This window comes from Microbispora hainanensis (assembly GCF_006874475.1).
Lineage (GTDB): Bacteria > Actinomycetota > Actinomycetes > Streptosporangiales > Streptosporangiaceae > Microbispora > Microbispora hainanensis.
The window spans coordinates 1-55,906 of sequence record NZ_VIRM01000051.1 but is presented as its reverse complement, the minus strand read 5'-3'; the positions used below and the strand labels follow the sequence as shown (position 1 = coordinate 55,906).

General features: G+C 70.5%; 56 protein-coding genes, 1 tRNA gene and 1 pseudogene (1 of these 58 cut by a window edge). 38 read left to right on the top strand and 20 right to left on the bottom strand.

Going from position 1 to position 55,906, the window contains the following annotated elements; translation table 11 throughout:
* The 4 genes from FLX08_RS31430 to FLX08_RS43300 form a co-directional block, all read right to left on the bottom strand.
* Positions 1-394: the start of an FAD-dependent monooxygenase gene (locus FLX08_RS31430; protein WP_142623892.1), read on the bottom strand. Its footprint begins 1,145 nt before the window's first position; only the first 394 of its 1,539 coding nucleotides appear in the window; its start codon is at positions 392-394; its stop codon lies beyond the left edge, outside the window.
* Between the two features lie 293 nt (positions 395-687).
* Entirely contained in the window at positions 688-1,311 is a 624-nt protein-coding gene (locus tag FLX08_RS31425; protein ID WP_142623891.1) for an acyl-CoA-like ligand-binding transcription factor, read from the bottom strand.
* 92 nt (positions 1,312-1,403) lie between these two features.
* Entirely contained in the window at positions 1,404-1,625 is a 222-nt protein-coding gene (locus FLX08_RS31420; protein WP_142623890.1) for an EF-hand domain-containing protein, read from the bottom strand.
* A gap of 77 nt (positions 1,626-1,702) precedes the next feature.
* Positions 1,703-4,057 carry a GH1 family beta-glucosidase gene (locus tag FLX08_RS43300; protein WP_142623889.1) on the bottom strand — a complete coding sequence of 785 codons (2,355 nt, stop codon included), beginning with the start codon at positions 4,055-4,057 and terminating at the stop codon, positions 1,703-1,705.
* Between the two features lie 146 nt (positions 4,058-4,203).
* On the opposite strand from FLX08_RS43300, the gene FLX08_RS31410 reads away from it, so the two are divergent.
* The 7 genes from FLX08_RS31410 to FLX08_RS31380 all read left to right on the top strand — a co-directional run bounded on the left by FLX08_RS31410 (position 4,204) and on the right by FLX08_RS31380 (position 10,915).
* Positions 4,204-6,114, top strand: coding sequence for a glycosyltransferase family 2 protein (locus tag FLX08_RS31410; protein ID WP_142623888.1), 1,911 nt, complete (start codon positions 4,204-4,206; stop codon positions 6,112-6,114).
* Between the two features lie 76 nt (positions 6,115-6,190).
* The gene (locus FLX08_RS31405) at positions 6,191-7,240 is read left to right on the top strand and encodes an energy-coupling factor ABC transporter permease (protein WP_142623887.1); all 1,050 of its coding nucleotides are present in this window, start codon (positions 6,191-6,193) and stop codon (positions 7,238-7,240) included.
* 147 nt (positions 7,241-7,387) lie between these two features.
* Positions 7,388-8,152, top strand: coding sequence for a cobalt ECF transporter T component CbiQ (cbiQ, locus tag FLX08_RS31400; protein WP_142623886.1), 765 nt, complete (start codon positions 7,388-7,390; stop codon positions 8,150-8,152).
* Positions 8,149-8,901: an energy-coupling factor ABC transporter ATP-binding protein gene (locus FLX08_RS31395; RefSeq protein ID WP_142623885.1), complete on the top strand. Its 753-nt coding sequence runs from the start codon at positions 8,149-8,151 to the stop codon at positions 8,899-8,901. Before cbiQ ends, FLX08_RS31395 begins: the two co-directional genes overlap by 4 nt.
* Positions 8,902-8,941: 40 nt before the next feature.
* Positions 8,942-9,289 (top strand): STAS domain-containing protein, encoded by a 348-nt coding sequence (locus FLX08_RS31390; protein WP_142623884.1) that lies wholly within the window; start codon positions 8,942-8,944, stop codon positions 9,287-9,289.
* 33 nt (positions 9,290-9,322) lie between these two features.
* On the top strand, positions 9,323-10,102 hold the full coding sequence (locus FLX08_RS31385) for an SDR family NAD(P)-dependent oxidoreductase (protein ID WP_142623883.1): 780 nt from the start codon (positions 9,323-9,325) through the stop codon (positions 10,100-10,102).
* A 15-nt stretch (positions 10,103-10,117) separates the two neighbouring features.
* The gene (locus FLX08_RS31380) at positions 10,118-10,915 is read left to right on the top strand and encodes a crotonase/enoyl-CoA hydratase family protein (protein ID WP_142623882.1); all 798 of its coding nucleotides are present in this window, start codon (positions 10,118-10,120) and stop codon (positions 10,913-10,915) included.
* Positions 10,916-11,163: 248 nt separating this feature from the next.
* Here the strand turns inward: FLX08_RS31380 and FLX08_RS31375 are convergent, their stop codons facing one another.
* Both FLX08_RS31375 and FLX08_RS31370 read right to left on the bottom strand, forming a co-directional pair.
* Positions 11,164-12,072, bottom strand: coding sequence for an SDR family oxidoreductase (locus tag FLX08_RS31375; protein ID WP_142623881.1), 909 nt, complete (start codon positions 12,070-12,072; stop codon positions 11,164-11,166).
* Positions 12,069-12,404, bottom strand: coding sequence for a TetR family transcriptional regulator C-terminal domain-containing protein (locus FLX08_RS31370; protein WP_142623880.1), 336 nt, complete (start codon positions 12,402-12,404; stop codon positions 12,069-12,071). Before FLX08_RS31370 ends, FLX08_RS31375 begins: the two co-directional genes overlap by 4 nt.
* A gap of 59 nt (positions 12,405-12,463) precedes the next feature.
* On the opposite strand from FLX08_RS31370, the gene FLX08_RS31365 reads away from it, so the two are divergent.
* Complete coding sequence (locus FLX08_RS31365) at positions 12,464-13,090, top strand: rhomboid family intramembrane serine protease (protein ID WP_142623879.1); 627 nt, start codon at positions 12,464-12,466, stop codon at positions 13,088-13,090.
* Between the two features lie 12 nt (positions 13,091-13,102).
* Here FLX08_RS31365 and FLX08_RS31360 read toward each other — a convergent pair whose 3' ends face one another.
* The 3 genes from FLX08_RS31360 to serC form a co-directional block, all read right to left on the bottom strand.
* A complete protein-coding gene (locus tag FLX08_RS31360; protein ID WP_142623878.1) occupies positions 13,103-13,780 on the bottom strand; it encodes a hypothetical protein in 678 nt (225 codons plus the stop codon).
* On the bottom strand, positions 13,777-14,343 hold the full coding sequence (locus tag FLX08_RS31355) for an RNA polymerase sigma factor (protein ID WP_244313036.1): 567 nt from the start codon (positions 14,341-14,343) through the stop codon (positions 13,777-13,779). Before FLX08_RS31355 ends, FLX08_RS31360 begins: the two co-directional genes overlap by 4 nt.
* Before the next feature lie 167 nt (positions 14,344-14,510).
* Entirely contained in the window at positions 14,511-15,623 is a 1,113-nt protein-coding gene (gene serC / locus FLX08_RS31350; RefSeq protein ID WP_142623877.1) for a phosphoserine transaminase, read from the bottom strand.
* A 124-nt stretch (positions 15,624-15,747) separates the two neighbouring features.
* Between serC and FLX08_RS31345 the strand changes: the two genes are divergently transcribed.
* Positions 15,748-18,438, top strand: coding sequence for an ABC transporter substrate-binding protein (locus FLX08_RS31345; protein ID WP_142623876.1), 2,691 nt, complete (start codon positions 15,748-15,750; stop codon positions 18,436-18,438).
* A gap of 148 nt (positions 18,439-18,586) precedes the next feature.
* Here the strand turns inward: FLX08_RS31345 and FLX08_RS31340 are convergent, their stop codons facing one another.
* Positions 18,587-19,693 (bottom strand): citrate synthase 2, encoded by a 1,107-nt coding sequence (locus tag FLX08_RS31340; RefSeq protein WP_142623875.1) that lies wholly within the window; start codon positions 19,691-19,693, stop codon positions 18,587-18,589.
* 170 nt (positions 19,694-19,863) lie between these two features.
* On the opposite strand from FLX08_RS31340, the gene pdxH reads away from it, so the two are divergent.
* Positions 19,864-20,508 (top strand): pyridoxamine 5'-phosphate oxidase, encoded by a 645-nt coding sequence (pdxH, locus tag FLX08_RS31335; RefSeq protein ID WP_142623874.1) that lies wholly within the window; start codon positions 19,864-19,866, stop codon positions 20,506-20,508.
* Between the two features lie 5 nt (positions 20,509-20,513).
* On the opposite strand, the gene FLX08_RS31330 is transcribed toward pdxH, so the two are convergent.
* Complete coding sequence (locus FLX08_RS31330) at positions 20,514-21,125, bottom strand: UdgX family uracil-DNA binding protein (RefSeq protein ID WP_142623873.1); 612 nt, start codon at positions 21,123-21,125, stop codon at positions 20,514-20,516.
* Positions 21,126-21,203: 78 nt separating this feature from the next.
* Between FLX08_RS31330 and FLX08_RS31325 the strand changes: the two genes are divergently transcribed.
* Entirely contained in the window at positions 21,204-21,908 is a 705-nt protein-coding gene (locus FLX08_RS31325; RefSeq protein ID WP_142623872.1) for an iron-dependent transcriptional repressor DtxR, read from the top strand.
* 120 nt (positions 21,909-22,028) lie between these two features.
* On the top strand, positions 22,029-24,257 hold the full coding sequence (locus tag FLX08_RS31320) for an ATP-binding SpoIIE family protein phosphatase (protein WP_142623871.1): 2,229 nt from the start codon (positions 22,029-22,031) through the stop codon (positions 24,255-24,257).
* A 36-nt stretch (positions 24,258-24,293) separates the two neighbouring features.
* Here the strand turns inward: FLX08_RS31320 and FLX08_RS31315 are convergent, their stop codons facing one another.
* A complete protein-coding gene (locus FLX08_RS31315) occupies positions 24,294-25,187 on the bottom strand; it encodes a hypothetical protein (protein ID WP_142623870.1) in 894 nt (297 codons plus the stop codon).
* A 137-nt stretch (positions 25,188-25,324) separates the two neighbouring features.
* On the opposite strand from FLX08_RS31315, the gene FLX08_RS31310 reads away from it, so the two are divergent.
* Both FLX08_RS31310 and FLX08_RS40920 read left to right on the top strand, forming a co-directional pair.
* Positions 25,325-26,107 (top strand): alpha/beta fold hydrolase, encoded by a 783-nt coding sequence (locus FLX08_RS31310; protein WP_142623869.1) that lies wholly within the window; start codon positions 25,325-25,327, stop codon positions 26,105-26,107.
* 83 nt (positions 26,108-26,190) lie between these two features.
* The gene (locus tag FLX08_RS40920; RefSeq protein ID WP_167530638.1) at positions 26,191-26,352 is read left to right on the top strand and encodes a hypothetical protein; all 162 of its coding nucleotides are present in this window, start codon (positions 26,191-26,193) and stop codon (positions 26,350-26,352) included.
* Positions 26,353-26,382: 30 nt separating this feature from the next.
* Here the strand turns inward: FLX08_RS40920 and FLX08_RS31305 are convergent, their stop codons facing one another.
* Entirely contained in the window at positions 26,383-27,528 is a 1,146-nt protein-coding gene (locus tag FLX08_RS31305) for an acyl-CoA dehydrogenase family protein (RefSeq protein WP_142623868.1), read from the bottom strand.
* 239 nt (positions 27,529-27,767) lie between these two features.
* Between FLX08_RS31305 and FLX08_RS31300 the strand changes: the two genes are divergently transcribed.
* Positions 27,768-29,192 carry a hypothetical protein gene (locus FLX08_RS31300; RefSeq protein ID WP_142623867.1) on the top strand — a complete coding sequence of 475 codons (1,425 nt, stop codon included), beginning with the start codon at positions 27,768-27,770 and terminating at the stop codon, positions 29,190-29,192.
* A gap of 11 nt (positions 29,193-29,203) precedes the next feature.
* Positions 29,204-30,139: a class F sortase gene (locus FLX08_RS31295; RefSeq protein ID WP_167530637.1), complete on the top strand. Its 936-nt coding sequence runs from the start codon at positions 29,204-29,206 to the stop codon at positions 30,137-30,139.
* Between the two features lie 12 nt (positions 30,140-30,151).
* Here the strand turns inward: FLX08_RS31295 and FLX08_RS31290 are convergent, their stop codons facing one another.
* Positions 30,152-30,931, bottom strand: a complete 780-nt coding sequence (locus FLX08_RS31290; protein ID WP_142623865.1) for a hypothetical protein — start codon at positions 30,929-30,931, stop codon at positions 30,152-30,154.
* 149 nt (positions 30,932-31,080) lie between these two features.
* Between FLX08_RS31290 and FLX08_RS40915 the strand changes: the two genes are divergently transcribed.
* The 7 genes from FLX08_RS40915 (at position 31,081) to FLX08_RS40910 (ending at position 38,164) form a co-directional block, all read left to right on the top strand.
* Complete coding sequence (locus FLX08_RS40915; RefSeq protein ID WP_167530636.1) at positions 31,081-32,346, top strand: hypothetical protein; 1,266 nt, start codon at positions 31,081-31,083, stop codon at positions 32,344-32,346.
* 167 nt (positions 32,347-32,513) lie between these two features.
* Positions 32,514-33,437, top strand: a complete 924-nt coding sequence (locus FLX08_RS31275; RefSeq protein WP_142623862.1) for a hypothetical protein — start codon at positions 32,514-32,516, stop codon at positions 33,435-33,437.
* A gap of 10 nt (positions 33,438-33,447) precedes the next feature.
* On the top strand, positions 33,448-34,359 hold the full coding sequence (locus FLX08_RS31270; RefSeq protein WP_142623861.1) for a class F sortase: 912 nt from the start codon (positions 33,448-33,450) through the stop codon (positions 34,357-34,359).
* An 81-nt stretch (positions 34,360-34,440) separates the two neighbouring features.
* Entirely contained in the window at positions 34,441-35,478 is a 1,038-nt protein-coding gene (locus FLX08_RS31265; protein ID WP_142623860.1) for a hypothetical protein, read from the top strand.
* 87 nt (positions 35,479-35,565) lie between these two features.
* Entirely contained in the window at positions 35,566-36,711 is a 1,146-nt protein-coding gene (locus FLX08_RS31260) for an acetyl-CoA C-acetyltransferase (protein ID WP_142623859.1), read from the top strand.
* Between the two features lie 148 nt (positions 36,712-36,859).
* Positions 36,860-37,459: a Uma2 family endonuclease gene (locus FLX08_RS31255; RefSeq protein WP_142623858.1), complete on the top strand. Its 600-nt coding sequence runs from the start codon at positions 36,860-36,862 to the stop codon at positions 37,457-37,459.
* 546 nt (positions 37,460-38,005) lie between these two features.
* Complete coding sequence (locus FLX08_RS40910) at positions 38,006-38,164, top strand: hypothetical protein (RefSeq protein ID WP_167530635.1); 159 nt, start codon at positions 38,006-38,008, stop codon at positions 38,162-38,164.
* Between the two features lie 61 nt (positions 38,165-38,225).
* Here the strand turns inward: FLX08_RS40910 and FLX08_RS31250 are convergent, their stop codons facing one another.
* The 4 genes from FLX08_RS31250 to FLX08_RS31235 all read right to left on the bottom strand — a co-directional run bounded on the left by FLX08_RS31250 (position 38,226) and on the right by FLX08_RS31235 (position 43,037).
* Complete coding sequence (locus FLX08_RS31250; protein ID WP_142623857.1) at positions 38,226-40,103, bottom strand: acyl-CoA dehydrogenase family protein; 1,878 nt, start codon at positions 40,101-40,103, stop codon at positions 38,226-38,228.
* 40 nt (positions 40,104-40,143) lie between these two features.
* Positions 40,144-41,529, bottom strand: coding sequence for a sensor histidine kinase (locus tag FLX08_RS31245; RefSeq protein WP_142623856.1), 1,386 nt, complete (start codon positions 41,527-41,529; stop codon positions 40,144-40,146).
* Complete coding sequence (locus FLX08_RS31240) at positions 41,529-42,227, bottom strand: response regulator transcription factor (protein WP_142623855.1); 699 nt, start codon at positions 42,225-42,227, stop codon at positions 41,529-41,531. Before FLX08_RS31240 ends, FLX08_RS31245 begins: the two co-directional genes overlap by 1 nt.
* 78 nt (positions 42,228-42,305) lie before the next feature.
* Complete coding sequence (locus FLX08_RS31235; RefSeq protein WP_142623854.1) at positions 42,306-43,037, bottom strand: class I SAM-dependent methyltransferase; 732 nt, start codon at positions 43,035-43,037, stop codon at positions 42,306-42,308.
* Positions 43,038-43,239: 202 nt separating this feature from the next.
* Here FLX08_RS31235 and FLX08_RS31230 point away from each other — a divergent pair, with 202 nt between their 5' ends.
* On the top strand, positions 43,240-43,791 hold the full coding sequence (locus FLX08_RS31230) for an RNA polymerase sigma factor (protein ID WP_142623853.1): 552 nt from the start codon (positions 43,240-43,242) through the stop codon (positions 43,789-43,791).
* Positions 43,775-44,524: a hypothetical protein gene (locus FLX08_RS31225; protein ID WP_142623852.1), complete on the top strand. Its 750-nt coding sequence runs from the start codon at positions 43,775-43,777 to the stop codon at positions 44,522-44,524. Before FLX08_RS31230 ends, FLX08_RS31225 begins: the two co-directional genes overlap by 17 nt.
* A gap of 57 nt (positions 44,525-44,581) precedes the next feature.
* Here the strand turns inward: FLX08_RS31225 and FLX08_RS31220 are convergent, their stop codons facing one another.
* Complete coding sequence (locus tag FLX08_RS31220) at positions 44,582-45,601, bottom strand: adenosine deaminase (protein WP_142623851.1); 1,020 nt, start codon at positions 45,599-45,601, stop codon at positions 44,582-44,584.
* 74 nt (positions 45,602-45,675) lie between these two features.
* Between FLX08_RS31220 and FLX08_RS31215 the strand changes: the two genes are divergently transcribed.
* Positions 45,676-46,176 (top strand): SigE family RNA polymerase sigma factor, encoded by a 501-nt coding sequence (locus tag FLX08_RS31215; protein ID WP_142623850.1) that lies wholly within the window; start codon positions 45,676-45,678, stop codon positions 46,174-46,176.
* A complete protein-coding gene (locus FLX08_RS31210; RefSeq protein ID WP_142623849.1) occupies positions 46,173-47,171 on the top strand; it encodes a PASTA domain-containing protein in 999 nt (332 codons plus the stop codon). Before FLX08_RS31215 ends, FLX08_RS31210 begins: the two co-directional genes overlap by 4 nt.
* A 178-nt stretch (positions 47,172-47,349) precedes the next feature.
* Here the strand turns inward: FLX08_RS31210 and FLX08_RS31205 are convergent, their stop codons facing one another.
* Positions 47,350-48,555 (bottom strand): pyridoxal phosphate-dependent aminotransferase, encoded by a 1,206-nt coding sequence (locus tag FLX08_RS31205; protein WP_142623848.1) that lies wholly within the window; start codon positions 48,553-48,555, stop codon positions 47,350-47,352.
* 235 nt (positions 48,556-48,790) lie between these two features.
* On the opposite strand from FLX08_RS31205, the gene FLX08_RS31200 reads away from it, so the two are divergent.
* From FLX08_RS31200 to FLX08_RS31150, 11 genes and pseudogenes are all read left to right on the top strand, one after another.
* A tRNA-Trp gene (locus FLX08_RS31200) sits at positions 48,791-48,863 on the top strand.
* A 75-nt stretch (positions 48,864-48,938) separates the two neighbouring features.
* Positions 48,939-49,196, top strand: coding sequence for a preprotein translocase subunit SecE (secE, locus tag FLX08_RS31195; protein WP_030510284.1), 258 nt, complete (start codon positions 48,939-48,941; stop codon positions 49,194-49,196).
* A 55-nt stretch (positions 49,197-49,251) separates the two neighbouring features.
* Entirely contained in the window at positions 49,252-50,037 is a 786-nt protein-coding gene (nusG, locus tag FLX08_RS31190; RefSeq protein ID WP_244313034.1) for a transcription termination/antitermination protein NusG, read from the top strand.
* A gap of 94 nt (positions 50,038-50,131) precedes the next feature.
* Positions 50,132-50,563: a 50S ribosomal protein L11 gene (gene rplK / locus FLX08_RS31185; protein ID WP_030510282.1), complete on the top strand. Its 432-nt coding sequence runs from the start codon at positions 50,132-50,134 to the stop codon at positions 50,561-50,563.
* A 71-nt stretch (positions 50,564-50,634) separates the two neighbouring features.
* Complete coding sequence (gene rplA, locus FLX08_RS31180) at positions 50,635-51,348, top strand: 50S ribosomal protein L1 (protein WP_142623847.1); 714 nt, start codon at positions 50,635-50,637, stop codon at positions 51,346-51,348.
* Positions 51,349-51,574: 226 nt separating this feature from the next.
* The gene (locus FLX08_RS31175; protein ID WP_142623846.1) at positions 51,575-52,432 is read left to right on the top strand and encodes an SCO4651 family lipoprotein; all 858 of its coding nucleotides are present in this window, start codon (positions 51,575-51,577) and stop codon (positions 52,430-52,432) included.
* Positions 52,433-52,655: 223 nt separating this feature from the next.
* Positions 52,656-53,180 (top strand): 50S ribosomal protein L10, encoded by a 525-nt coding sequence (gene rplJ / locus FLX08_RS31170; protein WP_030510277.1) that lies wholly within the window; start codon positions 52,656-52,658, stop codon positions 53,178-53,180.
* Positions 53,181-53,258: 78 nt separating this feature from the next.
* On the top strand, positions 53,259-53,654 hold the full coding sequence (gene rplL / locus FLX08_RS31165) for a 50S ribosomal protein L7/L12 (RefSeq protein WP_076438522.1): 396 nt from the start codon (positions 53,259-53,261) through the stop codon (positions 53,652-53,654).
* Between the two features lie 255 nt (positions 53,655-53,909).
* Complete coding sequence (locus FLX08_RS31160; RefSeq protein ID WP_142623845.1) at positions 53,910-54,398, top strand: hypothetical protein; 489 nt, start codon at positions 53,910-53,912, stop codon at positions 54,396-54,398.
* Positions 54,395-54,901, top strand: a complete 507-nt coding sequence (locus tag FLX08_RS31155; protein WP_142623844.1) for a hypothetical protein — start codon at positions 54,395-54,397, stop codon at positions 54,899-54,901. The genes FLX08_RS31160 and FLX08_RS31155 overlap by 4 nt, the downstream gene beginning before the upstream one ends.
* Positions 54,902-55,321: 420 nt before the next feature.
* A pseudogene (locus tag FLX08_RS31150) lies at positions 55,322-55,906 on the top strand (DNA-directed RNA polymerase subunit beta); the annotation flags it as partial.

The window sequence follows — 55,906 nt, the reverse complement described above, 5'->3', positions numbered from 1 at the left end:
CCTCGTCCTGGGAGAGGCCGGTCAGCTCGTGTCCCCGGCGGATCTCCACGCCGAGTTCGCGGGCGCGATCCTCAAGGATCTGCTCCAGGCGCTTCTGCGGCACCGCCAAGCCGTACATCGGATTGTCGTCGAGCCTGCCCAGGTCGAGGGGCATCGCGCCGAACACGAAGCCCGGGCTCGGCCGGGGCGGCTCGGCGCTGCCGCTCAGGCGTTCGTACAGGCCGCGCCGGTCGAGGACGCGTACGACCTGGCCGACGAGTCCGTTGGCCCGGTTCTCCTTGGTCTGTCCGTTGAGGCGTTCCAGCACGATCGGCCGCACTCCGGCCAGGCTCAGCTCGCAGGCGAGCATCAGCCCGTTCGGTCCGGCTCCGGCGATCACGACGTCGGCGGTCATGGCGGTCCTCCTTGGGGGTTGGGCGGGCATGGCGAACTCGCGGCGCGGCGGATTCGGGGCCCGGTGATTTGGGGGCCCGGTGATTTGGGGGCCCGGTGATTTCGGGGCCCGGTGATTTCGTGGCAGGGCGAACTCGCGGTGTGGCGACTTCGCGGGCATGACGGATGACGGGACGGCGCCGGGTGCGCTCGGCGTCCGCGTCAGGGCGTGAACGGTCGGGTGGCGTGCCGGCGCGGCACGTCACATCACGGTCCGGGAACGGGGGGTCCTTGTGTCAGGGCCCGGGGTTCATGTCAGGGCTCGGGCAGTCCGGCGGAGAGCCGGTCGAGCGCGTCCTCGATGAGCGGTCTGACGGGCACCGGGGGATCGGCCCGCAACCACTGGTCCATCGCCACCCTGATCGCGGCCCCGACCGCGCCCGACACCAGGCGCGGGTAGACGTCGCGGTCGACGTCGGTGCCGGTCCGTTCGGCGATGGCGGAGGCCAGCTCCTCCTCGGCGATGGCGTTGGCCTTGAGCATCTCGCCCAGCAGCGAGGGCTCGGTGATCATGAGACGGATGCCGGCCTGCCACTGCTGGTCCGGCTGTCCGTTGTCGTAGTCCTCTCCTAGGGAGAGCTGGGTGACGACGGCGTTCTTGACGGCCTCCCACAGGGGCTCCGACGCCGGGCGGCGGCGCAGCTCCTGCGCGATCAGGCGGGCGCGGTCGAGATGCCTCGCGGCGATCGCCTCGCCCTTGCTGGAGAAGTAGTTGTTGAAGGTCCGCGGGGCCACGCGCGCCTCCGCGGCGATGTCCTCGACGCGTACGTTCTCCAGCCCGCGCTCCACGGCGAGCTTGATCGCCGCCCAGCTCAGCGCGATGCGCGTCTCCTGCTTCTTGCGCTCGCGCAGCCCCGGGCGCTCGCCTTCCCTGCTCACGGAATCACCATACAACTACTTGCGTGTGACGCAAAGATGCGTGAGACGTATTTTTGCGGGAGGCGCACTTTTGTTTGCGTCCGTGTGGTGTCTCAGTCGCGTGCTCCGGTCAGGCGGATGAACTCCTCCAGGGAGAACCGGCCGTCGGCGTCCACGTCGGCGTCCCGGTCGAGCGCGCCGATCGCCTCCGGCGGCAGGCCGGGAAAGTACGACCGCAGCTCCGCCTCGGTGATGAAGCCGTCACCGTCGCCGTCGATCGCCTCGAATTCGCGCTTGAGGGTCTCGAACCGCTCGTGGCTGAGTTCGTTAGTCACCAGGACCTGCCTTCGCACCGGGGGACGACACCAGACAACCTATGCCGTACGGCGCAAAAGATCGATGGCAGGCCCGGTCATGTCGTGGCGCGGACCACCAGGCGCGTGGGGAGGACGACGGGGCTGGTGTGGCGGCCGTCGAGGCGGGACAGGAGCAGCCGCGCCAGCGCCAGGGCCTGGTCCGCGGCGGGCACCCGCACGGTGGTGAGCGCCGGAGTCGTGCAGGAGGCGGCGTGGATGTCGCCGAAGCCGACGACCGCCAGGTCTTCCGGCACCCGCAGCCCCCTCTCGCGCGCCGCCTCCATCGCGCCGATCGCCAGCTCGTCGGAGGTCGCGAACACGGCGTCCGGGGCCTGGTCGCCGGCCAGCAGTTCGCGGGCGGCGGCGGCGCCCGATTCGCGCTCCACGCCGGCGAGCGCGATCATCGGCCGCAGTCCGTCCTCGTGAAGCGTCGCCAGGTGCCCGTTGAGCCGGTCCTGTACGGCGACGAGGTCCATGGGGCCGCAGACCACGCCGATCCGGCGGCGGCCCCGGTCGATGAGGTGCCGGGTGGCCGCCCTCGCGCCGCCCGCGTTGTCCACGTCCACATGCGGCACCAGGGAGGCGATGGCGGGCTTGCCGAGCAGCACGACCGGCACCCCGGTGCGGGCGAGCCGCTCGGTGAGCGTGTCCGGGCCGTCCGGGGGGACGAGCACGACGCCGTCGACCTGCCGCGCCTCCACATGACGGACGATGCGCCGATGGCTCTCGGCCGTGTCGGCGAGCATCAGCGTGATCTGCTTGCCGGCCCCTTCGAGGACGCTGGTGACGTACTGGACGACGGCCGAGGTCAGCGCCTCGCCGCCGTGCCGGGGGACCGACAGGACGAGGGCGACCGAGTCGGTACGCCGGGTGACGAGGCTCCTGGCGGCGGCGTTGGGCACGTAGCCCAGCTCCTGCACGGCGCGCAGCACGGCGGCGCGCACGTCGGGGCTGACCCGCGCCTCCCCGTTCACCACCCGGGAGACCGTGGCCCGGGAGACGCCCGCGCGGGCGGCGACGGTTTCGAGCGTGGGCCGCTTCGGCCGCTCCGCCCCGAGCCCGTTGCGCTTGATGACGTCGCGATACCACAGGGCGCTGTCCTTGAGCAGCCGCCGCTGCGTGGTGAAGTCGACGTGGACGATGCCGAACTTGCGCCGGTAGCCGTCCGCCCATTCGACGCAGTCGAGCAGCGACCACAGCAGATAGCCGCGCACCCGGGCGCCTTCGTCGATCGAGGCCCGCAGGGCGCGCAGGTGCTCCTCGACGAAGCTGATCCGGTCGACGTCGTGGATGCCGTCGGCGGTGACGACGTCCTCGAAGTCGGCGCCGTTCTCCGTGATCATCAGCTCGGTTTCGGGATACTCCTCCGAAAGGCGCCGCAGGAGCACGGAAAGGCCGCTCGGCATGATGGGCCAGCCCATCGCGGTGACGGCCGTGGGCACGCTGCAGAACAGCACGCCCTCGCTGCCCGGGAAGGCCGGGTCGGCCGGGGCGCTGGGCTGGGCCTGCACCGCGATGGGCGCGTAGTAGTTGACGCCGAGCAGGTCGATGGGCCTGCCGATGAGGTCGAGGTCTCCGTCGTGGACGTGGCCGAGCCCGGCGGCCTTCTCGACCAGTGACAGCAGCTCGGCGGGATAGCGGCCGCGCAGCACCGGCTCAAGGAACTGGCGGTTGTGCAGGGCGTCGATCCGCGCCACCGCCTCGGCGTCCTCTTCGGGGATGCCGGTGGACATGTCCCCGAGCTGCGCGGGGGTGAGGACGGGGGAGAGGTTGAGCACGACGCCGGCCCGTGCGGCGCCCCGCGCGCGCAGCGCCTCCAAGCCCAGCCCGTGCGCGAGCAGCATGTGGTGGGCGCTGACGAAGGCGTCGCCCGCCGACCGCAGGCCCGGGGCGTGCACGCCCGAGGCGTGGCCGAGGAAGGCGGCGACCCACGGCTCGTTGAACGTGAACCAGGTGTCCACGCGGTCGCCGATCCTGTCGTACACGACCTGGGCGTAGTCGGCGAAGTGGTGGGCGGTGTCCCGCGCGGTCCATCCCCCGGCGTCCTGCAGCGCCTGCGGCAGATCCCAGTGATACAGCGTCGCGTACGGCGCGATGCCCGCCTTGAGCAGCTCGTCCACGAGCCTGTCGTAGAAGTCGAGCCCCGCGCCGTTGACGCGGCCGTGCCCATCGGGCAGCACGCGCGGCCAGCTGACCGAGAACCGGTAGGCGGCGAGGCCCAGGTCCTGCATCAGCCGCACGTCCTCCGCGTGGCGCGCGTAGTGGTCGCAGGCCGGGTCGCCGTACGCCCCGCCCGCGAAGGCGTCCCAGATGGAGGGGCCACGGCCGTCGAGGTCGGTGGCGCCCTCGATCTGGAACGCGGACGTGGACACTCCCCAGACGAAACCCTCTGGGAACAACGCGGTACGCATCTACGCGAAACCCCCGGTGACTCGGTGAGCGCTCAGTTTGCCGCGTCGCGCGCCGCACCCGCTACTCCGTCGCGGTGAACGCGATGTACGCGCCCGGCGCGGCGCAGCCGGAGGTGGGGCGGGTCGTCGGCACATAATGAAGTGCAATGGATACGGGGAGTGGCCAACGCGTCGATCGGGGGATCGACGTCAGCGTCGTCGTCCCGGCGTACAACCGCCGGGCGTCGCTCGACCGTTGCCTCACCTCGTTGCTCGTGCAGCGGGTCGCCAAGGAGATCGTCGTGGTCGACGGCGGTTCGCGGGACGGAACCCGCGCGCTGCTCGGCCTCTACGCCGCCCACCATCCGCGCGTGATCACCGTGATCCGGGACGCCCAGCCCGGCACGCCCGGCGGCGCCCGCAACCGCGGACTCGAACGAGCATCCGGCCGATACGTCTTCTTCTGCGATGCCGGGGACCACCTCGCCCCCGACGCGCTGGCCCGCCTCGTCGCCGCGGCCGACCGGAACGGCGCCGACGTCGTCGTGGGAAGAATCTCCGGCGCCCGCCCGGGGCTGCGGGAGAGCGCCGACAGGGCCTCCTTAACCGCCGTCTATGACGATCTGACCTGCTTCAAGCTCTTCCGCCGGGACTTCCTGGACCGGCACGCCATCCGGTTCGACGAGACGCAGCGGCGTGGCGAGGACATGACCTTCGCCGTCCACGCGTACTGCCACGCGCAGGTGATCTCGGTGGTCGCCGACGGGGACTGCTATCACGCGGAGGGCGGCTATTCCGCGGAGGGCTGGGGCGAGGCGTCCGCGCGGGATCCGCTCGGCTGGCTGCGCGTGGTCCGCACGCCCATCGAGGTCATGACGCGGCACGTGCCGCCCGGCGCGCTGCGCGACCGCCTGCTCCTGCGGCACCTGCGCCGCGACGTGCTCGCCCAGCTCGGGGTGCCGTTCCTGGCGGCCTGCGAGGCCGAGCGCGAGAAGATCGCCGTCGAGGTGGCCGACATCTGCGGTCAGTGGCTGACACCGGGCGTGCGCGCCGGTCTCGACGGCGTGGACGCCGCCCGCGTCGCCGCGCTCGACGACCCCGACCGGCTCGTACGGCTCGCGCTCGTGGAGGCCGCGCCGCTACGGCACCGGCTGACCGGTGTCGAGTGGCGGGGCGACCGCCTGGTGATCGAAGGGTGGGCCGTCCTCGGCGACAGGGACGGCATATCGGGCGGCATATCGGGCGGCATATCGGGCGGCCTCTCGGGCGGCCTCCCGAGCGGCACGGGGTTGACCGGTGCGGAGTTGACCGGTGCCGTGGGCCTGGTCTTGCGCGAGCGCATGTCGCGCCGGGAACGCGTGCCCGTCGTGACGCGCGGCGCGACCGGCGCCGTCGGATCCTTCACCGCGGTGCTCGACGTGGCGGCGCTGCCGCCCGGAGTGTGGGACGTCCACGTGGCCGTCGAGTGCGAGGGGGCGCGCCGGCTCGCCCGGCTCGGCTCCCGCCGCGAACCCGGCGTCGGCGTTCCGGCCGCCCACCTGGTGGGCGGGGTCGTCGCGGTGCCCTTCCTCACCCGGTCTCACGGCCATCTCGGTCTCGACCTCGGGGGCCACGTCGTGCGGGTCCCCGCCGTCGTACGGCTGACGCGGACGTGGTGGCGGGGCAGGCGGCTGCGCGTGGAGGGCAGGGCGACGGTGGGCGAGGAGGCGGCCGCCGCGGCCGTACGGCAGGTGATCTGGCGTGAACGGGCGTCGGGACGCGAACACCGTGAGCGGGCGGTGGCGGCCGGGCCGCGGGAGTTCGCGGCCGAGACCGCCGGCCTGCGGCCCGGCACCTGGGACGCCTACCTCGAACTCGGCCTCGGCGGCCCTCCGGTGCGATTCCCGGTCAAGGTCGCCGAGGCCGACGCGCTCGACCGGCCCCTGCGGTGGTGGCGCGGCGCGCTGAGAGGGGGAGTGGCGCAGTGGACCGTCCGGCCGTACGCCACGGCGGTCAACCGGCGGCTCAGCGTGTCGGTGCGGGTGGCGACCCCGCTGACCGTGGTCAGGCGGATGGCCAGGCTCCTGCGGCAGCGCTAATTGCGAATTATTTGCAACTACAACATGGTGCTCTAAAGTGGGAGGGGATTCGCCCGTTTCGAAGGGGTTATAAGCCGTGCATGTGCCCGATGGGTTCTTCGACGTCCCCGTGTCCGTCGGTGCCGGAGTCTTCGCCGCCGCCGGGGTGGCCGTGTGCCTTCGGGGCGCCAAACGGGAGCTCGACGACAGAACCGCCCCCATGGCGGGCCTGGTGGCCGCGTTCATCTTCGCGGCGCAGATGCTCAACTTCCCCGTGGCGGCCGGCACCAGCGGTCACCTGCTCGGCGGGGCCCTGGCGGCGATACTCGTCGGGCCGTATACCGCCGTGTTGTGCGTCGCGGTCGTGCTGCTCGTGCAGGGGTTCTTCTTCGCCGACGGCGGGCTGACCGCGCTGGGCGTCAACATCACGCTGATGGCGATCGTGACCTCGGTCGTCGGCTGGGCGGTCTTCCGGCTGATCACCAGGGGTGCGCCGCGCGGGCGGGCGACGCTGGTGGCCGCGTCGTTCGTGGCGGCGCTGGTCTCCGTGCCATCGGCGGCGCTCGTGTTCACGGCCCTGTTCTGGCTAGGCGGCACCGCGCCGATCGAGCTGGGCTCGGTCGCCGCCGCGATGGGCGGCGTGCACCTGCTCATCGGCCTCGGCGAGGGCTTCATCACCGCGCTCACCGTGAGCAGTGTGCTGGCCGTGCGTCCCGACCTCGTGTACGGCGCGCGTGGCATGACCAGGACGCTGACGCTGCGCACCGCCGACGGGGACGTCGAGGTCGGGCCGGCGGCTCCGGAGGCTCCCCCGGCCCGTATAGGTCTGCGCCCGGTCCTGGTGGGCGGCGCGCTCGTGGCCGTGCTGCTGGCCGGCGTCGTCTCGTTCTACGCCTCCAGCGCCCCCGACGGGCTGGAGAAGGTGGCGGCCGACAAGGGCCTGAGCGCGCAGGAGAAGCCGCACACGGCGGAGAACGGCCCGCTGGCCGGATACAGCGTCAAGGGTGTGGACGATCAGCGGCTGTCCAACGGCCTGGCCGGGGTGGCGGGCGTCGCGCTGACGGTCGCGGCCGGAGGCGGCGTGTTCTACGTCGTCCGCCGGCGCAGGCGCGGAACCGACGCGATGACGCCCGCGAGCGCCCGGTGAGCCGCGCGAGCACGACGACCCGCACGGCGGGCACGGCGAACACTGCGCCGGCGAGGCCGTGAGCGCCCTGCCCGCGTGCCGGGCGGGACGTGGTCGGCCATGACGACACGGGATGATGACACGGGATGAAGACACGGTGAGTGCGAAGTGAGCGCCGGACACCATCACCCGATCTACCGGCCCGCCGACACGCCCGTCCACCGGCTGCCGCCCCAGTGCAAGCTGGCGGCGGTCGTCGCGTTCGCGGTGTTCGTGGTCGCCACGCCGCGCGAGCGCTTCTGGGCGTTCGCCGTCGACGCGCTGCTGCTGGCCGCCGTCGCGGCCGCCGCCCGGGTGCCGGCGGGCACGATCGTGCGGCGCATGGCCATCGAGGTGCCGTTCGTGCTGTTCGCGCTGGCTATTCCGCTGATCGGCACGGGTGAGCGGGTGCAGGTGCTCGGCCTGTCGTTGAGCGCGCCCGGCCTGTGGGCGGCCTGGAACATCCTGGCCAAGGCCACCTTGGGGGTGGTCGCCTCGATCCTGCTCGCGGCCACGACCGAGCCCCGCATGATGCTGCTCGGCGCCGAGCGGCTGCGGCTGCCCCGGCTGCTCGTGCAGATCGCGACGTTCATGCTGCGCTACCTCGACGTGATCCTCGACCAGATGCGGCGCATGCGGATCGCCAGGGAGTCGCGGGGATTCGTCGCCCGCGACCTCCGGCAGGCCCCCGTGCTGGCGAAGTCGGCGGGCGCCCTGTTCATCCGCGCGTACGAGCGGGGGGAGCGGGTCCATCTCGCCATGCTGAGCCGCGGCTATATGGGCGAGATGCCGACGATTAGGGATATATCAGCAACTGGGCGAGACTGGGCGATGGCGGGCATGCTGCCTTGCCTCGCCGCGGTGACGGCCCTACTGGCGTGGAGCACGACATGACCTCCGGCAGCCCCTCCCTCACGGTGAGCAGGCTCGCGTACGCCTATCCGGACGGGACGCAGGCGTTGTACGGCGTGGACCTGACGATCGAGCGGGGAGAGCGGGTCGCCCTGCTCGGCCCGAACGGCGCGGGCAAGACCACGCTCGTCATGCACCTCAACGGCATCCTCACGGCCGGCCACGGGACGGTGGAGGTGGCCGGGCTCCCCGTACGCGCGGACACCCTGCGGGAGATCCGCCGCCGGGTCGGGCTGGTGTTCCAGGATCCGGACGACCAGCTCTTCATGCCGACGGTGCGGGAGGACGTCGCGTTCGGCCCGGCCAACCTCGGGCTGCGCGGCGCGGAGCTCGACCGCCGCGTACGCGACGCGCTGGAGCGGGTCGGCATGCTGGACGCGATCGACCGGCCGCCGCACCACCTGTCCTTCGGCCAGCGCCGGCGGGTGGCGGTGGCCACGGTGCTGGCGATGGAGCCGGAGATCCTCGTGCTCGACGAGCCGTCGTCGAACCTCGACCCGGCCTCCCGCCGGGAGCTGGCCGAGATTCTCAGAAGCCTGGACGTGACCGTGCTGATGGTCACCCACGACCTGCCGTACGCGCTGGAGCTGTGCGAGCGCTCGCTGGTCATGTCCGAGGGGGTGATCGCGGCCGACGGGCCGACGCGCGAGCTGCTCGCCGACGCGCGGTTGCTGGCCGCACACCGGCTCGAACTTCCCTATGGCTTCGCCGTCCCTGCTCAGCCGGGGTGATGGATAAGTAAAGTGGGCCGGAGCTGAGGAGGTCCCGACGATGAAGCTGCGGCTCGCCCGCCAATCGCTTTCCAACGCCGTCGTGGTGGTGGCCGTGGAGGGGGAGCTCGACTTGTTCACGGCTCCGTTCCTGCGTGACGAGATACGGGACGCCATACGCGACGACGGCCCGACGCTCGTGCTGGACCTCGCCGAGCTGTCGTTCATGGACTCGAGCGGGCTCAGCGTGCTCATCGAGGCATGGCGGCTCGCCACGAGCGAGGGCGGGGGTGTGTCCCTCGCCTCGCCGCAGCCTCCGGTGGCCCGCATCCTGCGCACGACCGGCCTGGATCGGCGGATCAAGGTCTACCCCGACGTCGATACCGCGATTTTGCAGCACCCCGAGTAGAACTTCATTCGGTTCGCGCGTTAAGGTCCGGCTATGGATCTGAACGGAGCAGCAGCAATCATCTCGGGCGGTGCCAGCGGCCTCGGCGAGGCCACGGCTCGCGAGCTGGCCAGCGTCGGCGCGACCGTGGTCGTGGCCGACCTGAACGCGGAGCGCGGCAAGGCGCTGGCCGACGAGATCGGCGGCGTGTTCGCCCACACCGACGTGGCCGACGAGGCGTCGGTGCAGGCCGCGGTGGACACCGCGGTCGCCACCGGCAAGCCGTTGCGCGCCGTGATCAGCAGCGCCGGCATCGGCTGGGCCCAGCGCACGGTCAACCGGGACGGCTCGCCGCACGACCTGGCGTCCTACCGCAAGGTGATCGACGTCAACCTGATCGGCACCTTCAACCTCATGCGCATCGGCGCGGCGGCCATGGCCAAGACCGAGCCGGTGGACGAGGACGGCGCCCGCGGCGTCGTCGTCAACACCGCGTCGGTGGCCGGCATCGAGGGTCAGACGGGTCAGGTGGCGTACTCCGCGTCCAAGGGCGGCATCATCGGCATGACCCTCCCCGCGGCCCGCGACCTCGCGGCCATCGGCGTCCGCGTGCTGACCATCGCCCCGGGCATCATCGACACCCCGATCTACGGGAAGATCGGCGACAAGAACGCCGAGGAGTTCAAGGCCAAGCTCATCGCGCCCGTGGCGTTCCCCAAGCGGCTCGGCAAGGCCTCCGAGTTCGGACACCTGGTGCGCGCGCTGATCGAGAACGACTACATGAACGGCGAGGTCATCCGCTTCGACGGCGGCATCCGCTTCCAGCCCAAGTAAGGCGAGTGAGGTCAGGTGTCCGAGGTCAACTCCGGGCCGGCCGCTGAGCCGGACGTGGTACTCGTAGAGATCGTCGACGGCGGCGTGGCCGTCGTCACCATCAACCGTCCCAAGGCCAGGAACGCCGTGAACGGCGCGGTGGCGCGCGGGATCGCCGCCGCCATGGACGAGCTGGACGACAGCCCCGACGTGTCCGTGATCGTCCTCACCGGGGCCGGCGGCACGTTCTCGGCAGGCATGGACCTGAAGGGCTTCCTCACCGGCGACATGCCGGTGGTCGAGGGCCGGGGCTTCGGCGGCATCACCGAGGCGCCGCCCAAGAAGCCCGTCCTCGCCGCCGTCGAGGGGTACGCGCTGGCGGGCGGCTTCGAGCTGGCGCTGTCGTGCGACATCATCGTGGCGTCCGAGGAGGCCAAGTTCGGCCTTCCCGAGCCCAAGCGCGGCCTGGTCGCCGGCGCGGGCGGGATCATGCGGCTGCCGCGCCGGATCCCGTACCACGCCGCCATGGAGATCGCCCTGACCGGCGACCACTATCCGGCGGCCCGGCTGTACGAGCTGGGGCTGGTCAACCTGATCACGTATCCGGGCGAGGCGCTCAACGGCGCGCTCGAACTGGCCCGCAGGATCGCCGCGAACGCGCCGCTGGCGCTCGCCGCGACCAAGCGGGTCATCGTCGAGTCGGCCGACTGGGCGCTCGACGAGATGTTCCGCAGGCAGGGCGAGATCGTGGGCCCGGTCTTCACCTCGAAGGACGCGATGGAGGGCGCGGCGGCCTTCGCCGAGAAGCGCGCCCCCGTCTGGAAGGGCGAGTGACCACACTCCCTCACAGGCCCGCAGGACCGTTCGGGGCGCTCCGTCCAGGGGCGCCCCGAGCCATGTCCGGGCCCGTCGCAGGCGCCGCCACGCGGCCTTCCCGCCCCTGCCTCCTTGTCCGCCCCCGCCCCTTTGCCCGCCCCTGCCTCCTTGCCCGCCTCTGTCTCCTTTCCTGCTCCCGCTGCCGGCTGCCGCCGCCCGCTGCCGCTGTTCGTAGGGGCCGGACGCCGGGCGAGCGCGAAGCCGGGTCAGAGCGGGTCGCCGAGCGGGCCGTGCTCTTCCTCCAGCGCGTCCGCCCAGTGGGCGGCGAAGTCCGGCTGGGTGCCGTCCACGTCGGTGAATCCATACTCCTTGTACAGCCCCCAGGTGGCCAGGGCGCGTCCGGTCTTGGCCATGACGCGGGGGTCGGCGGCGAGGGCGGCGACGGCCCGTCCCAGGTAGGCGGGGGTCTCGGAGTGGGCGAAGTGGGGATCCTGCGCGATCGCGTCCCGCCAGGTGGCCTCGGTCACGCCGAAGTGGTCGAGCATCGCCTCCGAGCGCAGGAAACCCGGCGTGATGGCGACGGCCGCCACACCGTGCGGCTTCAGCTCCGCGGCCTGAGCGACGGCGAGGCGGATCACGGTGGACTTGGCGATGTCGTAGAAGAACACGCCGCGATAGCGGGCGGTGTTGCCGTCGGTGACCTCCACCACCAGCCCGCTCCGGCGGGCCACCATCAGCGGAAGCGCGAAGCGGCTCGTGATGATGTGCGTCTCCACCGCCCGGCGCAGCACGCGCAGGCCGGTGTCGAGGTCCTGTTCCCACAGGGGATGCTCCCAGTCCGTCAGCGCGTCGCCGCCCCACACCGAGTTGACCAGGACGTCGAGCCGCCCGTCCTGTTCGGCGGCGATCCGGTCGACCAGGGCACGCACCTGCTCGGGGTCGCTGTGGTCGGTGCGCACCGCGATGCCGGTGCCACCGGTCGCGGTGACCCGCGCCGCGGTCTCCTCGATGGTCTCCGGGCGGTCGAGGTCGGAGCGGCCGGCCGTGCTGCTGCGGCCGGTGACGTAGACCGTGGCGCCCGCGGCCCCGAGCTCGACGGCGATGCCGCGTCCGCCGCCCCGCGTGCCTCCGGCGACCAGGGCGACCTTCCCGGCGAGCGGCTGTCTGTCGTTCACGACGTCTCCTTCGAACGGGCATGCGGCGAGATGAGGGCGGTGACCGCCTGCCGGAGCCGCTCCGGCAGCGTGCCCTGCCGGTCGAGGGCCCACGTCAGGCCGGTGCCGGCGATCAGCGCCTGGACGGACTCGGCCAGCGCGGCGGTGTCGGTGCCGGGCCGCAGCTCGCCCTCGGCCACCGCCTCGTCGAGCAGGGCCAGGATCGCCCCTCGCTGTGCCTCATGGATGACCAGGGCATACTCGTGCAGTTGCGGATCGGTGAGGTCCATGCACAGGAACGCCAGGTGGTTGTTGATACCGCCGCCCGGCCTCCCTCCGCAACCCGGCGGCATGATCCCGCCGGATCAGGGCAGTCCGCTCGTTTGTGAGCGGGACTGCGTACGGTGAAAGCATGAGTGATTCCGGGCCCGGGCTCCCCCGGCCGGGCCGGTCGATGCGGGAGCGGACGTCCGCGCTGCTCACCGGCGCCCTCGGCAGTGCGATCCTGATGATCGTGCTCGTCTCGGCGATGTGGGCGATCGAGATCGTCGACTACGTGGAGAACGGACGGCTCGACAGGTATGGCATCGTCGCCCACGAAACGGACGGCCTGCCCGGGATCCTGTTCGCGCCGTTCCTGCACGCCGGGTTCGGCCATCTGATGGCGAACTCGGTGCCGCTGCTGATCCTGGGGTTCGTGGCCGCCATCCGGGGGATCGGCAGGTTCCTCGCGGCCAGCCTGGTCGTCATCCTGGTCAGCGGGCTGGGCGTGTGGTTCACCAGCCCGCCGGACACCCTGACGATCGGCGCGAGCGGCCTCGTCTTCGGATATTTCGGTTATGTCGTGGCCCGGGGCCTCTTCGACCGCCGGACCCTCGACATCGTGCTCGGCGTCGTGGTCGCCGTGCTCTACTACTCGATCCTCTGGGGAGCCCTGCCCACCCAGCCGGGCGTCTCCTGGCAGGGCCACCTGTTCGGCCTCATCGGCGGCGTGCTCGCCGCCTGGCTGCTACGCCGCCGGAAGCCCGTGACGATCTGACCCGCGAACGGCTCAGGAGCCGGGAGGCGGCGTGGCGTTCCCGATCTCGAACGCGGTCGGGTCGTCGACGACCCGGCAGGGCTGCACGGGCCCTTCCGCCAGCCTGCCGGAGAACTGCCAGGCGACTCCCGGGTGGCCGGTGTCCGGCTCCACCGGATTCTCGTTGACCTCGATCATGACGATCTGGCCCGGACCGATGAACTCGGGGTGGATGGTGATGCCGTTCTCCGGCCGGATGGCCTTGCTGGAGGCGAGATTCTCCGTCGCCCTCCGGATGCGCGCCTGGACGGCCGGGTCCCTGCTCTCCAGGTCCTTCTTGGCGAAGGAGGTTCGGTCGCCCTCCACGAAGGGAGCGCGCCCGTCGGCGCACCTCTTGCCCAGCGGCAGGTAGGTGATGTCGGCGGGAACGCCCATCGTGGCCAGGTCCCGCTCGACCTGGTCCGGGTCCCGGAACTCGTTGATCTTGAGGTTGATCGAGCCGTCCGGGTTCTTCGTCAGCGCGTACGCAGGAGTGTGCCCGCCGACCACCAGCGGTACGGCGGCGGCCACCGCGGCGGCGGCGACCGCGGCGCCGGCCAGGTATCGGGGCCGGGCGATCCTGCGTACGGCCGGCACGCGCGTACGCGCCTCCCGGGCCACGATCTCCGCCTTGAGCTGCGCGAGCAGTCTGTCCTCGAAAGTGTCGTTCACTTGGCTCCTCCGATCAGTTCCATGACCCCGGGAAAGCGCTGGACCTGCCGCCGGGCGCGGTGCAGCCTGACCCGGGCGGTGCCCTGCCTGATGCCGAGCGCGGCGGCGGCCTCGGCGGGGCTGAGCCCGTCCACGGCCACGAGCTCCAGCAGCGCGCGGTCGCCGTCCGGCAGATCGGCCATCGCCTCCAGTGCCAGGCGGGCCGGCGACTCGGCGTCGACGCGTTCCTCCAGGCGGGCGATGTCGTCGGTGTTGAGCAGGCGGCGGCCGGCGATCCTGCTGGTGGCGCGTAACTCCCTCGCCGTACGGCGGCGCTGTGCCAGCACCGTGTTGCGCGCCACGCCGTAAAGCCAGGCGATCTCGCTGCCCCTGTCCGGGCGGTAGGTGTGCGCGGAATCGAGCACGGCGAGGAACACCTCTGCCGTGAGGTCGGCGACGGTGTGCGGATCGTCCACCCGCCTGGCCAGGAACCGTGTCACGGCGTCGACATGCCGCCGGTAGAAGGCCTCGAACGCGTCGGGATCACAGGCGAAGTCCGCCGGACCCGTCTGTCTACGGCGCACCGGCGCTCCCCTCGGTCGTGTGAGAAAACACATCCCTGCTTGGACGGAGCGCCGCACACCGTTACAGGACTGGAGAAACTACGGAACCGGAGAAACGAAAAAGCCGACGGTCCGGAGACCGTCGGCGAGATCGGCGGCCGCCAGGGAGGCGGCCGCCGTGGGAACGACTAGAGACGCTCGACCACGTAGTCGACGCAGGTCGTCAGCGCCTCGATGTCGGCGGGGTCGATCGCCGGGAACATCGCGATCCGCAGCTGGTTGCGGCCGAGCTTGCGGTAGGGCTCGGTGTCCACGATGCCGTTGGCCCGCAGCACCTTGGCGACCGCCGCGGCGTCCACGGCGTCGTCGAAGTCGATGGTGCCGACGACGTTGGAGCGTTGCGCCGGGTCGGCCACGAACGGCGTGGTGTACGACGTCTTCTCGGCCCAGGTGTAGAGGCGCGAGGCGGAGTCGGCCGACCGGGCGGTGGTCCAGGCGAGGCCGCCCTGGGCGTTCATCCAGTCGAGCTGCTCGGCCAGCAGGAACAGCGTGGCGACCGCCGGCGTGTTGTACGTCTGGTCCTTGACCGAGTTGTCGATCGCGGTCGGCAGGCTGAAGAACTCGGGGACGAACCGGCCGCTCTCGGCGATCTCCGTCACCCGGGCCAGCGCCTTCGGCGAGAACAGCGCGATCCACAGGCCGCCGTCGGAGGCGAAGCTCTTCTGCGGGGCGAAGTAGTAGACGTCGAACTCCTCGGCGGAGACCGGCAGGCCGCCGGCGCCGCTGGTGGCGTCGACGAGGACAAGAGACTCGTCGTTCACGACCCGCTTGATGGGCATGGCGACGCCGGTCGAGGTCTCGTTGTGGGTGAGCGCGTAGACGTCCACGCCCTCCTCGGCGACCGGCAGCGGGTGGCTGCCCGGCTCCGCCTTGATGACCGAGGGGTCGGCGAGCCAGGGAGCCTTCTTCGCGACCGTGGCGAACTTCGAGGAGAACTCCCCGAAGTGCAGGTGCTGCGACTTCTCCCGGATCAGCCCGAAGGACGCGATGTCCCAGAACGCCGTGGTGCCGCCGTTGCCCAGCACGACCTCGTACCCCTCCGGGAGGGAGAAGAGGTCGGTGAGCCCGGCGCGGACGCGGGCGACGAGGTTCTTCACCGGCTTCTGCCGATGGGAGGTGCCCATCACCTTCGCCCCGGCGTCGGCCAGAGCGGCGAGCTGCTCGGGGCGTACCTTCGAGGGCCCGCAGCCGAAGCGGCCGTCGGCGGGCTTGATGTCAGCGGGAATCACGATGTCAGCCACGGTTCAAGCCTAGTGAGACCTGCGGATGCTCTAGACCATGGTCCGGATTCTGAGACATCATGGTCGGGTTTTAAGATCACGCACCACCTGACGACCGGCACTCCGCCCCCCAGGAGACTTTCGCGTGGCCGACCCGCACGCCGTCATCGAGGCACTGGTTCGCAGGCCGTTCTTCTGGCGAGCCGACCGTCCACTGCCTCTCGTCCTCGTCGTCGGCCGCGACGGTGGTGCGTTCGACGCGGCCCGGCGGCTCGCCGAGCCCTTCGAGGACTTCCTCCCGCAGGCCACGGTGCGGGCGGGGGAGTACGACACGCTGCGTGAGCTGGTCGAGGCGCTGGCGGGCGAGCACGGCCAGCTCGGCAAGCCGGTCGGCGGCTCGTTCCTCCCCCCGCCGCGGTTCCCGCTCGTCCAGTTCGTGCTGTGGGCGCGGCGTCAGCGCGAGGAGCCGCCTCCCGGGGAGCAGGTCGACGTGCCCGCCCGGACCTGGCCGCCCGATCCCCAGTCGCGTACGGGCCAGGAGGAGTTCAAGGAGCGGCTCAAGGACTGGCGCAGGGGCAGATATGGCGGCGACCGGGGGCGCAGGACCGCGGCCGACTTCCTCGGCCGCGCGGCCACCACCTGGGTGCCGGTGGGCACGCTCGCCGCCTGGTGGCTGGGCGGCGCCTCCGACCTGGTCGGCCTGATCCCGTGGGCGCTGGGCGTGCTCGTCGCCGTCGTCGGCACATTGATCCAGGCCATGCTCTCGATCCGGGGGTCCTTCTTCAACGGCTGGTTCGGGAAGCAGCCCTACCTGGCCAGGAAGCCCTTCGAACGCCTGCCGAAGTACGCGCTGCGCGTCGCCAACGCGAGCGAGGCGGAGGTCGAGCGGCTGCTCGTCCACGCGCTGTGCCAGGACCTGCGCCAGGCCTACGGGAAGTGGCTGATCCCGTGGCCGAGCTGGGGACGCGGCCTCTACGCGATGCTCGTCCTCGACGCGCGCCGGCCCGGCGACGTCAACGAGCGGTTCCTGCGCACCCTGGAGGAGACGGTCGAGGAGACCGGCCTGCTGCCGCCGCTTCTGGCGCTGGCCGCGGTGCCCGAGTCGTTCGCGCCGGGCCGCCGCCCGGTCACCGCGGGCCGGCTGGCGGACCTGCCCGCGCTCGTCGCGGCGTGGCGGACGGCGGCCCGGCGGAGGGTGCCGCCGCTGCGGCTGATGGTCAGCGCGCCCGCGATGCCGCTGGACGACGACTATCGGCCGCATCTGCTGGCCCCCCGGATGCGGGCCCTCGGTTACTGGTGCGTGATGGCGCTGCTGCTGATCGGGCCGGTCGTGCTGCTGGGACGCATCCAGCAGGACCGGAACGCGCACTGCGGCGGCCTGTCGTGGGTCGAGCGCATCGGCACGGAGTGCGTCGGCGTCGTGAACGCCGACGGGCCCGCCCCGGAGGACATCTTCCCCTCCCAAGAGATGAAGGATCTCGTCGCCAAGATCGACGGCAACAACGCCCTGGCCAGAAAGGCCGGGACGTACGTGAGCGTGGTGCTGTTCGGCGAATACTCCGTCGCGGAGAACGAGAACGACAGCGCGTTCGTCGGGGCCCGGGCTGAGCTGGCGGCCGTCGAGGAATACCAGCGGGGCGTCTCGAGCGCGCCCCGACTCCAGGTGCTGGTGGCCAACGCCGGCACGAACTTCGCCCAAGGGCGGCGTACGGCGGAGCTGGTCAGCGAGATGGCGGCCGAGGACCCGCGCATGCTCGGGGTGATCGGCTTCCAGCGCAGCGTCAGCGGTGTCGAGGACGCCATCAGGACGCTGCACACGGCGAAGATCCCGATGCTGGTCACCACCGCGACAGCGGACCGGCTCGGGTACGTTCCCGACGGCTCCGCCGGATCCGACTACCCCTCGCCATACGTGTTCCGGCTGGGCCCGACGAACCTGCGGCAGGCGCGGCTGGCCGTCCGGTTCGCCCGCGAGCGGCTCCTCGGCGCCGTATCCGAGCCGACCGCGGTCGTCGTCAAGGACCAGACGGACAACGACAACTACACGAACAACCTCGCCGACGACTACGTGAGCGAGGCCCGGGCGGAGCGGATCAGGATCGCCGAGAGCGTCCCCTACAAGGACCGGGGGACCGGGATGGACATGGCGGTGAGCCGGGCCTGCGGCCACCGGCCCGACCTGCTCCTCTACGCGGGGCGCGCGGCCGACTTCCTCGACTTCCTGCGCTACGTCGAGGGCAAGGACTGCGGCAAGGAGCAGATCAAGGTCCTCGCGGGCGACGACGTCATCAAGGCGGTGGCCAACAGCGGCGCCGAGATCGGCAACTACCGGCGGGTCCAGGTCTACTACGCGGCGCTGGCGAGCCGCGAGCTGTGGCGTGACGGCGCCGCGGCGCCCACGGGCTTCGTCCAGAGCCTGCTGGGCGGCCGGCACGCCAACGAGTCCGACGACAACCTCATCCTCAGCTACGACGCCGTCAAGCTGTTCTACGAGCGCGTCAACGCGGCCTACCGGGGCGGGCTGCCCAGCAGGGGAGACGTGCTCTACCAGATCTCCCTCATCTCCCCGCGCGACAGGTGGAACGGTTCCAGCGGGGTGATCTCCTTCGGCGCCACCGTCCACCAGCCCGAGAACAAGGCCGTCGCGATCCTGAAGGTGACCGATTCGGGGAAGTCCGAGGTCGCGGTCCGCTGCGGGCTCCTGGCGACCACCGAGCCCCCGGACACCAGGGACATCTGCCGGAACCTCGACGCGGGGCGCGGGGTCCGGAACGCCCCGGCGGCTCCCTCAGTCTCGTCCACGCCTACAGCCGCGCCCGCGGACTCCGGCCGCTGACACGTCCGGACCGGTGAGTGAGCCGTACGCGGAAACGGCCCGCTCCCCGGAAGGAACGGGCCGCCACGTGTGCCGACGGTGCGCGGTCGGGCCCTGCGGTCTCTCGGAGCTTGTGGCACGCCGCAGGGCCGCGACCCGCGCCCGGGTCTCAGACCTTGCCGACGACCTCGGCGGCGCCGGGCACCTCGTTGATGGAGCGCTGCTTCGGGCCCACGTAGTTCGCGCTGGGGCGGACCAGCCTGCCCGTGCGCTTCTGCTCCAGGATGTGGGCGGCCCACCCGGCGGTCCGGGCGCAGGTGAACATCGAGGTGAACATGTTCGACGGCACCTCGGCGAAGTCGAGGACCACCGCGGCCCAATACTCCACGTTGGTCGCGAGGACCCGGTCGGGCTTGCGGGCGTGCAGCTCCTCGAGCGCGGCGGTCTCCAGCGCGGCCGCGACCTCGTAGCGCGGCGCGCCCAGCTCCTTGGCCGTACGCCGCAGCACGCGGGCACGGGGGTCCTCGGCCCGGTAGACCCGGTGGCCGAAGCCCATGAGCCGCTGGCCCTTGTCGAGCTCGCTCTGGACGTACTTGCGGGCGTCACCCATCTTCTCGACGCCCTCGATCATGTGCAGCACGCGCGCCGGCGCGCCGCCGTGCAGCGGGCCGGACATCGCGCCCACCGCGCCCGACAGGGCGGCCGCCACATCGGCCCCGGTGGAGGCGATGACGCGGGCGGTGAACGTGGACGCGTTCATGCCATGCTCCGCCGCCGACGTCCAGTAGGCGTCGATGGCCTTCACGTGCTTGGGATCGGGCTCACCGCGCCAGCGGACCATGAAGCGCTCGACGATGCTCTCGGCCTCGTCGACGCGCTTCTGGGGGACCATCGGCTGGCCCAGGCCACGAGCCGACTGCGCGACGAACGACAAAGCGGTGACCGAGGCGCGTGCGAGATCGTCGCGGGCCTGGTCGTCGTCGATGTCGAGCAGCGGACGGAAACCGTACGACGGCGCCAGCATGGCCAGCGCGCTCTGTACGTCTACTCGGATGTCGCCGGAATGGACGGGAAGTGGGTACGGCTCCGCCGGGGGCAGACCCGGCTGGAACGTGTTGTCGACGAGCAGGCCCCAGACGTGTCCATAGGAGACATTGCCCACGAGCTCTTCGATGTCGACGCCCCGATAACGCAGGGCGCCCCCTTCTTTGTCCGGTTCCGCGATCTCGGTCTCGAACGCCACCACGCCTTCGAGCCCGGGTTTGAAGTCGGACATTCTCGGCCGCCTCCCTCTCTTGTGAAGTCCAGAGCCTTGATGTCGAGATACCGGCGGGTCAATTTAACCCGCAGCGCCCGACTGTCGCGCCCCCGGCCCTACCCAACGGGGTTCCCCCAGGTAGGGGCCACCGAGCGAGACGTGCACCGAGCACGCGAGAATACCTTTCCGTGGACAGCGCTTCGCACCTCCCCGGGCTCCGGCACAGCTACGAAGGTGAGCCCCTGCTCGAATCCGGCATGGCGGCCGACCCGGTGACGCAGTTCGCGCTGTGGTTCGCGGACGCGGTCGCCGCGGGCCTGCCGGAACCGAACGCGATGGTCGTCGCCACCAGCTCCGCCGGTGGCCGCCCCTCCGCCCGCACCGTCCTCCTCAAGGGCTTCGACGAGCGCGGGTTCGTCTTCTTCACCAATTACGAGTCCCGCAAGGGCCGCGACCTCGGTGAGAACCCGCGGGCCTGCCTGCTGTTCCCCTGGCATCCCATCAGGCGGCAGGTCCGAGTGGAGGGCTCCGTCGTACGGCTCCCGCGCGAGGACAGCGCCGCCTACTTCCACTCTCGTCCGTACGGCTCCCGCATCGGCGCGTGGGCCTCCCGCCAGTCGGCGGTCGTGGAGTCGAGGGAGCAACTCGACGCCAGGTTCCGTGAGCTGGCCGCGCGCTGGCCGCAGGACCCGCCGCTGCCGGACTTCTGGGGCGGCTTCCGGGTGGTGCCCGCGGAGGTCGAGTTCTGGCAGGGCCAGACCGACCGCATGCACGACCGGCTCCGCTACCGGCGGACCGGCGCGACCTGGACACTGGAGCGTCTGGCTCCCTGAACCTTTCAGGGCAGCCCGGCCGCGACCGTGAGATCGGCGACGAAGCCGGCGTAGGCCGCGTCCCGGTCGGGCGCGCGCAGAATCGCCGAGGGGTGGATCGTCGCCACGTAGTAGGCCCCCTCGCGCCGGGGGACCGGCTCTCCCCGGCGCCTGGTCACGCGGAAGTCCGCACCCAGCAGGGCCCGGGCGGCGGTGGCCCCCAGCACCACGGTCACATCCGGGTCCACCAGCCGCATCTCGGCCTCCAGCCAGGGCCGGCAGGCGTTGATCTCTCCCATGGTGGGTTTCCGGTGGATTCTGCGTTTGCCGCGTGGCTCGTATTTGAAGTGCTTGACCGCGTTGGTCACGTACACCGCCTCGCGCTCGATGCCGGCCTCTTCGAGGGCCTTGTCGAGCACGCGCCCCGCGGGCCCGACGAACGGCGCGCCCTCGCGGTCCTCCTGGTCGCCGGGCTGCTCGCCGACCAGCATGAACCGCGCGTCGGGGGCGCCTTCGCCGAAGACCGTCTGCGTGGCGGCGCGGTAGAGGTCGCAGCCCTCGCAGTGCCGCGCGGCCTCCCTGAGCGCGGGCAGGCTGATCTCCGCCGGAAGGAATCGCTGGGCCCCGATGTTTCCCATCCTGGGTCGCTTCCCCAATAGGGTCGGCTGCGAACACGGGGGAGGTCGTAGCATCGATTTACAAGGACTGGAGGAGCCTTGACCGCACACGGCCTGATCGACACGACGGAGATGTATCTCCGGACGATTTTCGAGCTCGAAGAGGAGGGCATCGTCCCGCTTCGCGCCCGGATCGCCGAGCGGCTGCAGCAGAGCGGTCCGACCGTCAGCCAGACGGTCGCGCGCATGGAGCGCGACGGCCTGGTCAAGGTCGAGGGTGACAGGCACCTCAGCATGACCGCGCTGGGCCGCACGCTGGCGATCCGCGTCATGCGCAAGCACCGCCTCGCCGAGTGCCTGCTGACGCAGGTGATCGGCATGCCCTGGGAAGAGGTCCACATCGAGGCGTGCCGCTGGGAGCACGTGATGTCCGAGTCGGTGGAGACCCGGCTCGTGAACCTTCTCAAGAACCCCCGGGTGTGCCCGCACGGCAACCCGATCCCGGGTCTCGACGAGCTGGGGGTGCCCCAGTCCGCTTCGACCGGAGATGAGATGGTGTCTCCCATGGTGACCCTCGCGGGACAGGCCCCCGTGCCCGTTGTAGTGCGCCGAATCAGCGAACAAGTGCAAAGCGACCCGGCTGTGATGCTTAAACTCAAGCAAGTTGGGATACAACCGGGACGCGAGGTCACGCTCGCGGCGAGTGACAACGGTGTAACGGTGACTGGTGATGGTGAGGTGGGAACCACGACCGCGGACCTTCCGAGGGACGTCGCCTCACACGTTTTTGTCACCAGACGATGACGGAATGAGTTGTGCCTGGTTGAATCCCCTAGGGAGTCCTTTCATTTCTCGCGACCCAGCCATCGCAGGAGCGCCCGTGCCCGGCATAGCGAACCCACCTCGACAAGGGACGGTCGTGGCATGAGGCGATGGGGAGATCTGTCACAGGACGCCGACGACCACCTTTCCGCCGGTTCCGTGCTCGAGCACGCGGAGATGGCGGTGGTCGTGACCGACCGCTTCAGCAACGTCCTGTACTGGAACCCCTTCGCCGAGCAGTTGTTCGGCCGCGTGGGCGCGTCTCCCGGCAAGGAGTCGCTGCACACCCTCGGAATCTCGGAGAAGGACCATCCGCTCGCGGCCGAACTGGCCAAGCACGTGCTGCGCGGCAACGTGTGGGAGGGCACGTTCGACGTGACCCGCGGCGACGGCACGACGATCTACGTACGCGCGCAGGCCGTGCCGCTGCGCCACCCCTCCGGCTCGGTGAGCGGCATCGTGATCACCGCGCGCGAGGCGATGCGCAGCAACGAGCGTGAGAAGGACCGCTTCGGCCTGCTCGAACGGATCGGCGAGCGGCTCGCCGGCTCCCTGTATGTCGAGGAGACGCTCAACCGGGTCGCGGACATGCTCGTCCCGCAGTTCGCCGACCACTGCTTCATCGAGCTGAACGAGGGCGACCGCCTGGTGCGCAAGGTCTCCACGCACGTGAACGGCTGGACGCCGCCGCCGGACACCTGGCGGCCGGTGGGCGCGGAGATCAGATATCCCCTCGGGCACTACGCCGAGAGCGCCCTGCGCCGCCAGGAGACGATCCTCGTCGAAGACTTCTCCCAGGTCAGCCACCCCGCACCGAGCGAGGGCGCGGCCCGGCTGTGCGGCGAGATCGGGATGACCTCCGCCATCGTCGCCCCGCTGTGCGTGCGCGGCGAGACGCTCGGCCTCATGTACCTCGGCCTGTCGAACCTCACCAACCGGCGGTCGCCCCACTACGACACCTTCGACCGCGACTTCGTCGGCGCCATCGCCACCCGCGTCGCGCTCGCCGTCGACAACGCGCTGCTGTTCGAGGAGGAACGGCACACCGCCGAGTCGTTCCAGAAGCACCTGCTCCCGCGTCAGCCGCTGCCCTCGCTCGACGGCCTGGAGATCGCCGTCCGCTACTACCCGGCCGCCCCGCTCGCCTCGCACGGCCAGGGCATCCAGACCCAGGTGGGCGGCGACTGGTATGACGTGATCCCGCTGTCGGCCGGCCGCGTCGGCATCGTGATCGGCGACGTCGAGGGCAGGGGTGCCAAGGCGGCGGCGGTCATGGGCCAGCTCAGGGCCGCGTTGCGGGCCTTCGCCCAGGACGACAAACCGCCCGCCGACATCCTCGCCCGCCTCGACGAGTGGACCAGGATCGTCGCCGCGCCGGAGCACGACGACTTCGGCGCCGACATCACCAACCCGCCGATCGTCACCTGTCAATACATGGTGTACGACGCGTGGTCGAGACAGTTGTCGTTCGCCAACGCCGGGCACGCGCCGCCGCTGCTGATCGTGGACGGCGAGGTCAGAGACCTGGACATCACCGAGGTCGGCCAGCCGCTCGGCGTGCGGGCCAAGGGCATGCACGCCGACCTGGTCTACAAGGAGGAGACGCGGGTGCTGCCGCCCGGCGCGACCCTGCTCCTCTACACCGACGGCCTGGTCGACCGCAGGCCGCCGCGCGACTCCGCCACGGGCGTCCCCGCCGACGACGAGGCGCTCGACATCCTGCGGGAGAAGCTCGCCAAGGCGTCGGGGGAGTCCGTCGAGCGCATCGCCGACCTGGCCACGGTGGCCGTACCCGGCGAGATCGACGACGACATGGCGATCCTCGTCGTCCGCTCCGCGGGCGCCGAGCTGCAGTCCCAGGAGCGCACGTTCCCGGCCCAGCCGATCATGGTGAGCGAGGCCCGGCGGATGGCGTCCGAGGCGTTCGCCGGATGGCAGGTGCCAGAGGAACGCGCGGAGCTGGCCTGCCTGCTCGTCTCCGAGGTCGTGACCAACGTGGTGCTGCACGCCGCCAGCGCCAGCGTGCCGCGCCGCGAACTGGTGCTCGACGGGCCGCCGCTGCCGTTCGACGAGTCGTGGGACGTGCCGGGCTTCGAAGAGGAGATCGCGGGCGACAAGGAGTTCACGCTGCGGCTGCGCAGGGGCGCGGAGTCCGTCTGGGTCGAGGTCTTCGACCAGGACCTGCGCCTGCCCCGCATCCGCAGCGCGGGGGAGAACGACGAGGGCGGCCGCGGCCTCTATCTCGTCGACCAGCTCGCGCGCCGCTGGGGCTCCCGCCCCACCCGTGAGGGCAAGGCGGTCTGGTTCGAGATCCCCATCGGCGGCCGTTAGACGGTGAAGCGCCTCCCGTTGTGGGGGCGCTTCAGGTCAGTGCTTCTGGTCGAGGCAGCTGTAGCCGTCCGGGCGCTCGGGTTCGAGCGTCACCTGCCGCAGCACGGTCGCCTCCATCGAGATGCGGAAGGTCTCCTGATGCGCGCAGTCATACAGCGCGTACGTGCCCTCGCGTTCGCCGAGCAGCAGCACCTCCACACCGTTGCGCAGCACCTTGCCACTCTCGCGGTCGTTGAGCACCACCCACTGGTCCTGGAAGCCCACCATGGACAGCAGCATGCTGGCGGGCCTGCCCTTCTCGGCGACGGCGATCGCGTCGCTCTCCATCTGCCCCATCAGCGCGAAGCCCAGCCCGATGCCGGTGAACGCCGCCACCACGATCTTCATGCCCGCGCGGCCGGACGGCCGCCGCCGCAGCAGCCGGAACGGCACGAGGAAGGCCAGGGCGCCGATCAGCACCGAGGTGATCACGACACCGGCCAGCGACACGCCTTCGCCCAGCCCCAGGTAGCCGAGGAAGCCCCAGTAGGTCGCCCCGCACCACAGCGCGCCGACGATCGCGGCGGCCCACGGGCGCTCCCTTATGGCCTGGACCAGGCGGAACAGATAGCCGAGGGTCACCTTGTCGAGCAGCCACACGACAGCCACGACGATGCCCGTGAGCAGGGCGCCGGCGATGACGAGCAGGACCAGCGACCCCACCAGGCGGCCGAACATGGTGGCCTGGTCGATGCCCGCCTGCTCGGGGCTGATGTTGAAGATGCCGTAGACCTGCTGGATGCCGAGGTAGAGCAGCGCGTAGAGGGCGATGCCGATCGGCACCACGACCGATCCGCCGCGTTCCAGCAGATCGACGACGCTGGCCTTCGCGTCCGGCTCCGGCAGGTCGGGGACGACGCCGGTGATTTCCTCCGGCTTAGTGATAGTCATGTGTCGGTTCATTCCATTTTCAACCATTGCGACGGAACATGATTGCAGGTGCAGAAGACCAACGCGTTAACTGACGGCGACGTACGCGCCGCGCCGCACGCTTCTTTCCGGCCGTTCCGGGTGCTTCACTCGGACACATGGAGCTCGCCCACGACCGCCGCGGCAGCGGCCCGCCGCTGGTCCTCCTGCACGGCATCGGTCATCACCGGCACGGCTGGCGGCCGGTCCTCGACCTGCTCGCCGAACGGCACGACGTCATCGCGGTGGACCTGCCCGGTTTCGGGGACTCTCCGCCCCTGCCGTACGGCACGCCGTACAACGCGGAGACGCTGGGGCGGGCGGTGCGCGAGTTCTGGACCGGCCTCGGCCTGAGCCGGCCGCACGTCGCGGGCAACTCGCTCGGCGGCTACATCGCGCTCGACCTGGCGTCCTCCGCCGACGTCCGCACGGCCGTCGCGCTGTCTCCCATCGGGTTCTGGTCCCGGTCCGAGCACGTGTACGCGCGGACGGTGCTGCGCCTGCTGCGGCAGGCGACGCGGATGGGCGGGCTGTCCGCGCTCGCGGCCGACACGGCCGAGGGCAGGGCGCTCGCCATGGGCCTGCTCGTGGCTCACCCGCAGCGGCTGTCGCGCGAGGCCGTGGTCGCGGCGGCCACGGCGATGCGCGAGTGCGTGGGGTTCGAGGAGACGCTGGAGTCGATGGCGTGGGTCGCGCCGCCCGCGCCGCCTCAGGTGCCGGTCACGATCGCCTGGGGCGACCGCGACCGGCTGCTGCCGCGCCGCCAGGCCGTACGCGCGGCACGGTGGGCGGGGCAGCGGGCGCTGCTGCTGCGGGGCTGCGGCCACCTGCCGATGAGCGACGACCCGGAGCTGGTCGCGCGGGTGATCCTCGAAGGCGGCGCCCGCGAGGGCTCCCGCTGAGCCCTCCCGTGTGGCTCGTGCCGCGCATGCGGCTTGTGCCGAGGGACACGCGGGGGCGGGGAAACCCGCGCATACTGATCAGTGTGGACACCGGACTCATCCTTCTGGTCTTCCTGGCGTTCCTGTTCGCGTGGCTGCTGAACAAGGTGCGCCGGTTCTTCCGGCTGAGCCCGGTGGCCTACGGAGGCGTGATCGTCGTGTTCGTGGTGGCCATGCTGCTCATCTGGGGACAGCAGCACGGCTGATCCGTGCCTTTGCTGATCCGGGGCCCTTTTTCAGAAGCCGAAGGACCGGCCGATGATCTCCTTCATGATCTCGGTGGTGCCGCCGTAGATCGTCTGCACGCGGCTGTCCAGCCAGGCCTTCGCCACCGGATATTCCAGCATGTAGCCGTAGCCGCCGTGGAGCTGGACGCACCGGTCGATGACCTTGTTCTGCAGCTCGGTCGTCCACCACTTGGCCTTCGCGGCGTCGACGGCCGTGAGCTCCTTGGCGTTGAGCGCCCGTATGCACTTGTCCACGTAGTGGCGGGCGATCTCCACCTCGGTGGAAAGCTCGGCCAGCAGGAACCGGGTGTTCTGGAACTTGCCGATGCTGCGGCCGAAGGCCGTACGGTTGCGGCAGTACTCGATCGTCTGCTCCAGCACCGTCTCCGCCGCGGCCACGGCCGCCACCGCGATCGACAGCCGTTCCTGCGGCAGGTTGTTCATGAGCTGGAAGAAGCCCTGGCCCTCCTCGCCGCCCAGGAGGTTGGCCACCGGCACCCGGACGTTCTCGAAGAACAGCTCGGCGGTGTCCTGCGCGTGCATGCCGACCTTCTCCAGGTTGCGGCCGCGGGTGAAGCCCTCCATGCCGCGCTCCACCACAAGCAGCGAGGTGCCCCGCGCGCCCGCCGAGGGGTCGGTCTTGGTCACGACCACGACGAGGTCGGAGTTGATGCCGTTGGTGATGAAGGTCTTCTGCCCGTTGACCACGTAGTGGTCTCCCTCGCGGACGGCGGTGGTGCGGATGCCCTGCAGGTCGCTGCCGGCCCCCGGCTCGGTCATCCCGATGGCCGTGATCAGCTCGCCCGACGCGAAGCCGGGCAGCCAGCGCTGCTTCTGCTCGTCGTTGGTCAGATCGACCATGTACGGCGCCATGATGTCGTTGTGCAGGCCGAATCCCAGGCCGCTGGCGCCGACACGGATGATCTCCTCGACGATCACCGTGTTGTAGCGGAAGTCGGTGATGCCCGAACCGCCGTACTCCTCGGGCACGGAGAAGCCGAACATGCCCAGCTCGCCCGCCTTCTTCCACACGTCGCGGGGGACGATGCCGTCCTTCTCCCACTGCGCGTGGTGGGGGACGACCTCGCGGGCCATGAACTCACGGACGGTCTCGCGGAAGAGGTCGTGCTCCTCGTCGAAGAGGTCTCGCCGCATCGGGTAAGCCTTCCGGTCCCAGGGTCTGTTGGCCGCACCAGAATACGATTCTAGTCCTCCCTGGTCGATCGGGATCATGTTGTACGGAGGGTCACAACTCCGAAACCATCGTCATAACGACCCCTTTGGCCCGCTTCGGTTGCCTCTAAGATCTACCTTCGGTTTGCTATAGGCCCGCCAGGGCGGTCCTGTGATCGGAGTATGCGGTGATTCGGTGGAAAGCTGGTCTCCCTAGGACCATGGCCGCTCTGGCCCTCGGCCTGGCCGGAACGGCGTTCGTCGTCGGGCCGTCGATGACAGCAGGCGCCGCTACCGCCACTCTCGTCGTCGACTACACCTGCAACAACGGCATCGCCGGAACGGGCTCCGGGACCGTGAACCTCAGGACGAGGCTCACCGTCCCGACGACGCTCAACGTCGGTGACCCGCTCAACGTCGAGTGGAAACTGAACTACAAGGACGCGACGCGCTTCGGATCGCCCGCGTACATGCCCAAGGGTGGCCGGATCGATGTGACCGGCCGAGCCAACATCAGCGGCAGCTGGATCGGCCAGCTTCAGCCGAAGGGAACCGTGGAGCAGTCGGGGCCGCTTGACAAGGGCGTCCCGCTCAATCTGCCCGTCGGCATTTCGGACTTCGGCCACACCGACCGGGCAGGCACTGTCACGGTGCGGCCCGGCAACACGTTGTTCGTCGATTTCCGGCCGGCGGCCTCTGAAGTCATGGTCAACGACGACGATCCGGCGATCACCTACAGCGGCGGCTGGGAGGACCTCAACGACCGGCCGAGCGAGGACAACGACTATCACCTCGACCTGCATCGGACCACGGACAAGGACGCCTGGGCGTCCTACACCTTCACGGGCACCGGCATCGAATACGTCGCGCAAAAGGACCGGGACGCGGGACCGATAGACATCGCCATCGACGGCCAGGCGGCGACTCCGCCGCGGGTGGACCCCTCGCGAAACCCCGACGGCACTCTCGTGAACGATGCCCACAAGGGCGGCGAGACCCTGTGGAAGTTCCACGGTCTGAAGTACGCGCAGCACACGATCACGATCAAGAACGTCCAGGACGCCAAGGCGGGCCAACTCGACGCCTTCCGCGTGATCACTCGTGATCTGGTCAATCCGCCGAAGGAGTACCGCGCCGAGTGCACCCTCGCCAACGCGCCGGGCGCCATCCAGGTGGAGATCGGGGGCGGTGACGACAACACGGCCAGTCCGTCGCCGGACAGTTCGCCTGACGCGTCCGCTTCGCCGAGCTCGTCGCCGAGCCCTTCGGCCAGTCCCACCGACGAGGACCCGGGCGACGAGTCGCCTTCCCCGTCGCCTTCGCCCTCGGCCACGCCTTCGCCTTCTCCGTCGGCCAGTCCGTCGCCGGCCGCCGTGCAGACGCAGCACTACATCGTGACGGCGGTGGTGACGCAGGGCAGTCCGTCGCCGACGGCGACGAGGACGGTGACGCTGACCGCGACGCCGAGCGTGGCGCAGGTGGCGATCACGCCGCAGGGCGGCGCGCAGACCGGTGAGGCTCCGGAGCGTGTGTCGTCCTCGGGCATGCTGCTGATCGGCTCGGGCGGCGCGTTGTTGCTGATCGGCATGCTCAGCGGTGTGGCAATGCTCCGGCGCAGGGCGGCCCACTCGGGCGAGCGGGGCTGAGGAGGATGACGATGAACGACGGCATTCCTGACGGTGGCGCTCCCGAGCACGGTGGCGCTCCCCAGCAGAGCGGCGTTCCCCAGCAGAGCGGTGCTCCCGAGCAGACCGGTGCGGTGGCCGACGCCAAGAAGGCGCGCAAGCCGCTGCCCCAGCCGGTCCTCGCGACGCTGCTCGTGGCCGGGTCGTTCGGCGGCATCGCGGCCGTGATGGCCGGGATGCTCGTCGTGCTGAGCCCCTCGGACCCGCAGCAGAGCGGGCAGGTTCCGGACGCGGTCAACGTCCGGGGCGCGGGCAACGTGGCCTTCCTGCCGCCGGCCGTGGGCCCGGGCGGGCCGGGCGTGCCGCTCACGGCCGCCGACCCGACCGCGCCGCCGCCGGATCCCGCGCTGCAGCCGATCGCCCCGCTGACCCTCACGAGCGCGGCCTCGTCGTCCTCGAAGCCGCTGTCGTCCTCGTCGTCCGGCGCGAAGAAGACGACGAGCAAGAAGGCCGCCGGCCGGCCGCTCAAGATCAGCATTCCCGCCATCGGCGTGAAGGCCGTGGTGGGCTCGGTGGGCGTGGACAAGTCCGGCGTGATCCAGGCGCCCCCGCTGAGCAAGCCCAGCCTGACCGGCTGGTACCGCTACGGGCCGGCCCCCGGCGACCAGGGGCCGGCGGTCATCCTCGGACACGTGAACACCCGCAAGGGCGCCGCCGTCTTCAGCCGTCTGCGCGAGCTCAAGCGGGGCAACAAGATCGCCGTTCTCCGCGCGGACGGCAAGATGGCGATCTTCACCGTTGACGGGATCGAGCAGGTCAGCAAGTCGACCTTCCCGACCAAGCGGGTCTACAGCAACACGATCACGTCGTCGCTGCGGCTGATCACCTGTGGCGGGGTCTACAACGCCAAGCAGCACCACTACACCGACAACATCATCGTCTACGCGACGCTGACGCAGACCAAGTGATCACAGGGGTGATCAGCCCATGCTGATCACCTCTTCGCCCTCCCGCTCCTCGCGCTCGGGCGGATCGTGCGGCCTTCGCCGTACGACCGTCCGGGCAGCGCGCTGGACCAGCAGCGTGCCCGCCACCGCCGCCACCGCGACGGCCACCAGCGCGTACGGCTGACGCCACGGCGAGGAGTCGCCGCCGGCCGCGGCCAGCCGCGTCGGCGGGGCGGCCCGGACCACCTGGGGGGCGGGGGCCGACTGGGATACACCGGCCGGCTGCGCGGACGCCGCGGACGTCGCCGTCGGCAGGCGGTTGGGAACGACGTTCGTCGCCTTCCAGGGGAACCCGGGTGGTTTCACCGGCCCCCAATAATCCTTGATCACGATGCCGACGGGCACCGGGAACGGCGGCGGAGCCGTCTTCAGCCCGCCCGGCACCGTGAGCGTGCCGATCTCGTACGTCGCGAACATGCCCTGCACACCTTCGACCCGCCACCGTCCGGCCGGCACGGTGATGGACGTGGCGTAGTGCGCGGGTTCCGGCAACGGCGTCCCGTCGAACGTCAGGGTCGTGCCGTCCTTTCCGATCAGGCGCAGGGCGATCGGTTCGAGGTCGCCGGGGCCGTCGTACGGATGGGTGCCGTGCTGAAGGACCCAGAAGCCCACCGTGTAGGAGACATCGGGCCGCACCGTGGCGGGAAGCGGGTCGAGCTCGGTCACGGCCCAGAAGCCGGCCCGCGCGTGCGCGGGCAGGGACGGCGCGAGGATCACCGCCATCGCCGCGAGGGCCACGAGCAGTCGTCTCATGGTCAACACCTCCACCCTCCCTACTGTTGCGGGACGATGAAGGTTCCCTGGGAATTTCCTGACATAGGCCGCCCGCCGGTTATGTCGATGGTCAACTCCTGGGAGACTGTTCGCCACGTGTACGTGACTGTGGTGGCAGGAGAGACGTCGTGCCCGACCCCAGTGCCCGGCGCAGGAGTGCCCGGCGTCGCATCGCGGCCCGATCGGCGGCGGGAGCGGCGGCCGCGCTGGCCCTGATGACGTGGCCGGTGCTCGCCGAGACCGAGAACACGACCGTGCTGTATTCCTGCACTCCGGCCGGCAGCGCCGCCGCCGCGACCTACCCGGTGAACGTGACCCTGGTCGGGCCCGCCGACCCGGTGGTGAGCAGCGCGGCGACCGTGACCTGGCAGATCGCTCCCGCGACGCCGTCCGACGGCCAGAGCGCGATGGTGGCGCCGGCGACGGGCGTCGCGGCGAACGACGTAATGATCGCCGAGGGTGTGGTGGAGGTGACCGGCGCTCCCGTCGTGAGCGAGCCCGCGGACGCGTCGCCGAGCCCCAGCCCCAGCCCCAGCCCCAGTCCCAGTGCCAGTCCCAGTGCCAGTCCCAGTGCCACCCCGACGCCGAGCCCGTCGCCCTCCCCCTCCGTCTCTCCGTCAGTCTCTCCGTCCGCATCGCCTTCCGCGTCCGCATCGCCTTCCGCGTCGGTATCGCCTTCTCCTGACGGCAACGAGTCGGCGACGGAGGCATCCCCGAGCCCGTCACCCTCCGCCAGTGCTGAACCGGAGAACGGCACCGACACGGAGAACGGCACGCAGGAGGAGAGTCCTGCGGCGATCACGCTGAGCCCGTCCGCCTCCACGGTGCTCGCGTCGTCACTCTCGCCGTCGGCAACGCTGACGCCGATCCCCCAACTGCTCGTCACGCTGACGCCGACGGCGACGGGCACGGTCGGGGTCGCGGCCGGAAACTTCACGCTGAAGCTGCGCGCCGCGGGGGACACCACAGGCGAGGGCGAGGCGCTCTACACGTGCACGCTGCCGGCGTCCGCGAGCAGGGCGTCGCTCGCGTTCGCCGTCGCCTCCTCCTCGTCCGCCTCGCCGTCTCCCTCGGCTTCGCCGAGCCCGTCCGACACCGACGACGACGCGAGCGCCTCGCCCAGCCCCAGCGCGGCGGCATCGACGAGCCCGACCCCGAGCCCGAGGACCACGACGACCACCACGGTCACGGCGACCGCGACGGCCTCCCGCACGGCGACCAAGCAGATCAAGACGACCCCGCTCGGCGGCGCGCAGACCGGGGGCGGGGGCGACGCGGGCCCGGACGCCCGCCTCGTCGTGCTCACCGGCCTGGCGCTGATGGCCGCCGCGGCGGCCGGAGGGCTGCTGCTGCGGCGGTTCGGCCTCAACCCCGGCTCGTACGGCAGGCATTAGCGTCCGGCTAGCGTCCGGCTGACGCGGACATGCCGAGAACGGGAGAATGTTTGAGCAATAGGAGGCGGTCTTGGGGTATTTGTCCGTAAGATCTCTACCTGACTGTGACCGTACGCTGGAATGCTGGTACGCCTGTTGACTGCGAGCATCGAAGTGGAGAGACGTCAGTGCTGAAGTCAAAGGCGCGGGGCCGTGTCGCCGGAAGGGCCGCCGCGGCCGGAGTGGTCAGCGCGGGCCTTCTCCTGGGCCTGAGCGCGCTCGGCGCGCACGCCGAAACGAAGACCGTGACGTACAGCTGCACTCCGAACGTGGGTGGCGCTGCGGTGACGCACGATTTCACGGTGACGCTCACCGCCAGCACAACGGCGGTGTCCGGCACCCAGTACACCGCGACCCTGAGCGTCCAGCCCGTCACCACGTCGGCGTTCCCCGCGCCGGTGGAGATCGCGAGCGGCGCGAAGATCGAGCTGCAGCCCAGCGTGTCGGCGTCGGCGCTGCCGGCCGGCATGACCGCGGGCGTGTCCACGCCCTCGCCGACCGGCGCAGCGTTGACCTCCGCCGTCGCGGCTCAGGGGTCGATGCCGCCGCTTCCCACGGCCACGATGACCGTCACACCGCAAAGCGGGGCCACCTCCGTCGTGCTGACGGCGAAGGACTTCAAGATCAGTATGATCGCGCCCGCCGGCACGGGCACGACCACCACGACGCCCACCGCGCTCTACAACTGCGTGGTCGCCAGCACGGGCGCCAACACGGCGCCCGCCGTCGCGACGATCGCGGTGGCGAGCCCCTCGGCGTCCCCGAGCGCGAGTGCCAGTGCCAGCGCGAGCCCCTCCGCGAGCGCCTCGCCCACGCCCCGTAACACCAGGACGGTGTACGAGACGGTCTTCGCGTCGCCCACGCCGGTCAAGACCAAGAAGTCGAAGTCCGCCCAGATCGAGAACACGCCCGGGGGCGGCGCGGCCACCGGCGGTGGAGGCGACGCCGGCCCCGACGCGCGGCTCTTCGTCCTCAGCGGCACCGCGCTCATGCTGGCGGCGGGCGCGGGCGGGCTCGTGCTCCGGGCCCGGCGACGTCCGGTGAGGCAGTAGGACGCGAGCCATGACCACCCCGCCACCTGGACAGTACCCGCCGGGCCAGCCGTACGGCGTGCCTCTCGGGCCGGGCGGGCAGGGCTACCCACAGCCGGTTTACGGCCAGCCGGTCTTCCAACCGGTGATGATGCCCCAGATGCAGCCCGTACAGCCGTCGCCTCCGCCGCCAGAGGAGAAGCCTCCCGGCAGCGGCGCGGAGGCCGTCCGGCGCTTGCTGATCACGGCGGCCATCGTGGGCCTGGTCATCATGATCGTGGGCGTAGTGATCATGGTGAACAATCCGGACGAGTACGCCGCGTCGGAGCGTTCGACGCTGAAGCTCGCGGCGCCGCAGGACGGGCTCGCCCCCTCCGTGGGGCCGGGCGGAGCCGGGCAGCCGCTGACGCAGGCGGTCGCCACCGCGCCGCCGCCGCTCCCGAAGATCCCGGCCGCGCCCGCGATGCAGCCGTCCACGCCCAAGCGCCTGATCATCCCCAAGATCGGCGTCAACGCGCCGATCAAGTCGGTCGGCCTCGACCGTTCCGGCGCGATCCAGACGCCCCCGATCAGCAACGCGAACCTGGTCGGCTGGTATCGCGGCGGCCCGACGGCGGGGGAGGCCGGCCCTGCCGTCATGCTCGGCCACAAGGACACCACCACGCGCGGCGCCGTCTTCAGCCGCCTGCACGAGCTGGAGTACGGCGACAAGATCGAGGTCGTCCGTCTCGACGGCACCGTGGCCGTCTTCACGGTGGGCGGGATCGAACAGGCGGACAAACAAACGTTTCCCACCAACCGGGTGTACGGCCACGCCGACAACGCCGAGCTCAGGCTGATCACCTGTGGCGGCACCTACAACCACACGACTGGCCACTATGTCGACAACGTCATCGTCTATGCCCTGATGACGGGTTCGCGGCTCGCGAAGTCGACGTCCTGATCTCGGGCACCTCGCGGGAAGGGCTCGTGGCGGGCGGCCGTCGGGGCTATGGTCTCTTCGACCCGATCATGAGGAGGGCCTGTGGGCTGGTTCTCGAAACTCCTGCTGCCCGGTCGGCTGCGCACGGGGCCCACGGCGCTGCTGCCTGCCCGGCCGGATCCGAAGACACTGCTGGCGGTCGCGCAACTCGCCGATCCCGAGGCGAGAACCGACGGCGACGACATCCTCGCGGGTGGGTCGCGCATCGAGGCGCCCGTCGAACTGACCGGTGACGTCCTCGCCAAACTCGGCGTGCCCGACGAGGACACACTTTGGGCGTGCCGGATCGCGGCCGAGGGCCCGCTGCCGGTGGACTTCTTCGACAAGAGTCTTGCCGAGGGCATCGCCTACCGCCTGGGCGGCTGGTTGCTCTGCCAGGGCGATCCGCTCGATCCCGCCGAGGAGACCGGAGACCCGCTGGTCTACCTGCCTGCCGTGCCGGAGCCCGAGGAGATCCTGCCGATCCTGGCCGAGGCCCTACGGCACGCCGAGGCGGTGGACGCCGAGAGGTGGCCGGAGGGCGAGCTGATCGAGGGCGTCGTCCACGTCCCCGTTCGCCGTGGCAGAGTGGCGGACGTCTACGCGGGCGCCGACGTGCTGGTCACGATCGAGGAGGGGCATCGTCTGCCGCCCGCCGCCCAGACCCGCTGGCCGTACCTCACGGAGATCGCGATCGTCCGGGTCTCCCCGATCGCACGTACGGAGGAGACCGGAGACGAGGGCGCGGCCGGCGCCGTCTCCGGAGAAGCGGCCGGCGGTACGACGGAAGGCGCGCCGAGCGCGGACGCGGCCCCGCTGGACGGCCACGCCGACACGAACTCCGGCCCGGACGCGGACGCCACCTCTGAAACGGACTCCGGCTCGGGTACGGACGCCACCTCCGGAACGGACTCCGGCTCCGACGCGGAAGAGGCGCCGAGCGGGAACGACGCGGAGGACGCCGACGAGGCGCGGGAGGCGCTGCTCGTCCGGGCGGCCGTCGCGGTGACGCTCGCCAACGAGCTCCGGGGGATCGCGGCCGACAGCCGGGGCTTCCAGCTTGCCGAGCCTGCCGACGCGCTCCCGGGAGGTTATGCCTGAATATGTCCGTTTCCCCGCCTCCCCCGACGAAAGTTCTGATGTAACCTCTCACTAACCGAACATTGCTCGGTTTCTTATGGAGGCACTGTGGCAGAGGCGTACATCGTCGGGGCGGTTCGCACGCCGGTCGGCAAGAAGAAGGGCGGGCTCTCCACGGTCCACCCGGTCGACCTGGCCGCCCACACTCTCTCCGCGCTCGTCGAGCGCACCGGCGTCGACCCCGCCGCCGTAGATGACGTGATCATGGGCTGCGTCATGCAGTTCGGCCCGCAGTCCATGGACATCGCGCGCAACGCGTGGCTCAGCGCGGGCCTCCCGGAGACCGTGGCCGGGGTCACGATCGACCGGCAGTGCGGCTCGTCGCAGCAGGCCATCCACTTCGCCGCGCAGGGGGTGCTGTCGGGCACGCAGGACCTGGTCGTCGCGGCCGGCGTCGAGTCGATGTCCATCGTGCCGATGGGATCGAGCATCTCGGCGGCCCTGGAGAAGGGCATGCCGTTCCCGTTCGGCGACAAGTGGGTCGAGCGGTACGGCAAGCAGGAGATCTCCCAGTTCCGCGGCGCGGAGCTGATGTGCGAGAAGTGGGGCCTGGAGCGCGACGAGCTGGAGCGCTACGCCTACGAGAGCCACCAGCGGGCCGCGAAGGCGATCGCCAACGGACACTTCAAGGACCAGATCGCCCCGATCAACGGCGTGATCGACGACGAGGGCCCGCGGCCCGACACCACGCTGGAGAAGATGGCCGGGCTGAAGACCCTCCGCGAGGGCGGCCGGATCACCGCGGCCACCTCCTCGCAGATCTCCGACGGCTCGGGCGCGCTGCTCATCGCCTCGGAGCAGGCGGTGCGCGAGCACGGCCTGGTCCCGCGCGCCCGGATCGTCACGCTCGCGCTGACCGGCGACGACCCGATCTACATGCTGACGGCGCCGATCCCGGCCACCCGCAAGGCGCTGGCCAAGGCGGGGCTCTCGATCGAGGACATCGACGTCATCGAGATCAACGAGGCGTTCGCCCCGGTGCCGCTGGCCTGGCTCAAGGAGATCGGGGCCGACCCGGCCCGGACCAACCCCAACGGCGGCGCCATCGCGCTGGGGCACCCGCTGGGCGGCACCGGCGCGATCCTCATGACCAAGCTCCTGCACGAGCTCGAGCGCACCGGCGGGCGCTACGGCCTGCAGACGATGTGCGAGGGCGGCGGCCAGGCCAACGTCACGATCATCGAGCGTCTCTGACCGTTCGCGCGAAAGGGCACCCCGGATCGATTTCGGGGTGCCCTTTCCTCTGCCGGGCCGGCGACGTCCGGTGCCGGGCCCCGGTCCTCGTGGGCCCGCTGGGTTACGCTGAGTCGTGGCTCGTGGGATCCGGGGCGAAGGAGGCGGGATGAGCGTCGCTTACGATGACAGAGAGCACTCCTATCACCACGGTCCGTACACGATCGCCGATCTGGATCGCATGCCCAGGGACGCGCGGTACGAGCTCGTCGACGGATGGATCGTCATGTCCCCCTGGCCCAGCATTCGTCATGACCACGCGGTCCGGAACCTGCGGACCCGACTGGATGCGGCGGTCGCGCGCGCCGGTGCCGATCTCTATGTGAACGGCCCGGTCGACGTGTTCACGTCGACCGGGATACGCGTGCCCGACGTCGCGGTCGTCGACGGCAGGGCCGCTCGTCGCGCGGTCGAGCGAGACGAACGGGCATATCAGGGAGTCGACCTGCTCCTCGTGGTCGAGGTCGTCTCCCGGGAGAGCGCCAGCGAGCGCACCGACAGGTACGAGAAGCCCAGCGAATACGCCAAAGCGGGGATCGCCCAATATTGGGTGGTGGACCTGGAGCCCAAGCCGAACGTCACGGTCTGGGCGCTGATGCCAGGTCATGATGTCTACCCGCAGGTCGATCGTGTCTTCGCCGGGGACCTGCTGAAGACGGATGTCCCAGTCGAGCTCTCCATCGATCCGGCTGTTCTCCTCTCGGTCTGAGCTCGGGTCTGTCATCCCTGCGAAGGCCATGACGGCAGGGCATGGACACCGAAAGGGCACCCCGGATCGATTCCGGGGTGCCCTTTCCTCTGCCGGGCCGGCTTACTCAGCGGCCTTTCGGCAGGCGCCGCGGCTGGCGCACCGGTCGCATGGGCGGGGCCGGGATCTGCCGCGGCGGTGGGAAGGAACGCTGGGGCTGCGGCGTGCGCGGGTTCTGCCGCTTGCCGCCTTTGCTGGACGCGCGAGTACGCATACGGGATCTCCTTGTACGTCGGGAACGCGGCACCGAGGTGCCGTCACTCAGCTGCCGCGTCGGATGGACAGGGCCGGAAAGCTGAGCGGATCAGCTGGGCTGATCAGCGGTCGCCGTACAGAATCCACATGCGGACGACGGTAACAAGCCGCCGTATCGCCGGACAAAGGGTTTTTCGCCCGTCCAAGACGGCCAAGCCGTCTCCAAGTGGCTCACCAGACCGCGACAAGTGGGGTCCTGTGTACTCAGACGCGTCAGAGAGACATCCCTTGCACAGGAGTCAGGAGATACCCATGAGGTCGATCAAGCGCGTCGCCGCCGTGCTCGCCACCACCGCCGTCGCGGTCACCACGTTCGGCGTCCTGTCCGCCCCGGCGCACGCCCAGAAGCCCGACGGCTGGTACCGCTGCTACGTCTCGGACCACGGCTGGATGTGGTGCCTCGACGTGTGAGCCTGACCGGCTCGCCGAACGGCCCCGCCCCCGCGCACAAGGGGGGCGGGGCCGTGCCCGTTCAGCCGATGTGCCGGTGGACGTCGTCGAACATGGACGGCCCGGTGCGCTGGGGCGCGATCCACGGCCCCTCCAGCGACGGGTCGATGATGCCCTCCTCCAGGAACGTGTAGCGCCCGTCGAGCACCCGCCGGGCCAGCCGCACGTCCATGGCGTCGGTGTTGTCCCAGAGCCGGTCGAACAGCGCCTCGGCCCGATGCCGGGCCTGGTGACAGAAGGTGTCCGCCAGCTCGTACGGCTTGCGCCCGAACTCGGCCCCGTCCTCCTGGGCGCGCACGCAGACCGCGGTGATGGCGAACAGCTCGGCGCCGATGTCCACGATCCGCGACAGGAACCCCTGCTTGTGCTCCAGCTGCGCCTGCCAGCGCGACATGCCGTAGAACGTCGACCTGGCGAGCTTGCGGCAGGTCCGCTCGACGTAGCGCAGGTGCTGGGCCAGCGGGCCGAACTCGGCGTACGACGTGGGCACCTGGCCGGGCCCGGCCATCAGGCTCGGCAGCCACTTGGCGTAGAAGGCGCCGGCCCGGGTGGCCGCCCGACCCTTGGCCCGCAGGTCGGCCTTCGGATCGACGAGCTCGCCCGCGACCGACAGGTGGGCGTCGACCGCCTCACGGGCGATGAGCAGGTGCATGATCTCGGTCGAGCCCTCGAAGATGCGGTTGATCCGCAGGTCGCGCAGCATCTGCTCGGCGGGCACACCGCGCTCCCCGCGGGCGTGCAGCGACTCGGCGGTCTCGTAACCGCGCCCGCCTCTCATCTGCACCAGCTCGTCCATCAGCCGCCAGGCCATCTCGGTGCTGTACAGCTTGGCGAGCGCGGCCTCGATGCGGATGTCGTTGCGCTCGTCGTCGGCCATCCGGCCGGCCAGGTCCACCACCGACTCGAGCGCGTACGCGGTGGCGGCGATGAAGGCGATCTTGCTGGCGATGGCCTCGTGCTGCCCGACCGGCCGGCCCCACTGGACCCGTTCGCGCCCCCACTCGCGGGCGATCTTCGTCGCCCACTTCGCCGCGCCGACACAGGTGGCCGGAAGGGAGAGCCGGCCGGTGTTGAGCGTGGTCAGGGCGATCTTCAGGCCCTGGCCCTCCCGGCCGATCAGGTTCTCCACCGGCACCCGCACCTGGTGGAAGCGGGTGACGCCGTTCTCGATGCCGCGCAGGCCCATGAACTGGTTGCGGTGCTCGACGGTGATGCCGGGGGCGTCGGCCTCGACCACGAAGGCCGAGATCTTGGAGCCGGTCCGGGCCATCACCACCAGCAGATCGGCCACCACGCCGTTGGTCGTCCACAGCTTGACGCCGTTGATCACATAGGCGTCGCCGTCGCGTACGGCGGTCGTCGACAGCCGGGCGGGATCGGAGCCGACGTCCGGCTCGGTGAGCAGGAAGGCGGAGATCTCGCCCCGGGCGCAGCGGGGCAGGAAGCGGCGCTTCTGCTCCGGGGTGCCGAACAGCCGCAGCGGCTGCGGAACCCCGATGGACTGGTGGGCCGACAGCAGCGCGGTGAGCGCGGGGGAGCACGAGGTCACGAGTTCCAGCGCGCGGCAGTAGTACAGGTGGCTCAGGCCCAGCCCGCCGTACTCCTCCTCGATGGTCATGCCGAATGCGCCGATCGCGGCCAGGCCCTTGATCACCTCGTCCGGAATCACGGCGGTGCGCTCGATGAGCGCGGGATCGACCTTCTCCTGCAGGAACGCCCGCAGGGCGCGCAGGAAGTCGTCTCCCTTCTTGATCTCCTCCTCGGTGAGCCGGGGGGCGGGGTGCACGAGGTCCAGCCGGAAGTCCCCGAGGAAGAGCTGCTTGCCGAAGCTCGGGCGGGTCCACTCCGTCTCGCGCGCCTGCTCGGCCACCTCCCTGGCCTTGGCATAATCGGTCGTCATCGTCGACCTCCTCGGCGGTGAAACGAGCTGTGCTCGTTAACTACCCGCCAGTAGCCTTTTGCATCGCGGGCAGCGCGATGTGTACGGCCATCCCTTCGCCGGGGGAGGAGACGATCCGGCACCGGCCGCCGTGCGCCTCCACGATGGCCTTCACGATCGACAGGCCGAGCCCCGCCCCGCCGGACAGGTGCACCTCCCCGCGCTGGAAGCGGTCGAAGGCGCGTTCCGCCTGCTCCTCGCTCATCCCCGGCCCGGTGTCGCGCACCTCGATCGTCACCGACTCCGGGGCCCGCAGCAGCCGTACGGTGGCCTTGGTGCCCTCGGGGGTGTGCGCCCGCACGTTGCCGAGCAGGTTGACGAGCACCTGGCGCACCCGGGCCTCGTCCACGGTCGCGACCAGGGAGGGCGGGGCCTCCACCGTCACGGGATACGCGGGATCGAGGGCGGCCGAGTCGGCGGCGACCTCGCGGGCCATCTCGGCCAGATCGGTCTCGTCGAGCGCGAGCGCGGCGCCCCGGTCGAGCCGGGCCAGCTCCAGCATCTCGCCCACCAGGCGGCCCATGCGGTTGGCCTCGGCCTCGATCCGACCCATGATCGTGGGCAGGTCCTCGGACGGGATCGCCCCGGCCCGGTAGAGCTCCGCATATCCCGAGATGGTCGACAGCGGGGTGCGCAGCTCGTGGGAGGCGTCGGCGGCGAAGCGGCGCACGCGGTCCTCCGACGCCTGGCGGTCGCGGAAGGCGTCGGCGATCCGGTCGAGCATGAGGTTGATCGCGGCGCCGAGCCTGCCGACCTCCGACGGCCCCTCGGGCATCCGGGCCGACAGGTCGACGCGCTCGGCCACCAGGTGGGCGGTGCCCGCCATCTTCCCGAGCGGCGCCAGACCACCGGCGATCAGCAGCCGGCCGCCCGCGGCCAGCAGCAGGATCAGCGCCCCGCCGGTCGCCAGCTCGCTGATCAGCAGGTGGCGCACCGGATCGTCGACCGCGTCCAGGGGCACCGCGACGACCACCAGTCGCAGACCGCTCGGCGACATCGACGCCGCCGCGATCATCTCGTGGTCGTGGCTCGGGTCGAGGTCGAACGTGCGGCCCTGCGCCGCGTACGCCAGCAATCTGTCCTTGCCCATGGCCTCGGCCAGCACGGGGACCGCCGCGGCGTCGGCGGCGTCGCCGCTGACCAGATGGGCGCGGTTCTCGCTGAGGTCGTAGGCGGCGAGGGCATAGGTGGAGCCGGTCAGCGCCTGTTCGAGCGGGTCGCCCACGACCACCCGGCGCGCCGCCGTGACGGTCGCCGCCACCACCTGCCCCTCCAGCCGCGTACGCAGGTGCCCGCGCAGGACGATGACGCTGACGAGGGAGAACACGACGAGCAGGACGGCGCTCACCCCGAGCAGCCCGGCGAGCAGGCGCGTCCTGAGCGACATCAGGAGTCCTGGGGAGGCCGCAGGGCGTATCCGATGCCGCGCTGGGTGTGGATCAGCGGCGGTCCGAGCGGGTCGAGCTTGCGGCGCAGATAGGAGATGTAGGTCTCCAGCACCTGCGAACTCCCGCCGTAGCCCCAGACCTCCTCGAGCAGCCGCCGCTTGGTGAGGACCAGACCGGCGTTGGCCATCAGGAAGGCCAGCAGGCGAAACTCGGTCGGCGACAGGTCCACCGGGACGCCGCCACGCCGCACCTCCCAGCGTGCCTCGTCGAGCTCCAGGTCGGCCACCCGGAGGATCGGCCCGTCGGCCCGTTCGGCCGCCGCCGGCACCGTCGTACGGCGGAGCACGGCGCGGATCCGGGCGACCAGTGCCTCGACGGAGAAGGGCTTGGTGACGTAGTCGTCGCCGCCGAGCGTCAGCCCGCGCACGGTGTCGGCGACCGCGTCGCGGGCGGTGAGGAAGATCACAGGAGGGTGCACGCCGTCGGCCCGGATCCGGCGGCACACCTCGAATCCGTCGATGTCGGGCAGCATGACGTCGAGGACGACCAGGTCGGGCTGATCTCTCAGCACCTCGCCGAGCGCCGCGGCCCCCGTGCCCACGGCCGTCACCCGGAAGCCGTGGAATCTGAGGGCGACTTCCACGATGTCCCGGATGTTTGGCTCGTCCTCGACGACGAGGATCCTGGTTTCACTCATGGGGGACCCATTGTGCAGGTAGAAAGCATTTGCCGCACAATTCGGGTTTACGCGGGCGCCCCGCGCGGCACTCGCGTGTCAGCGCGGAACGCGCGCCACGCAGAACACGGTCTGGCCGAACGGCGGGCGGATGAACCGCTCGATGAACCGGGTCGTCGGCACGACGGTGCGGTCGTAGATCTTCACGAGCCGGGGGTCGGGGTAACCCACGCCGCCCCGCCGTACGGCCGCCCACCAGGCGATGCCGCCGAGGAAGTTGATCGGCTTGAGCACCTGGACGTCAAGCCCGGCGTCGGTCACGGTCTTGCGCAGGGTGGCTGGGGTGTAGCGGGTGACGTGCCCCACCTTGCGGTCGAAGTCCCCGTAAAGCTGCATGTAGCCGGGCACCCAGATGACGATCCGGCCGCCGGGAGCGGTCACCTTGGCCAGCGACCGCAGCGCCTCGGCGTCCTCCTCGATGTGCTCCAGGACGTTCATCATCACGACGGTGTCGACCGGGTCGGCGAGGGGGATGTCGGTCGGCAGGCCGAACTGGAGCACCGACACGTCGTCGCGGTCGGCGAACCTCTTGCGCAGCTGCTCCACGCAGTAGGGATCGAAGTCGCTCACCACGAGCCTGTCCAGGCGCGGCAGGAACTGCTCGGCGAAGTGCCCGAGACCCGAACCGATCTCCAGGAGCGACCGCCCGACGTGCGGGGCGACCATGTCGAACTCGTACTGCCGGTAGTTCTTGGCCTCGTCGCCGCCGAGGTGGTTCTCCAGAGCCTCGTCCCCGGCCGCCGGCTGGACTACTCGGTCATACCCAGACATAGGATCCTCGATCTGCACGCTGACGGTCGTGGAAAGTGTAGTGCCCGCCCCATTGGCGGACGTCCGCTTCGCCGGAGGGGCCGTCGATGACGGCTTACGCCCACACTGTTCTTCCGGCGGCACGTTTCTTCGCGGAGCGCTGTGGACGGGATGCCCGTGTGATCGTAGGCTTCACCTCCATCCCACCCCCCCGATTGCCCCGATGGACGACGACGAAGCAGTGACCCGCGCCCTGGCCGGTGACCTTGACGCCTTCGAGGTGCTGGTCACCCGATACAGCGCGGTCGCCCACCGTACGGCGAGCCTGCTCGGCGCGGCCGACGAGGCGGAGGACGTCGTCCAGGAGGCGTTCGTCAAGGCGTTCCGCCACCTCAAGGGATTCCGCCGGGGCTCGGCCTTCCGCCCCTGGCTGCTGCGCATCGTGGCCAACGTGACCCATGACCTCACCCGGTCGCGCGGCCGCCGCTCCGACCTCGCCGTACGGCTGGGCCGCGAGCGGGAGCCGTACGGGCCGGGGGATCCCGAGGACCCCGAGGGCGCGGCCGTGGACGCCGACGGCAGGAGCAGACTGCTGGAGGCCGTACGCACGCTGCCCGACCGGGAACGCGAAGCCGTGGTCTGCCGGTATTTCCTGCAGTTGTCCGAAGCGGAGACGGCCGAGGTCCTCGGCGTGCGCCTCGGCACGGTGAAGTCGCGGACGTTCCGGGCCCTGCGGCGCCTGCGGGAGGAGGTGGGCCGTGAGCACCTCGGGTGACAGCGAACCGATCGCACCGCACGATCTCGAGTCACGGCTCCGGGCCCTCGGCGAGGACCTGGCCGTGCCCCCCGCGCCGCCGCCCGCCGGCGTGGCGCGCGCCGTACGCGCCCGCATCGAGGACGGCCGGGCGGAAGAGAGAGCACCCCGGCGGGCCGCGTGGCGGCCGACGCCGCGCGTGGCGGCGGCGGCGGTGGCGGTGCTGATGGCCGTGCTGCTCGGGGCCACCCCGCAGGGCCGGGCCGCGGTGGTGTCGGTGCTGCGCTTCGCGGGCGTCGAGATCCACGTGGGCGGCGCCGGGCCGCTGCCCACGGGGGTGCCGAGCCCGTTGCCCGGCGAGCGCCGGGTGACGCTGGAGGAGGCGCGGCGGACCGTCCGCTTCCCGGTCGTCGTGCCGTCCGTGCTCGGCGCGCCCGCCGACATCCGCGTCGCCGACGGCGGCCGGGTGGTGACGCTGCTGTGGCCGGGCGTCCGGCTCGACGAGTACGACGGCACGCTGGGCGTCGTCTGGCGCAAGGAGCTCGGAGAACCGTGGCCCGATCAGGTGAGCGCGGTCGGCGGATGGTGGATCCAGCAGCCCCACGGGGTGTCGTACGTGCCGTCGGGCGGGGGCGCGCCGCGCCAGGAGCGGGTGGCCGGGCCGACGCTCGTGTGGCAGCACAGGCTGGTCGGATTGCGGCTGGAGGGACCGGACCTCGAGGAGGCCGTGCGGATCGCCCGCTCGGTGAGATGACCGGTGAGATGACCGGTGAGATGACCGGTGAAGTGACCGCTGAAATGAACGGCGGGCTCACTCGGGAGAGGTGAGCCAGGCGTCGATCTCGCCGATCAACTCCTTCTTGACCGCGTCGGGCGCCGTCGACGACCGGATCGACTGCCGGGCCAGCTCGGCGAGCTCGGCGTCGGCGAAGCCGTACACGTCCCGTGCGAGCTCATACTGCGGCAGCAGCCGGGCGCCGAACAGCAGCGGGTCGTCGGCGCCGAGGGCGATCGGCACCCCGGCGTCGAACAGCCGCCGCAGCGGCACGTCCTCGGGCCGTTCCGCCACCCCGAGGCCCACGTTGGACAGCGGGCACACCTCGCAGGTGATCTGCCGGTCGGCCAGCCGTTCCATCAGGCGGGGCGACTCGGCCGCGCGCACCCCGTGACCGATCCGGTCGGCGCCCAGGTCGTCGAGGCATTCGGCGACGCTCGCCGCGCCCAGCAGCTCGCCGCCGTGCGGCACGGCGAGCAGCCCGGCCCGCCTGGCGATCCGGAAGGCGTGCTCGAAGTCCCTGGCCCGGCCGCGCCGCTCGTCGTTGGACAGGCCGAAGCCCACCACGCCCCTGCCCTCGTAGTGCGCCGCCAGGCGGGCCAGCGTCCTGGCGTCGAGCGTGTGCCGGATGCGGTTGGCGGCCACGATCACCGCCATGCCGATCCCGGCCTGCCTGGCCGCCTTCTCGGTCGCGTCGAGGACGAGTTCGAGCGTCTCGGTCAGCCCGCCGAACCGCTGGGCGTACCCGGACGGGTCGACCTGGATCTCCAGCCAGCGCGACCCCTCCCGGGCCTCGTCCTCGGCGGCCTCGCGCAGCAGCCGGTAGACGTCCTCGCGCCGGCGCAGCACGGACCGCGCGATGTCGTACAACCGCTGGAACCGGAACCAGCCGCGCTCGTCGGTCGCCCGCAGCTTCGGCGGCCAGTCCTCCACCAGAGCGTCGGGAAGATGGACGCCCTGCTCCCGGGCGAGCTCGATCAGCGTCGAATGCCGCATCGAGCCGGTGAAGTGCAGGTGCAGATGTGCTTTGGGGAGCGTGTTTAGTGGACGTGCCATCTCCATATGTTGCCGCATGTCGCTCTCAACCCGTGGCGAGGTTGGCGCGTTGGGGAGGGGCGAAAGGGGAGCTCATGACCGAAGAAGACGAGGCGGCCTTCGACGAGTTCCTGGCCGCGCGCAGCACCGCCCTCCTGCGCACCGCGATCCTGGTCTGCGGCGCCTCGGAGTCCGACGCCGAGGACATGGTCCAGAACGCGCTGGAGAAGGTCTACCGGCACTGGCCGCGCATCCGCCACGACAACCCAGAGGCGTACGCGCGCCGGGTCGTGGTGAACGGCGCGATCAGCAAGGCCAGGCGGCGCAAGGTGCTCCAGGAGATCACCTTCGCCCACCCGCCGGAGACGCCCGTGGAGTCGCCGGACCTCGGCCTGCGCGACGTGCTCGTCGCCGAGCTCAGGAAACTGCCGGCCCGGATGCGGGCCGTACTGGTCCTGCGCTATTGGGAGGACCTGTCGGAGGCCGAGACCGCCGCGCTGCTCGGCTGCTCGGTCGGCACCGTCAAGAGCCAGGCCGCCCGCGGGCTGGCACGCGTGCGCGCACGCATGGAGAACCTGCAAGGAGTGTCCGCATGAACGTCGAAGAGGCGCTGAAAGACGCCATGGCCGCTCAGGTCGCCGGCGTGCACGCGTCGCCGTCGCTGGGCCAGGCCGTCCGGCGGGGCAACCGCCGCCACATCGTCAGGTTTCGGGTGGCGGGAGCGGCCGTGCTCACGGCGGCGGTGGCCGTGGGCGTGCCCGTGGCGTTGACCGCCCGGCCCGACACCGTCCCGGCCGGCGGCAGCCTCGTGGGGGCCGGCGCCGGCGATCAGGGAGCCGCGGCAGGGTCCACGGCCGCCTCCGGTGACGCGGTCGCGACGCCGGGAGGGGTCGTGCCCGACCTGACCGGCAAGAACGCCAAGGAGGTCGACGCCATCCTGAAGGAGGCCGGCTACACGGTGCGGATCACGAAGATCGTCACCGACCAGGCCCCGGCGGGGACGGTCTTCGGTCAGATGCCGCAGCCCGGGACGGCCGCTCCCGCTGGCGCGGCGGTCACGATCATCATCGCCACGACGGCCGGCCCGACCCCCGCCCCCTCGGAGGGCACCGAAGACCCGGGGATGCCCCAGGACCTCGGCGACCTCGGGGACGGCCGGACGCTCGGCGGCGTGCACGTCGGCTATCTGCCCGAAGGGCTCGAATGGGGCAAGTGGTCCGGCAAGGACGGCTTCGGCAAGCGGAGCTACACCACGAGCTGGGCGGAGCCCGGCCTGGAGCCCGGCATGTACAGCGTCCAGATGATCGTCTATCGGAAGGGCGCCGTGAGCCGGCTGACCAAGCGCATGCAGAGCTACGCCGCGCAGGGCGCCACGGCGATCGAGATCGGCGGGAGGAAGGCCTACTTGGTCAGCGTGTCGGAGGGCGGCGACCGGGTCATGGACGGCGGCACCCGCACGATCGTGTGGACCCTCGCTCCCGGCGTCGGGGCCGAGGTCATGATCAGCCCTGACTACGCGGCCAAGATCGGCGCGGACGCGGCCGACAGGGAGCTCAAGAAGATCGCCGCCGGGGCCACCCTCGACAAGTGATCCCGATCCGATCCGGGCCTCCGCGGTCCCCACGGGCCCGGAGGCGGGTGGGGCGCACCCCGGCACGGCGAAGGCCCGGTCCCGCTTCTCGGGGACCGGGCCTTCGCGCTGAAACTTGCAGAGTCCCGACGGCCTCGGTTTCCGTTTCAGTGAGCCTCGGTTTTAGTGATTCTCAGCTTCAGCGGGCCTCGGCCAGGAGCTTGCCCACCCGGCTGACGCCCTCGACCAGGTCGTCGTCGCCCAGTGCGTACGAGAGGCGGAAGTAGCCCGGGGTGCCGAACGCCTCGCCGGGCACCAGCGCGACCTCGGCCTCCTCCAGGATGAGCTCGGCCAGCTCGGCCGAGGTCTGCGGGCGCCTGCCGCGGATTTCCTTGCCCAGCAGCGCCTTGACCGACGGATACGCGTAGAACGCGCCGAACGGCTCCGGGCAGAGCACGCCGGGGATCTCGTTGAGCATCCGGACCATGGTCTGGCGGCGCCGGTCGAACGCCGCGCGCATCTGCGCGACGGCCGACAGGTCGCCGGAGACGGCCGCGAGCGCGGCGGCCTGGGCGACGTTGGAGACGTTCGAGGTGGCGTGGGACTGCAGGTTCGTCGCCGCCTTGACCACGTCGGACGGGCCGATCAGCCAGCCCACCCGCCAGCCGGTCATCGCGTACGTCTTGGCCACGCCGTTCAGCACGACGACCCGGTCGCGCAGCTCGGGCACGGCCGTGGCGATGCTGGAGAACTTCGTGTCTCCGTAGACCAGGTGCTCGTAGATCTCGTCGGTCACGACCCACAGGCCCTTGTCGAGCGCCCAGCGGCCGATCTCCTCGACCTGGGCGGGGGAGTAGACGGCCCCCGTCGGGTTGGACGGCGAGACGAACAGCAGCACCTTGGTGCGGTCGGTCAGCTTCTCCTCCAGCTGCTCGACCGAGGCCAGGTAGCCGGTGGTCTCGTCGGTGACCACGTCGACCTGGACGCCGCCCGCGAGCTTGATCGCCTCCGGGTACGTCGTCCAGTAGGGCGCCACGACCAGGACCTCGTCACCCGGGTCGAGCAGCGTGGCGAACGCCTCGTAGACCGCCTGCTTTCCGCCGTTCGTCACCAGGACCTGGGAGGCCTCGACCTGGAACCCGCTGTCGCGCAGCGTCTTGTCGGCGATCGCCTGCTTGAGCTCGGGCAGGCCCCCGGCCGGCGTGTACTTGTGGAACCTGGGGTTCCGGCACGCCTCGACGGCCGCCTCGACGATGTAGTCGGGCGTGGGGAAGTCGGGCTCGCCGGCGCCGAAGCCGATGACCGGGCGACCGGCCGCCTTCATCGCCTTGGCCTTGGCGTCCACGGCCAGAGTCGCGGACTCGGAGATCGCGGAAATACGTGCGGAGATGCGAGGTCGCGTCATGCCTCCATCGTTCCAGACGCGCCACGCGGTTTCGTCTCCATATCCAGGATCCGGACGGGTCCGCACGGTAGCTTTAGATCGCACAGAAACGGCACTCGGGCCGCCTCCGGGCGGTGCGGCGGCCATGTGGTTCGACGGAGTGGTGATTCCCGCGTACACTTCACCGACTAGTGGGCCACGTGAACGACGCGACGGACGCTTCGGCGCGTTTCTCGGGTATCGTGGTGCACGGCTTAGGGCACTAGCGCAATTGGTAGCGCACCGGTCTCCAAAACCGGCGGTTGGGGGTTCGAGTCCCTCGTGCCCTGCGGAGTGCGGTCCGCGCAACAATGGCGTGAAAGCGCGCCGCAACTGCGACGGACACGACGGATCAGGTGAGGACTGTGGCGATCGACACCCGCGGTGAAACCGCTGGCAAGCCAGGCAAGCCGACCAGTGAGAAGAAGGCAAAGCGCACCTCGCCCGCTCTGTTCTACCGGCAGGTCGTCGCCGAGCTGCGCAAGGTCATCTGGCCTCGGCGCAATGACCTGATCTCGTACACGGTAGTTGTCCTGGTCTTCGTTGTGATCATGGTTGGGCTCGTGTTCGGGATCGATACGCTGTTGGGTAAGGCAGTGCTCTGGCTCTTCGGCGGATCCTGATCCCGCCCGAGACGTCACAGCACGTCAAGACACCAAGCGAAGAAGGAAGAGTCCCGTGTCCGAGTCCCCGATGTCGGCCGACCGCTCCCATGACGAGCATGACGAGTGGGGCACCGAGCAGGACGAGGCCGTAGCAGAGGTCGAGGAGACCACGGTCGCCGACTCAGACGACGACGACGACGGCGACGGCGACGGCGAAGACTCGGCCGAGGTCGCCGCACAGGTCGACGAGGACGGTGACGTCCTTCCGGATGTCGACCCGGTCGAGGAGTTCAAGCGTCAGCTTCGCGGTCAGTTCGGCGAGTGGTATGTCATCCACTCGTACGCCGGTTACGAGAACCGCGTGAAGCAGAACATCGAGAGCCGGATCGGGTCCCTCAACATGGAGGACTTCATCTTCCAGGTCGAGGTGCCGACCCACACGATCACGGAGTTCAAGGGCGGCAAGAAGACTCCGATCAAGGAGCGCGTGCTTCCCGGCTACGTTCTGGTCCGGATGGACCTGACCGACGAGTCCTGGGCCGCGGTGCGCAACACGCCCGGTGTGACCGGCTTCGTCGGCCTGTCCAACAAGCCGAGCCCGCTGAACCTCGACGAGGTCGCCAAGCTGCTCGCGCCGGAGCCTTCCGAGGAAGTCAAGAAGGCCACGACCAAGACCACCACCGCGACCGTCGACTTCGAGGTCGGCGAGTCCGTCACGGTCATGGACGGGCCGTTCGCCACGCTGCCGGCCACGGTCAGCGAGATCAGCGCCGAGTCGCAGAAGCTCAAGGTCCTCGTCTCGATCTTCGGTCGAGAGACCCCGGTCGAGCTGTCGTTCAACCAGGTCTCGAAGATCTGACCGCCTCGCGTAGACTCGATAGCCGTCCTCACGCACGCCCTGCTTCGGCGTGCCTGTGAGGCTTTTGTAGGACAAAGGACCCGGAGAAGGACAAATGCCTCCAAAGAAGAAAGTCGCGGCCCTGGTGAAGGTCCAGCTTCCCGCTGGGCAGGCCACCCCCGCGCCGCCGGTCGGTACCGCGCTCGGTCCGCACGGCGTCAACATCATGGACTTCGTCAAGCAGTACAACGCTGCGACGGAGGCCCAGCGGGGCAACATCATCCCCGTCGAGATCACCATCTTCGAAGACCGCACCTTCACCTTCATCACGAAGACGCCGCCGGCGCCTGAGCTGATCAAGAAGGCCGCCGGTCTGCAGAAGGGCAGCGCGAACCCGCACAAGGACAAGGTGGGCAAGCTGACCCGCGAGCAGCTTCGCCAGATCGCCGAGACCAAGATGCAGGACCTCAACGCCAACGACGTCGAGGCCGCCGAGAAGATCATCGCCGGCACCGCCCGTTCCATGGGCATCACCATCGCCGACTGACTCTCAGCGGTGACCAACGCAGTGGGAGGGCCCGCGCAGGCCCGGACCACGATCTCCACGAGGAGCACGAAGTGAAGCGCAGCAAGAACTGGAAGAACGCGGCGGCCGAGATCGACCGCACCGCCCTGTACGCCCCGCTCGAGGGCGTGCGGCTGGCCAAGAAGACCGCGACCACGAAGTTCGACGCGACCGTCGAGGTCGCCCTGCGGCTGGGCGTCGACCCGCGCAAGGCCGACCAGATGGTCCGCGGCACCGTCAACCTCCCGCACGGCACCGGCAAGACCGCCCGGGTCCTGGTCTTCGCGACCGGTGACCGTGCCGAGGAGGCTCGCGCGGCGGGCGCCGACATCGTCGGCTCCGACGAGCTGATCGACGAGGTGTCCAAGGGCCGTCTCGACTTCGACGCGGTCGTCGCCACCCCCGACATGATGGGCAAGGTCGGTCGTCTGGGCCGCGTGCTCGGCCCCCGCGGCCTCATGCCGAACCCGAAGACCGGCACCGTCACGCCCGCCGTGGCCAAGGCCGTCAGCGACATCAAGGGCGGAAAGATCGAGTTCCGGGTCGACCGGCACGCGAACCTGCACTTCATCATCGGCAAGGCGTCCTTCGACGACCGCCAGCTCGTGGAGAACTACGCCGCGGCGCTGGACGAGGTGCTGCGTCTCAAGCCGTCGGCGGCCAAGGGCCGTTACCTCAAGAAGGTCACCTTCACCACGTCCATGGGCCCGGGCATCCCGGTCGACCCGAACGTGACGCGGGCGATGACCGCCGAGATCGACGCCTGAGCCGTCTTCCCGGCCGACACGACGGAACGGAAGCCCCCGCCCTCTCCGGGCGGGGGCTTCCGCGCGTCCGCGGGCGGTCAGGAGGCGTGCTGTCGGCAGGCAGAACTCGGGTGATGTGAAGGTTCTGTGCACGGCTCATGGGGGTTTGTCCGCTAGCGACGCGCCGGCCGCGTTAGGCGCATAGGGTCAAGGGCAGGTAAAGGGGGACACCGAAGGGATGGACACAATGCGACGACTAATGGTGGCCGCGGGGGCGGTGGCCGCGATCACGGTCGCGGGATGCGGCACGACCGCGACTCCGTCTCTCCAGAACGCCAAGCTCTCGGCGGCCGAGGTCATCCAGCAGACCGCGCAGAAGGCCGACGACGTCAACACCTATGCCGCCGACCTCGTGCTGAACGTCACCGGCGCCGACGGCGGTCAGGCAGGGGTCGTCCAGGGCACCATGCTCTACCAGAAGACCCCGCAGATCGCCTCCGACATCAACCTCGGCCAGGTGACGTTCAACGGGCGGAACGTGCCCGGCGGCGTGCGGGTGATCCTCCAGGGCGACGTGGCGTACGTGAAGCTCGACATGCTCAGGACCCTGGTGGGCGCCACCAAGCCGTGGATCAGGCTCGACCTGAAGCAGCTCGGCTCGCAGGCCGGCGTGGACATCGAGCAGTACCTCGCCCAGGCCCGGCAGTTCGACCTGAAGACGAGCGCCGCCATGCTCACGGCGTCGAAGGACGTCAAGCCGGTGGGCAGCGAGCAGGTCGGCGGGGTGGACACGACCCACTACTCGGGCACGTTCCCCGTGGCCGAGGCGGTCAAGCAGCTTCCCGAGGACCGGCGCGGCCACCTGCAGGCCGAGCTGGCGAACGCCAAGGACGTCACGTTCGACGCCTGGATCGACGCCCAGGGCCTGCCGCGCAAGGTCGAGCTGAACGGCGGCAAGCCGGGCGCCGGCACGTTCAAGGCGACGGCGATGTTCAAGTCGTTCAACGAGCCGGTCTCGATCAAGGCGCCGGCCGCCGACCAGGTCGGCGAGCTGCCGCAGACGCTGCCGGACACGACGCGGCAGCCGTCCGGCACCACAGGCTGATTTGGCGTCCTGCCGGTTGACAACGTAGTCTGTCTCCTGCCGAAGACCGCCGGTCGTCACTGGGCCCACAACCCGGTGACCGAAGGATCCACGTGAGTGGACGGCCCGCGTAGGTGTGGAGATGCTTGAGGACGTTTGACGTCTATCCAAGCCCCGTGCGCCTGCGCCGGGGCTTGTCTGTTTTCTGAGGGCCTTCGCCGGCGGCACATCTGGAAGGAGGCCCATGGCGAAGGCGGAGAAGAGCGTCGCGATCGCCGAGCTCAAGAGTGAGTTCGAGGGATCCAGCGCCGCCGTTCTGACCGAATACCGCGGTCTCACCGTCGCTCAGCTCAAGCAGCTGCGCGTTTCTCTCGGTGGGAATGCGAAGTTCGCCGTGGCGAAGAACACGCTTACCAAGATCGCGGCCAACAACGCCGGGATCACCTCCCTGGACGACCTGTTCCAGGGCCCGACCGCCATCGCGTTCGTCAAGGGCGACGTGGTGGAGGCGGCGAAGGGTCTGCGTGACTTCGCCAAGGCCAACCCCCTCCTGGTGATCAAGGGTGGTGTCGTCGACGGCAAGTCGATGACCCCCGACGAGATCACGAAGCTTGCCGACCTTGAGTCCCGTGAGGTGCTCCTCGCGAAGCTGGCCGGTGCGTTGAAGGCCAAGCAGTCCCAGGCTGCCGCCACCTTCGCCGCGCTGCCCACCACGATGGCTCGACTGGCCGAGGCTCTGCGCGCCAAGCGCGAAGAGGCCGGCGAGTAGGTCCGCGCAGCGGACGGGGGAAGCGCGCACCGCGGTCCCTTTACACGTTTTTTGCTAGATCCACTGGAGGAACACATCATGGCGAAGCTCAGCACCGACGAGCTGCTCGAGACCTTCAAGGAGATGACCCTCCTTGAGCTGTCCGAGTTCGTGAAGGTCTTCGAGGAGACCTTCGACGTGAAGGCCGCCGCTCCGGTCGCCGTCGCCGCCGCCCCGGCCGCCGGTGGCGCCGGTGGCGCCGCCGAGGAGGCCGAGGAGCAGGACGAGTTCGACGTCATCCTCGAGGCCGCCGGCGACAAGAAGATCCAGGTCATCAAGGAGATCCGCGCCCTGACGAGCCTGGGCCTCAAGGAGGCCAAGGACCTCGTGGACGGCGCTCCGAAGCCGGTCTTCGACGGCAAGGTCAACAAGGAGCAGGCCGAGAAGGCGAAGGCCGCCCTCGAGGGCGCCGGCGCCACCGTCACCGTCAAGTAAGACGGTCTCGCAACACGCTTCACCGAAGGGGCGGGTCCATCCAGGTGCCGGATGGGACCGCCCCTTTCGCGTGCCCGGACACCGTACGGAATGCGGAATCTATGGGCAGGGCGGGCCGGCTGATCTATCGTGCCGACTAGGGAGTGTCCGACCACGGCGAGCGCGGGTGGCACGCCGGCTTCGCCGGGCACGACCGTGGATCCGCGCGACGTGAACGGGCCGAGACGACGACCGGGTGCTCAGGAGGTGCGGGGGATGCGGCGCGCGCTGACCGCCGGGCTCGTGCTCCTCGTGGTCGCGCTGGCCCTGGCGGTCCGCCATCTCGCCCAGGCCCGTACGGAGGCCCTCGCGGCGGCCGAGGACGGCGAGATGGCCGTACGGGCCGCAGCGGCGCACGCCGTGAGCCTGATGTCGATCGACCACCGCAGCATCGACGACGACATCAAACGCGCTCTGGCGACCTCCACGGGCCCGGAGCGGGCCCAGTACGCCGCCGGGCAGGCGGCTCTGAAGGCCGCCACGCTGAAGAACAAGGCCGTGCAGACGGGCGTGCTGCGGGCCTCCGCGCTCACCTCCCTCGCCGGCGACCGGCGCACGGCACAGGTGCTGATCGTCGGCGACGCCGTGATCCACTGGGAGGACGGCAGGAAGGCCCCTCCGGAGGAGCGCTTCTTCCGGTGGCGCATGGACGTCACGAAGGCCTCGGGCCTGTGGCTGGTCTCGCGGGCGGAGCTGGTGCGGTGAGGCGCCTGCTGCGGGCGCTGACGGCCCTCGTGGCGGCCGGGCTGGCCGTCGCCGCCGTGTGGCTCCTGCTCGATCTGCGCCGCCTCCAGGCCACCGAGAGAGCCTCCAGAGAGGCCCTGTCGGCCGCCCGGTCCTACGCACCCGACATGTTGTCGTACGACTACCGTACGATCGATCGGGACATGCTGAGGGCGGGAGCGCACGCCACCGGGCAGCTGGCGGAGCACTACCGGACGCTCGCGGCGACGCTGGGACCGCAGGCGCGCGAGCGGCGGACGGTGCAGCACGCGGTCGTGGCCGCCGCCGGCGTGGAGTCGGCGACGCCGGAAGAGGTCCGGGTGCTGCTGTTCGTGAACATGGTCACGACGCGGTCGGGCCCGGGTCAGGAGGAGCCGAAGCAGCAGGTCAGCCAGGGGAGAGCCCGCCTGGTCATGGTGACGCAGGGCGACGGCTGGCAGGCCTCCCGGCTGTCCACGCTCCTGGGTGACACGCCCGTTCCCTGAGCCCGTGGCTAAATTGTTAGCAAAGAACACGTTTAAGCGGTGCCACCCGGTGGGTATCCACGGCACGGCGGCGTCGACCGACGGTCAGCGTTGGGTCGTTCGCGTGACTGAGCGTTACCCGTGTCCGGTCCCGGGTAGGGACTGGATCCCCGGAGCTCGCTCGGTCGCGAGGGCGGAAAAACCCTGCGAGACCCCTGCCGGTTAGGCGAAATGTCGGCTCTCGGGCTTGACGTTTCGGCGCTGACGGGTGATGCTGCCACCAACGTGGAGCGCAGAGCGATAGCGGAGTGGACAGGTGTATGCCGATCGGCTACACTGCCCCTTTGCGCTGCCCTTTGACGACCGTCTCTCTGAGTAACTCTTAGTCCTGGTCGTCTGGCGTGCGTGTAGTCAGTCCGCGAGCCCTCGGAAGGACATCTGTTGGCAGCCTCGCGCAACGCCTCCGCCGTACCCGCCGGTCCCCGAACCGTGTCGTTCGCACGAATCGAGGAGCCGCTCGAAGTACCCGACCTTCTCGCCCTGCAGACCGAGTCCTTCGACTGGTTGCTCGGAAACGAGAAATGGAAGGGCCGGGTCGAGGCGGCTCGCCAGGCCGGGCGCAAGGACATTCCGACCCAATCCGGTCTCGAAGAGATCTTCGAGGAGATCAGTCCCATCGAGGACTTCTCCGGAACCATGTCCCTGTCGTTCCGGGATCACAGGTTCGAGCCGCCCAAGTACTCAGTCGATGAGTGCAAAGACAAGGACATGACCTACTCCGCCCCGATGTTCGTCACGGCGGAGTTCATCAATAACACCACAGGTGAGATCAAGAGCCAGACGGTGTTCATGGGCGACTTCCCGCTCATGACGTCGAAGGGCACCTTCATCATCAACGGCACCGAGCGTGTCGTGGTCTCCCAGCTCGTCCGTTCGCCGGGTGTCTACTTCGACCGTTCGGTCGACAAGACCTCCGACAAGGACCTGTTCGGCTGCCGGGTGATCCCGTCGCGCGGCGCGTGGCTC

Excerpts from the sequence above, each read along its gene's own strand:
- FLX08_RS43300 (WP_142623889.1), bottom strand. The coding sequence starts at position 4,057 with ATGCGTACCGCGTTGTTCCCAGAGGGTTTCGTCTGGGGAGTGTCCACG.
- FLX08_RS31410 (WP_142623888.1), top strand. The coding sequence starts at position 4,204 with ATGGATACGGGGAGTGGCCAACGCGTCGATCGGGGGATCGACGTCAGC.
- FLX08_RS31395 (WP_142623885.1), top strand. The coding sequence starts at position 8,149 with ATGACCTCCGGCAGCCCCTCCCTCACGGTGAGCAGGCTCGCGTACGCC.
- FLX08_RS31390 (WP_142623884.1), top strand. The coding sequence starts at position 8,942 with ATGAAGCTGCGGCTCGCCCGCCAATCGCTTTCCAACGCCGTCGTGGTG.
- FLX08_RS31385 (WP_142623883.1), top strand. The coding sequence starts at position 9,323 with ATGGATCTGAACGGAGCAGCAGCAATCATCTCGGGCGGTGCCAGCGGC.
- FLX08_RS31370 (WP_142623880.1), bottom strand. The coding sequence starts at position 12,404 with ATGCCGCCGGGTTGCGGAGGGAGGCCGGGCGGCGGTATCAACAACCAC.
- FLX08_RS31365 (WP_142623879.1), top strand. The coding sequence starts at position 12,464 with ATGAGTGATTCCGGGCCCGGGCTCCCCCGGCCGGGCCGGTCGATGCGG.
- FLX08_RS31340 (WP_142623875.1), bottom strand. The coding sequence starts at position 19,693 with ATGTCCGACTTCAAACCCGGGCTCGAAGGCGTGGTGGCGTTCGAGACC.
- FLX08_RS31330 (WP_142623873.1), bottom strand. The coding sequence starts at position 21,125 with ATGGGAAACATCGGGGCCCAGCGATTCCTTCCGGCGGAGATCAGCCTG.
- FLX08_RS31320 (WP_142623871.1), top strand. The coding sequence starts at position 22,029 with ATGAGGCGATGGGGAGATCTGTCACAGGACGCCGACGACCACCTTTCC.
- FLX08_RS31315 (WP_142623870.1), bottom strand. The coding sequence starts at position 25,187 with ATGACTATCACTAAGCCGGAGGAAATCACCGGCGTCGTCCCCGACCTG.
- FLX08_RS31310 (WP_142623869.1), top strand. The coding sequence starts at position 25,325 with ATGGAGCTCGCCCACGACCGCCGCGGCAGCGGCCCGCCGCTGGTCCTC.
- FLX08_RS31305 (WP_142623868.1), bottom strand. The coding sequence starts at position 27,528 with ATGCGGCGAGACCTCTTCGACGAGGAGCACGACCTCTTCCGCGAGACC.
- FLX08_RS31300 (WP_142623867.1), top strand. The coding sequence starts at position 27,768 with ATGGCCGCTCTGGCCCTCGGCCTGGCCGGAACGGCGTTCGTCGTCGGG.
- FLX08_RS31295 (WP_167530637.1), top strand. The coding sequence starts at position 29,204 with ATGAACGACGGCATTCCTGACGGTGGCGCTCCCGAGCACGGTGGCGCT.
- FLX08_RS31290 (WP_142623865.1), bottom strand. The coding sequence starts at position 30,931 with ATGAGACGACTGCTCGTGGCCCTCGCGGCGATGGCGGTGATCCTCGCG.
- FLX08_RS31270 (WP_142623861.1), top strand. The coding sequence starts at position 33,448 with ATGACCACCCCGCCACCTGGACAGTACCCGCCGGGCCAGCCGTACGGC.
- FLX08_RS31255 (WP_142623858.1), top strand. The coding sequence starts at position 36,860 with ATGAGCGTCGCTTACGATGACAGAGAGCACTCCTATCACCACGGTCCG.
- FLX08_RS40910 (WP_167530635.1), top strand. The coding sequence starts at position 38,006 with ATGAGGTCGATCAAGCGCGTCGCCGCCGTGCTCGCCACCACCGCCGTC.
- FLX08_RS31250 (WP_142623857.1), bottom strand. The coding sequence starts at position 40,103 with ATGACGACCGATTATGCCAAGGCCAGGGAGGTGGCCGAGCAGGCGCGC.
- FLX08_RS31245 (WP_142623856.1), bottom strand. The coding sequence starts at position 41,529 with ATGTCGCTCAGGACGCGCCTGCTCGCCGGGCTGCTCGGGGTGAGCGCC.
- FLX08_RS31240 (WP_142623855.1), bottom strand. The coding sequence starts at position 42,227 with ATGAGTGAAACCAGGATCCTCGTCGTCGAGGACGAGCCAAACATCCGG.
- FLX08_RS31235 (WP_142623854.1), bottom strand. The coding sequence starts at position 43,037 with ATGTCTGGGTATGACCGAGTAGTCCAGCCGGCGGCCGGGGACGAGGCT.
- FLX08_RS31230 (WP_142623853.1), top strand. The coding sequence starts at position 43,240 with ATGGACGACGACGAAGCAGTGACCCGCGCCCTGGCCGGTGACCTTGAC.
- FLX08_RS31220 (WP_142623851.1), bottom strand. The coding sequence starts at position 45,601 with ATGGCACGTCCACTAAACACGCTCCCCAAAGCACATCTGCACCTGCAC.
- FLX08_RS31215 (WP_142623850.1), top strand. The coding sequence starts at position 45,676 with ATGACCGAAGAAGACGAGGCGGCCTTCGACGAGTTCCTGGCCGCGCGC.
- FLX08_RS31210 (WP_142623849.1), top strand. The coding sequence starts at position 46,173 with ATGAACGTCGAAGAGGCGCTGAAAGACGCCATGGCCGCTCAGGTCGCC.
- FLX08_RS31205 (WP_142623848.1), bottom strand. The coding sequence starts at position 48,555 with ATGACGCGACCTCGCATCTCCGCACGTATTTCCGCGATCTCCGAGTCC.
- rplK (WP_030510282.1), top strand. The coding sequence starts at position 50,132 with ATGCCTCCAAAGAAGAAAGTCGCGGCCCTGGTGAAGGTCCAGCTTCCC.
- FLX08_RS31175 (WP_142623846.1), top strand. The coding sequence starts at position 51,575 with ATGCGACGACTAATGGTGGCCGCGGGGGCGGTGGCCGCGATCACGGTC.
- rplJ (WP_030510277.1), top strand. The coding sequence starts at position 52,656 with ATGGCGAAGGCGGAGAAGAGCGTCGCGATCGCCGAGCTCAAGAGTGAG.
- rplL (WP_076438522.1), top strand. The coding sequence starts at position 53,259 with ATGGCGAAGCTCAGCACCGACGAGCTGCTCGAGACCTTCAAGGAGATG.
- FLX08_RS31160 (WP_142623845.1), top strand. The coding sequence starts at position 53,910 with ATGCGGCGCGCGCTGACCGCCGGGCTCGTGCTCCTCGTGGTCGCGCTG.